Annotated in this window: 56 protein-coding genes and 1 pseudogene (1 of these 57 cut by a window edge); 39 read left to right on the top strand and 18 right to left on the bottom strand. The window is 69.7% G+C overall.

Features of this window, described 5'->3' with window-relative positions; genetic code table 11:
* From AC1U7O_RS12410 to AC1U7O_RS12330, 17 genes are all read left to right on the top strand, one after another.
* Window positions 1-49, top strand: partial view of a hypothetical protein gene (locus AC1U7O_RS12410; protein ID WP_479895097.1) — the 3' portion only. It extends 1,547 nt beyond the left edge of the window; 49 of the gene's 1,596 nt are visible here — the last part of the coding sequence; its start codon lies off the left edge, out of view; the stop codon is at window positions 47-49.
* A gap of 3 nt (window positions 50-52) precedes the next feature.
* Complete coding sequence (locus AC1U7O_RS12405; RefSeq protein WP_479895096.1) at window positions 53-1,075, top strand: phage baseplate assembly protein V; 1,023 nt, start codon at window positions 53-55, stop codon at window positions 1,073-1,075.
* Window positions 1,075-2,406: a hypothetical protein gene (locus tag AC1U7O_RS12400; protein ID WP_479895095.1), complete on the top strand. Its 1,332-nt coding sequence runs from the start codon at window positions 1,075-1,077 to the stop codon at window positions 2,404-2,406. The genes AC1U7O_RS12405 and AC1U7O_RS12400 overlap by 1 nt, the downstream gene beginning before the upstream one ends.
* 9 nt (window positions 2,407-2,415) lie before the next feature.
* Window positions 2,416-3,060, top strand: a complete 645-nt coding sequence (locus tag AC1U7O_RS12395) for a contractile injection system sheath initiator (protein WP_479895094.1) — start codon at window positions 2,416-2,418, stop codon at window positions 3,058-3,060.
* 8 nt (window positions 3,061-3,068) lie between these two features.
* Complete coding sequence (locus AC1U7O_RS12390; RefSeq protein WP_479895093.1) at window positions 3,069-4,205, top strand: baseplate J/gp47 family protein; 1,137 nt, start codon at window positions 3,069-3,071, stop codon at window positions 4,203-4,205.
* On the top strand, window positions 4,202-5,008 hold the full coding sequence (locus AC1U7O_RS12385) for a hypothetical protein (RefSeq protein ID WP_479895092.1): 807 nt from the start codon (window positions 4,202-4,204) through the stop codon (window positions 5,006-5,008). Before AC1U7O_RS12390 ends, AC1U7O_RS12385 begins: the two co-directional genes overlap by 4 nt.
* 15 nt (window positions 5,009-5,023) lie before the next feature.
* On the top strand, window positions 5,024-6,808 hold the full coding sequence (locus AC1U7O_RS12380) for a hypothetical protein (RefSeq protein WP_479895091.1): 1,785 nt from the start codon (window positions 5,024-5,026) through the stop codon (window positions 6,806-6,808).
* A gap of 11 nt (window positions 6,809-6,819) precedes the next feature.
* Window positions 6,820-7,236 (top strand): hypothetical protein, encoded by a 417-nt coding sequence (locus AC1U7O_RS12375; RefSeq protein ID WP_479895090.1) that lies wholly within the window; start codon window positions 6,820-6,822, stop codon window positions 7,234-7,236.
* A gap of 37 nt (window positions 7,237-7,273) precedes the next feature.
* Complete coding sequence (locus AC1U7O_RS12370; RefSeq protein ID WP_479895089.1) at window positions 7,274-7,510, top strand: hypothetical protein; 237 nt, start codon at window positions 7,274-7,276, stop codon at window positions 7,508-7,510.
* A 15-nt stretch (window positions 7,511-7,525) separates the two neighbouring features.
* Window positions 7,526-7,885 carry a hypothetical protein gene (locus AC1U7O_RS12365; protein WP_479895088.1) on the top strand — a complete coding sequence of 120 codons (360 nt, stop codon included), beginning with the start codon at window positions 7,526-7,528 and terminating at the stop codon, window positions 7,883-7,885.
* Between the two features lie 549 nt (window positions 7,886-8,434).
* A complete protein-coding gene (locus AC1U7O_RS12360) occupies window positions 8,435-9,010 on the top strand; it encodes a transglycosylase SLT domain-containing protein (RefSeq protein ID WP_479895087.1) in 576 nt (191 codons plus the stop codon).
* A 267-nt stretch (window positions 9,011-9,277) separates the two neighbouring features.
* Window positions 9,278-9,679: a hypothetical protein gene (locus AC1U7O_RS12355; RefSeq protein WP_479895086.1), complete on the top strand. Its 402-nt coding sequence runs from the start codon at window positions 9,278-9,280 to the stop codon at window positions 9,677-9,679.
* 19 nt (window positions 9,680-9,698) lie between these two features.
* The gene (locus AC1U7O_RS12350; protein WP_479895085.1) at window positions 9,699-10,016 is read left to right on the top strand and encodes a hypothetical protein; all 318 of its coding nucleotides are present in this window, start codon (window positions 9,699-9,701) and stop codon (window positions 10,014-10,016) included.
* A gap of 8 nt (window positions 10,017-10,024) precedes the next feature.
* Window positions 10,025-10,468, top strand: coding sequence for a hypothetical protein (locus AC1U7O_RS12345; protein ID WP_479895084.1), 444 nt, complete (start codon window positions 10,025-10,027; stop codon window positions 10,466-10,468).
* A gap of 535 nt (window positions 10,469-11,003) precedes the next feature.
* Window positions 11,004-12,050, top strand: a complete 1,047-nt coding sequence (locus AC1U7O_RS12340; protein WP_479895083.1) for an AIR synthase-related protein — start codon at window positions 11,004-11,006, stop codon at window positions 12,048-12,050.
* A gap of 33 nt (window positions 12,051-12,083) precedes the next feature.
* On the top strand, window positions 12,084-12,245 hold the full coding sequence (locus AC1U7O_RS12335) for a hypothetical protein (RefSeq protein ID WP_479895082.1): 162 nt from the start codon (window positions 12,084-12,086) through the stop codon (window positions 12,243-12,245).
* A gap of 80 nt (window positions 12,246-12,325) precedes the next feature.
* A complete protein-coding gene (locus AC1U7O_RS12330) occupies window positions 12,326-12,541 on the top strand; it encodes a hypothetical protein (protein WP_479895081.1) in 216 nt (71 codons plus the stop codon).
* 199 nt (window positions 12,542-12,740) lie between these two features.
* Here AC1U7O_RS12330 and AC1U7O_RS12325 read toward each other — a convergent pair whose 3' ends face one another.
* From AC1U7O_RS12325 to AC1U7O_RS12315, 3 genes are read right to left on the bottom strand one after another with little or no spacing between them, the layout of a single operon-like run.
* Window positions 12,741-14,138 carry a sigma-54-dependent transcriptional regulator gene (locus AC1U7O_RS12325; RefSeq protein ID WP_479895080.1) on the bottom strand — a complete coding sequence of 466 codons (1,398 nt, stop codon included), beginning with the start codon at window positions 14,136-14,138 and terminating at the stop codon, window positions 12,741-12,743.
* 10 nt (window positions 14,139-14,148) lie between these two features.
* Window positions 14,149-14,757 carry a hypothetical protein gene (locus AC1U7O_RS12320; protein ID WP_479895079.1) on the bottom strand — a complete coding sequence of 203 codons (609 nt, stop codon included), beginning with the start codon at window positions 14,755-14,757 and terminating at the stop codon, window positions 14,149-14,151.
* The gene (locus AC1U7O_RS12315) at window positions 14,754-16,271 is read right to left on the bottom strand and encodes a sensor histidine kinase (RefSeq protein WP_479895078.1); all 1,518 of its coding nucleotides are present in this window, start codon (window positions 16,269-16,271) and stop codon (window positions 14,754-14,756) included. Before AC1U7O_RS12315 ends, AC1U7O_RS12320 begins: the two co-directional genes overlap by 4 nt.
* 286 nt (window positions 16,272-16,557) lie before the next feature.
* Here AC1U7O_RS12315 and AC1U7O_RS12310 point away from each other — a divergent pair, with 286 nt between their 5' ends.
* Window positions 16,558-16,878, top strand: coding sequence for an ATP-binding protein (locus tag AC1U7O_RS12310; RefSeq protein ID WP_479895077.1), 321 nt, complete (start codon window positions 16,558-16,560; stop codon window positions 16,876-16,878).
* A gap of 21 nt (window positions 16,879-16,899) precedes the next feature.
* Here AC1U7O_RS12310 and AC1U7O_RS12305 read toward each other — a convergent pair whose 3' ends face one another.
* From AC1U7O_RS12305 to AC1U7O_RS12285, 5 genes are all read right to left on the bottom strand, one after another.
* Window positions 16,900-17,319: a hypothetical protein gene (locus AC1U7O_RS12305; protein ID WP_479895076.1), complete on the bottom strand. Its 420-nt coding sequence runs from the start codon at window positions 17,317-17,319 to the stop codon at window positions 16,900-16,902.
* Between the two features lie 80 nt (window positions 17,320-17,399).
* A complete protein-coding gene (locus tag AC1U7O_RS12300) occupies window positions 17,400-18,563 on the bottom strand; it encodes a hypothetical protein (RefSeq protein WP_479895075.1) in 1,164 nt (387 codons plus the stop codon).
* A 40-nt stretch (window positions 18,564-18,603) separates the two neighbouring features.
* Window positions 18,604-18,825 carry a hypothetical protein gene (locus AC1U7O_RS12295; protein ID WP_479895074.1) on the bottom strand — a complete coding sequence of 74 codons (222 nt, stop codon included), beginning with the start codon at window positions 18,823-18,825 and terminating at the stop codon, window positions 18,604-18,606.
* Window positions 18,826-18,857: 32 nt separating this feature from the next.
* Complete coding sequence (locus AC1U7O_RS12290) at window positions 18,858-19,553, bottom strand: hypothetical protein (RefSeq protein WP_479895073.1); 696 nt, start codon at window positions 19,551-19,553, stop codon at window positions 18,858-18,860.
* A gap of 60 nt (window positions 19,554-19,613) precedes the next feature.
* Entirely contained in the window at window positions 19,614-20,321 is a 708-nt protein-coding gene (locus AC1U7O_RS12285) for a chlorite dismutase family protein (protein WP_479895072.1), read from the bottom strand.
* A gap of 188 nt (window positions 20,322-20,509) precedes the next feature.
* Here AC1U7O_RS12285 and AC1U7O_RS12280 point away from each other — a divergent pair, with 188 nt between their 5' ends.
* The 15 genes from AC1U7O_RS12280 (at window position 20,510) to AC1U7O_RS12210 (ending at window position 37,566) form a co-directional block, all read left to right on the top strand.
* Window positions 20,510-21,094 (top strand): hypothetical protein, encoded by a 585-nt coding sequence (locus AC1U7O_RS12280; RefSeq protein WP_479895071.1) that lies wholly within the window; start codon window positions 20,510-20,512, stop codon window positions 21,092-21,094.
* Window positions 21,091-22,377: a competence/damage-inducible protein A gene (locus tag AC1U7O_RS12275; protein ID WP_479895070.1), complete on the top strand. Its 1,287-nt coding sequence runs from the start codon at window positions 21,091-21,093 to the stop codon at window positions 22,375-22,377. The genes AC1U7O_RS12280 and AC1U7O_RS12275 overlap by 4 nt, the downstream gene beginning before the upstream one ends.
* Window positions 22,374-22,976 carry an RNA 2',3'-cyclic phosphodiesterase gene (gene thpR / locus AC1U7O_RS12270; protein WP_479895069.1) on the top strand — a complete coding sequence of 201 codons (603 nt, stop codon included), beginning with the start codon at window positions 22,374-22,376 and terminating at the stop codon, window positions 22,974-22,976. The genes AC1U7O_RS12275 and thpR overlap by 4 nt, the downstream gene beginning before the upstream one ends.
* Window positions 22,977-23,118: 142 nt before the next feature.
* On the top strand, window positions 23,119-24,228 hold the full coding sequence (gene recA / locus AC1U7O_RS12265) for a recombinase RecA (protein WP_479895068.1): 1,110 nt from the start codon (window positions 23,119-23,121) through the stop codon (window positions 24,226-24,228).
* A gap of 25 nt (window positions 24,229-24,253) precedes the next feature.
* Window positions 24,254-24,712: a regulatory protein RecX gene (locus AC1U7O_RS12260; RefSeq protein WP_479895067.1), complete on the top strand. Its 459-nt coding sequence runs from the start codon at window positions 24,254-24,256 to the stop codon at window positions 24,710-24,712.
* A gap of 5 nt (window positions 24,713-24,717) precedes the next feature.
* Window positions 24,718-27,366: an alanine--tRNA ligase gene (alaS, locus tag AC1U7O_RS12255; RefSeq protein ID WP_479895066.1), complete on the top strand. Its 2,649-nt coding sequence runs from the start codon at window positions 24,718-24,720 to the stop codon at window positions 27,364-27,366.
* Between the two features lie 10 nt (window positions 27,367-27,376).
* Window positions 27,377-27,865, top strand: a complete 489-nt coding sequence (gene ruvX / locus AC1U7O_RS12250) for a Holliday junction resolvase RuvX (RefSeq protein ID WP_479895065.1) — start codon at window positions 27,377-27,379, stop codon at window positions 27,863-27,865.
* A complete protein-coding gene (gene mltG / locus AC1U7O_RS12245; protein ID WP_479895064.1) occupies window positions 27,862-28,884 on the top strand; it encodes an endolytic transglycosylase MltG in 1,023 nt (340 codons plus the stop codon). The genes ruvX and mltG overlap by 4 nt, the downstream gene beginning before the upstream one ends.
* A 181-nt stretch (window positions 28,885-29,065) precedes the next feature.
* A complete protein-coding gene (gene deoC, locus AC1U7O_RS12240; protein WP_479895063.1) occupies window positions 29,066-29,743 on the top strand; it encodes a deoxyribose-phosphate aldolase in 678 nt (225 codons plus the stop codon).
* Window positions 29,744-29,782: 39 nt separating this feature from the next.
* Window positions 29,783-32,242, top strand: coding sequence for a hypothetical protein (locus tag AC1U7O_RS12235; RefSeq protein ID WP_479895062.1), 2,460 nt, complete (start codon window positions 29,783-29,785; stop codon window positions 32,240-32,242).
* Window positions 32,242-33,417 carry a phosphopentomutase gene (locus AC1U7O_RS12230; RefSeq protein ID WP_479895061.1) on the top strand — a complete coding sequence of 392 codons (1,176 nt, stop codon included), beginning with the start codon at window positions 32,242-32,244 and terminating at the stop codon, window positions 33,415-33,417. Before AC1U7O_RS12235 ends, AC1U7O_RS12230 begins: the two co-directional genes overlap by 1 nt.
* A gap of 7 nt (window positions 33,418-33,424) precedes the next feature.
* Complete coding sequence (locus AC1U7O_RS12225; RefSeq protein WP_479895060.1) at window positions 33,425-33,883, top strand: RidA family protein; 459 nt, start codon at window positions 33,425-33,427, stop codon at window positions 33,881-33,883.
* Between the two features lie 5 nt (window positions 33,884-33,888).
* Window positions 33,889-34,779 carry a HEAT repeat domain-containing protein gene (locus tag AC1U7O_RS12220; RefSeq protein ID WP_479895059.1) on the top strand — a complete coding sequence of 297 codons (891 nt, stop codon included), beginning with the start codon at window positions 33,889-33,891 and terminating at the stop codon, window positions 34,777-34,779.
* Window positions 34,780-34,925: 146 nt separating this feature from the next.
* The gene (locus AC1U7O_RS12215) at window positions 34,926-36,602 is read left to right on the top strand and encodes an IPT/TIG domain-containing protein (RefSeq protein ID WP_479895058.1); all 1,677 of its coding nucleotides are present in this window, start codon (window positions 34,926-34,928) and stop codon (window positions 36,600-36,602) included.
* A 4-nt stretch (window positions 36,603-36,606) separates the two neighbouring features.
* The gene (locus AC1U7O_RS12210; RefSeq protein ID WP_479895057.1) at window positions 36,607-37,566 is read left to right on the top strand and encodes a WD40/YVTN/BNR-like repeat-containing protein; all 960 of its coding nucleotides are present in this window, start codon (window positions 36,607-36,609) and stop codon (window positions 37,564-37,566) included.
* A 93-nt stretch (window positions 37,567-37,659) separates the two neighbouring features.
* On the opposite strand, the gene AC1U7O_RS12205 is transcribed toward AC1U7O_RS12210, so the two are convergent.
* The 9 genes from AC1U7O_RS12205 to AC1U7O_RS12165 all read right to left on the bottom strand — a co-directional run bounded on the left by AC1U7O_RS12205 (window position 37,660) and on the right by AC1U7O_RS12165 (window position 49,269).
* Window positions 37,660-38,394 carry an RsmE family RNA methyltransferase gene (locus AC1U7O_RS12205; protein WP_479895056.1) on the bottom strand — a complete coding sequence of 245 codons (735 nt, stop codon included), beginning with the start codon at window positions 38,392-38,394 and terminating at the stop codon, window positions 37,660-37,662.
* Between the two features lie 88 nt (window positions 38,395-38,482).
* A complete protein-coding gene (gene dnaJ, locus AC1U7O_RS12200) occupies window positions 38,483-39,604 on the bottom strand; it encodes a molecular chaperone DnaJ (protein ID WP_479895055.1) in 1,122 nt (373 codons plus the stop codon).
* 123 nt (window positions 39,605-39,727) lie between these two features.
* On the bottom strand, window positions 39,728-41,650 hold the full coding sequence (gene dnaK / locus AC1U7O_RS12195) for a molecular chaperone DnaK (protein ID WP_479895054.1): 1,923 nt from the start codon (window positions 41,648-41,650) through the stop codon (window positions 39,728-39,730).
* Between the two features lie 60 nt (window positions 41,651-41,710).
* A complete protein-coding gene (gene grpE, locus AC1U7O_RS12190; RefSeq protein WP_479895053.1) occupies window positions 41,711-42,295 on the bottom strand; it encodes a nucleotide exchange factor GrpE in 585 nt (194 codons plus the stop codon).
* 114 nt (window positions 42,296-42,409) lie between these two features.
* Window positions 42,410-43,183 (bottom strand): type III pantothenate kinase, encoded by a 774-nt coding sequence (locus tag AC1U7O_RS12185; RefSeq protein WP_479895052.1) that lies wholly within the window; start codon window positions 43,181-43,183, stop codon window positions 42,410-42,412.
* Between the two features lie 5 nt (window positions 43,184-43,188).
* Window positions 43,189-44,013, bottom strand: a complete 825-nt coding sequence (locus tag AC1U7O_RS12180) for a biotin--[acetyl-CoA-carboxylase] ligase (protein ID WP_479895051.1) — start codon at window positions 44,011-44,013, stop codon at window positions 43,189-43,191.
* 4 nt (window positions 44,014-44,017) lie between these two features.
* A complete protein-coding gene (gene nadC / locus AC1U7O_RS12175; protein ID WP_479895050.1) occupies window positions 44,018-44,899 on the bottom strand; it encodes a carboxylating nicotinate-nucleotide diphosphorylase in 882 nt (293 codons plus the stop codon).
* The gene (locus tag AC1U7O_RS12170) at window positions 44,896-47,775 is read right to left on the bottom strand and encodes a valine--tRNA ligase (protein ID WP_479895049.1); all 2,880 of its coding nucleotides are present in this window, start codon (window positions 47,773-47,775) and stop codon (window positions 44,896-44,898) included. Before AC1U7O_RS12170 ends, nadC begins: the two co-directional genes overlap by 4 nt.
* Window positions 47,776-48,114: 339 nt before the next feature.
* On the bottom strand, window positions 48,115-49,269 hold the full coding sequence (locus tag AC1U7O_RS12165; RefSeq protein ID WP_479895048.1) for a response regulator: 1,155 nt from the start codon (window positions 49,267-49,269) through the stop codon (window positions 48,115-48,117).
* Window positions 49,270-49,412: 143 nt separating this feature from the next.
* On the opposite strand from AC1U7O_RS12165, the gene AC1U7O_RS12160 reads away from it, so the two are divergent.
* The 6 genes and pseudogenes from AC1U7O_RS12160 (at window position 49,413) to AC1U7O_RS12135 (ending at window position 54,466) form a co-directional block, all read left to right on the top strand.
* Entirely contained in the window at window positions 49,413-50,153 is a 741-nt protein-coding gene (locus AC1U7O_RS12160) for an HAD-IA family hydrolase (protein ID WP_479895047.1), read from the top strand.
* Window positions 50,154-50,401: 248 nt separating this feature from the next.
* Entirely contained in the window at window positions 50,402-50,713 is a 312-nt protein-coding gene (locus tag AC1U7O_RS12155; RefSeq protein WP_479895046.1) for an RNA recognition motif domain-containing protein, read from the top strand.
* Window positions 50,714-50,843: 130 nt separating this feature from the next.
* Window positions 50,844-51,766: pseudogene (locus AC1U7O_RS12150) on the top strand (IS630 family transposase); the annotation flags it as partial.
* 45 nt (window positions 51,767-51,811) lie between these two features.
* Complete coding sequence (locus AC1U7O_RS12145; protein WP_479895045.1) at window positions 51,812-53,236, top strand: tetratricopeptide repeat protein; 1,425 nt, start codon at window positions 51,812-51,814, stop codon at window positions 53,234-53,236.
* Entirely contained in the window at window positions 53,233-54,081 is an 849-nt protein-coding gene (locus AC1U7O_RS12140; protein ID WP_479895044.1) for a phosphatase PAP2 family protein, read from the top strand. Before AC1U7O_RS12145 ends, AC1U7O_RS12140 begins: the two co-directional genes overlap by 4 nt.
* 16 nt (window positions 54,082-54,097) lie before the next feature.
* Complete coding sequence (locus AC1U7O_RS12135; RefSeq protein ID WP_479895043.1) at window positions 54,098-54,466, top strand: diacylglycerol kinase family protein; 369 nt, start codon at window positions 54,098-54,100, stop codon at window positions 54,464-54,466.
* 14 nt (window positions 54,467-54,480) lie between these two features.
* Here AC1U7O_RS12135 and AC1U7O_RS12130 read toward each other — a convergent pair whose 3' ends face one another.
* Window positions 54,481-54,864 carry a hypothetical protein gene (locus tag AC1U7O_RS12130; protein WP_479895042.1) on the bottom strand — a complete coding sequence of 128 codons (384 nt, stop codon included), beginning with the start codon at window positions 54,862-54,864 and terminating at the stop codon, window positions 54,481-54,483.
* Between the last annotated feature and the right edge of the window lie 322 nt (window positions 54,865-55,186).

Below are 55,186 nucleotides of genomic sequence, written 5' to 3'. Positions count from 1 at the left end.
GAAGTATTACGAGGAGCTTATTCGCAAAGGTCAGGCGGCGCCGGAGTAAGCGATGTTTCCACAAGCCATGATCGGCACGCAGCAAGAAGAGGGGCAGGACCTCCCTCATCTGCGCGGATTCTACCTGGCTCAAGTCGTCGGGCACTCGCCCCAGGATCATGCCGTCCTGGTGGTGCTGCCGGCGCTTGCGGGGCTCCTGAGCACGCGCGCCGGATCGAACCCGGCCGGCCTCAAGGCCCGTATCCTCCAACACCGCGCCGGGCCCTATGTCGGCGATCTGGACATGCCACGGGTCGGCGACTTCGGGGTGGTGGTCTTTCTGCACGGCAGCGATCAGTCAGCGGTCTGGCTGGGCTCGCTGTATCAGGACCTCGCCAATCTGGCCTGGCCGGGCAAGCGGCCCGCGGATCGGCTGTCCCATCACGATTCCGGCGTGTACAGCCTGGTCGATGCTGACGGCAATGCGGAATGGGTGCATCCCTCGGGGACACGGATCCGGGTAGGAGAAGGCACGGCCAAGGCGGAGCGGAAGCGCCAGGAACGTCAGGGCCAAACCCGACGGATGAAGTCCTATGCCATTCCCGTCAAGGATGCGCCAACCGTTCACCTCGAGCACACCACGGGGACGCGCGTCACGGTCAATCCGGACGGCAGCGTGACGATCGTGGGGAAGAGCACGAAATCCGAAACCATCGAGGGCGCGGTCACCGAAGACTATCGGGCGACGAAGCAGGAAACCGTCGCCGGGGGTGTGACCGAGAGCTACGAGGCGAGTTGGATGCTCTCGGTCGGCACCAATGGCTCTGTCACCGTGGCCGGCAACCTGACCATCACGGCTGACGATCTGACGCTCTCCAGTAGCAACCCGTCGCCGGGCCTACACCTGCACCTGGGCGGGACGACGGGCGAAGACTGGGTCGCGCTCAAGGCGGCCTTGGACAAGATCAAGGCGGCGTTCGATGCCCACGTCCACAGCGGTGTGCAGGCTGGACCGAACAATTCCGGGGTGCCGACCGCGCCCATCCCGGCGTTCGTGCAGGACACTGATTATTCCGGGCAAGCGAAGGCGACGTAATGGGAACGCTGACCAGGTTTTCCGCGGAGGCCCAGCGGAGCCGCATCTACACCTTCCATCTGCTCGATGGCGGGGGACCGCATCCGTTTGACGTGGTCCGGAACGGCCAGCGGGCGTCCTGCACCGGCGCCCTGACCCTCTTCATGAACCCGGAAGACCTCACCCGCGAGTATCCAGCCCGCACGACGGTCACCCAGACCCCGCACGGGGCCTGGGTCGACTCCTTCGGGTTGGGGCTGCCTCGATGGGTCATGCGGGGCACTACGAGCTGGCGGGCGCGCTCGGCGGACATCGGCCTCAGCGTCACGCCCGAGGGCAACCGCGTGGACGGGTACCTGGCCTTTCACGCCTTCTCGGATCTAGTCGAGGAATACCTCCGGGTGAATCGCCAGCGGACGATCGAGGCGGTGCAGACGGGCAGCCCGACGCATGCCCCCCTCCAGATGGTCTTTCACGACCACTGGGATGACGATTTTTGGGTCATCGAACCGGAAGGACTCCCCATCAAGCGACGGGGCAAGGACCGCCCCATGCTGGTGGACTATGAATTCCGGTTTACGGGCCTCCAGAACCTCAAGAAGAAGCCGCAGCCTGAGGGACAGGCGGCCTCTGCGGACCCCACAGGGAGCGCCTTGCTCGGCGGACCGGCGCGTGAGCAACTCCTGTCCCAGGCCCTGGAGACCTTCACCGCGGAACTGGAGACCGCCTTGGACGAGGTCGACGCTGCCGCTGCGGCGTCTCCCGGCGATGCCGGCGTGCTGGATGAGCTTACCAGTCAGTGGATCAGCCGCGAGCCCGAGTTCACCCCGGAAGACGTCGGCTGGGCAGAGGAGGACTTGGCGATGGCTGTGGAGACAGCCCAGCCCCTGCCGCCGCCGTTCGACCAAGTCTTCGTCTCCGATACGGGGCCATCGTTCCTCTCGCAGGCCAAGTCGTTGCTGGAACGGCTCAAGGACTTCAAGAACAAGGTGGCGGACTTTACCAACAAGGTCTCCTCCTTCATCGCATCTCCCTTCGAGGGAGCGTTGAATCTCGTCGCCGGCATCAGGGAACTGGCGAACATCACTGCCTTCGGCGTGAATCTGCAGATCCTCACGGCTCGCATGCGGACGGCACTCCGTCAGCTCCGGACGGCGTTTCGGAACATCCTCTGCGCCGTCCAGTCGATCCTGGCGTTCCCCTACAACTTCATCCGCGGGCTGCGGGATAGCCTGCAGGCCATGCTGAACCTCTTCAAGCTGAGTGGGTGCGCGAGCACGTTCCCACGGATCCGCGATGTGTCCTGGCGGCCACGTGTGCAGGTCACGGTGCCGCGTCCTTTGGGAGGCTGACCGTCGGCGATGTCGCTGGAACGCTATACGATTCGGGAGGGCGACACGCTCCGGCAGATCGCCCGCCGACTGCTCGGGAACGCCGATCAGTGGTGGGTGTTGGCGGAACTCAATCAGCTCACACCGCCCTTCATCGATACGACCGGCGGCACCTACCTGGCCGGCAGCCGCGTCTTGGGGGTCGGGGATGCCCTCCTGCTCCCGGCGTCGTTGGCGGATCCAGCGGTGCAGCGGGCGACCCTGGCCGTCGAGGTCGACCCCTATGACGTGCTGCTTGGGTGTGATCTGGCGCTCTCCGTACAGGGCGATCTGCAGGCGAACGCTGGAACCGGTGATTGGCGCACGGTGTCCGGAGTCGAGAACCTCAAGCAGGCACTCCTGCACCGGTTGATGACGCGGAAAGGGGAGCTGGTCTACCACCCGGAGTACGGCTCCAACCTGGAGCTCTACCTGGGACAGCCGCTGGATATCTCGACGGTGTCATTGATCCGGCTGGAAGCGATGCAGACCTTGCTGGGCGATCCCCGGATTCGCGCTCTGATCAACGTGACGGTCGAGGCACAGGCCGACCATGTTGCCATTGAGGCGACCTGTCAGGTCATCGGGGCCGACGACATTGTCCCGCTCAACCTGGTGCTTCCGAGAGCGGCATAGGACGAGCCATGGCGCGGGTGCAGTTCGATCTCAAGCACTTCGAGCAGATTACGGCCTCGCTGCTGAACTTCCTGGCGTCGGTCCAGACCGTGATCACCGATTTCAATGTCGGCTCGGTGAACCGGACGTTGGTGGAGTCGTTTGCGATGGAGCTGGAGGAGTTCTACTACCGACTCTACAAGGCGTTGGAGGCGGCGATTCCGGAGGCGATGTATACGGCCTTCGACTTCACCTTGGCGCCGGCGACCGCCGCCACCGGGACCGTGACCTTCGGTCGGAGCACGCCGGCGGATGCCGACTATGGGATTCCCGACGGAACGCGCGTGGCGACGGCCGACGGCGTGGTCTTCCACACGATTGGCGCGGCCACGCTGGTCACGGGGCAGACCTCGGTCTCGGTGCCGATCGTGGCCGTCACGGCCGGCGCCGCGGGCAACGTGGCCGCGCAATCCATCACCCAGCTCCAGACCGCCATCCTGGGGATCGAAACCGTGACCAATGCGGCGGCCACGACCGGGGGGACCGACGAGGAATCCGAGGGCTCGCGGAAGACCCGTTTCCAGGACTTTATCTCCACCTTGGCGCGCGCACCGATCAACGGGATTGAGGCCGGGGCGAAGACGGTGAGGTTGGTGGACAGTGTGACGGGCAGCATCCTCGAACGGGTCCGGCTCGCCAAGGTTGTGGAACCCTACTTGACCGACCCAGGTGAGCCGGTGGGGCTCTTCACCGTGTACATCGACAATGGCTCCGGTACGGCGTCGAACTCGCTCGTGAGCCGGACGCAGGAAGTGCTGGACGGCTATCTGGATGAGCAGGGGGGGCCCGTCATCGGGTATCGAGCGGCTGGCGTGATCGCGGAAGTGGTCGCGGCGACTCCCGTGGCGGTCAACGTGCAGGTGACGGGGGTCACGCTGAAGTCGGGGGCGAGTCTGGCTGCGGTGCAGACGGCACTGGCGGCGGCGGCGGCGGCGGTCTTCGATCGTCTCGGCATCGGCGACTCCCTAGACTGGGAAGCCCTGCTGGCGGCGTTGATGGCGGCTGAAGGGGTCCGCACGCTGGTCCTGACGACGCCGGCGGCGGATGTCACCGCCCAAGTCGGGCAACGGTTGCGCTTGGGCACCATGACGGTGACGGCAGCATGACGACGGCCGACCGACTCCGGCAACGCTTGGGGCGCGTCTATGGGCGATTGGCTGAGACGCACCTGACGGCCCTACTCCAGACGATGGCGAAGGGCTTAGAAGGCGCCAGCGCGGACGGGCAGACTGCGGTCGATCAGCTTGACCTCCGCACGAAGGCCTCGGGCGCCTGGCTCGATCGCTGGGGGGACTACTTCCTCGTCCCGCGCCGCGGCGCCGTGGAAACTGATGATCAGTACGCCACGCGCATCATTGCGGAGACGATCCAGCAACGCCCCCAGCCCTATGCGCTGAAGCGGATTCTCGAAACAGCCTTTCCGGTCACCGCGGACATTCAGACGCTCTATCTCTACGCCCTGAAAACCGATCGGTTCGTGGACAGACCCGGGCCCCGCCATCGAACGGATGGCCATCTCCAGCCCGACTTCCTGGCGGCGTCGGGTCCTTGGCCGGCCCAGCCGGGCGCTGTCGCCCTGACGGACGTGACCAACAAACAGCCAGGGACCTTTGGGGTCTGGCTCACGGTCACCATTGCCGTGGCGTTCGTCTACACCCTCGAGGAGTTTCTGGCGGCGCTCCCGCAGAAGCTCCTCACCGATCAGGTCGATGTGGCGTCGCTGCATCGGACCGACGGCCATCTGACCTCGCCTGGCCTGGGCGGGGACGGGGATACGGCTCGGTACACCTTCGGCTTCAACAGCCGGGACCTGCCCTTTGCGTTGAACGACGTGCTGGCCCTGCTGCACCGGCACCGGGCGGCGGGCACCAAGCCCGTCATCATGAATGTGCGTCTGACGTCGGCCTAAGAAAGGAGTGCGCGCATGCCCTGGGAACGGACCCGGAACGTCTTGAGCCTCGATCCGGCGGATCCGGATGCAGACCGGAACTTGCTCGACACGAACCAGCTCATGATGGTGCTGGGCCTGGATGTGCCGGTGTCCAGCAAGGAGGTGGCGGCCGGAGCGGTCATGCAGGTGAACCACTTGCGGGAGTTGATCCGGCGGCTGGGGGCCTCGGGCTGGTCCACACGCGGAGCCTTCTCGTTCAGCCCCGGCTTTCCGGCCAACAGCTTCCGGATTGCCGTATCGCGAGCCTATGTGGACGGCCTCCCCGTGCTGGAGGTCGGCAGCAATCTCAATTCGTCGACGCTGAGCCAGATCACGCTGCCGGCGCCGCCGGGGAGTGGGTCTCGCAATGACCTGGTCTTCCTCGAAGTCTTTCTGGTCGAAGTTCCCGGGTCCACGGCCAGTGCGCCAACGTCGATCAACAAGCCCAGCACCTCGGCGCTGTTCAAGTACGGGAACGTCTTGTACGGCGGGACCAACGTCGAGGACGACGTCAACGAAGTGAACTTCGAGATCGCGAGGCGGGTGCAGATTCAGTACCGACTCCGGGCGGTGGCCGGTGTGGATTTCACCACCTACCCCAAGGGGGTGGATGACCCCACGGTGACCGCCCATGGACCCAAGGAGAACGCAAGCCCCACCGCGGAGCCGTTTGCCGCCGCCTCGTGGGATGCGACCCTGTTCGTGGCTGGGAACGGGACGGTCGCGGCCCAGGGGACACTCAAGACCCTGGATGGGCGGGTGTACGCGCTTCCGGTCGCCAAGGTGGCGCGGACGGCCGGGGTGACGGAAATCCAGAGCGGGGATGTGACGGATCTTCGGACTCAGTGGGGCGGGGTGTCCCTGGCGAATCTGTTGACTGCCAAGGGCGACCTGCTCTCACGCTCGACGACCGAGCCGTTGGTTGTCCCCGTGGGCGCCGATGGTGCGGCGCTGCTCGGGGATGCCTCGCAGACCGCTGGGCTGACCTGGCAGGTGCTCCCGTTCCAATGCGGGCGACTCCAGTATGTCTCCGCCACGCAGATCGTCCTGGCGCCCTTCAATGGCCGGCGGATTCCTCTCAAGGTCGGCTCGCTCTGGACGCTCTACACCCTCCCCTCGGCGGGGCTAACCGCCGCGAATACCAACGTCCGGATCAACGGCTCGGACGGGCAAAACCTGGCGGCCGATACGGACTACCTGGTGTGTTTGACCGATGTGAACGGCACGAAGGTGCTGGAGTTCATTCCCCTGGCGACGGGGCATGGGGCCGATACGGATATGGGGGTGGAGATCATCAGCGGGAGCCCGACGCGCACGCTGGTTGGCCTGATCCGCACCAACAGCTCCGCGCAATTCTCGTATGCGTCCACCAAATGGCTGGTGGTCTCGTGGTTGAACCGACAGGCCCGGCGGCCCGCCAACCCCGGCCAGGTCAGTTGGAGTACCACGTCTTCGACCTTTGTTGAGCCCGGTGCGTCGGATCGGATCGAGTGGGTGATGTGGGCGGATGAGGTCGCCACGATCCACGTGCGCGGGTACGGGGTCAATGGGAGCAGCTCCGATCATCACAACATGGGGCTGGGGATTGATATGACAGCCAACGTGCTCCAGAACCATCAGTATTGGAACGATGCTAACGGGGTGAACGAGTTTCCGGTGGGGTACTCGTTTGCGACCCAGCTTGCCGATGGTTTCCACGATGCACGGATGCTGCTGCGGACCGGCGGCGGGGGCGGGACGGCCTACGCCCATTGTGCCATGACGGGCAGCGTGCGCTAGGAGGAGACACCATGCTCATTGGACCGACGTTTGGAGCAGAGCTGGCCGTGGCCGGCGTGGCGGACGGGGTGTCGTGGAATCCCGAGACCGGCGAGCTGGCCATCCGCGAGGACAAAGACGCGGCCTTCCGGGCGCAGGTCGAGGCGGTCTTGGCCGCCCACGATCCAACCGCGCAGCCGGCCGTGCCGGATCCGGACGGGTTCCTCCGGCACGTTCCCACGATCTTCGGCGCCGACCTGGCCGGGCTGATGGCGCTGGCGAAGGAGTACCCGGCCTTTCCGGACTTCGTGCGCTACCTGAACGGGCCGGCGATTCAGTGGTGCATCCAGGACGCGCAGAGCCGGGGGCTCCTGACGCCGACGCAGTACGACGCCTTCAAGGAGGCGGCGGTGAGCACCTACCACTTGCCCGACATCACGCTGCCGTGAGACGGGCTGCATCAGGAGAGAGGGAGGATCGGCAGCGATGAACGGCGTCCACGTCAGCGCGGAGATCCCGGAGCAGCCGCCGGAGGACCCGCAGGAGCGGGAACGGCTGCAATGGCAGATGCTCCGGGAGAGCTACCGGATCGTGAAGACCTATGACCGGCTGACTCGGACCGGAAAGACCGTCATGCACGTCCTGGTCTGGGTCGCCGGCACGGTGGCGGCGCTCGTGGCGCTGTGGGATGTGCTCAAGGCGCTGGTGACCGGATCGCGTTGAGAGGAGGGCTGTCTGATGGATGCACTCCACCGCCTACTCGGCCATGTCTATCGGCTCAAAATCACGCTGCTCCTCCTCGTCGCCTGCTGGATGCTCCTGATTTTCGAGTTCCCGAGCGATGGGGAGGGGCCGGTCCCTCGGTGGTGGACGGCGATCTATGCGCTCGCCAAGGTCGGAATTGGGGTCTGTGTGGCCCATGTCACCATCGAGGTGTTCCCCTTCGTTCGGCTCACGGACCTGCTGGCGGACTATCAGCGGGCGAGACAGGCCAGAAATGGCACGATGGCCTTGGCCGCCGCCGTCGCGTTCGTCGGCTCGGCGCTCGCGGTCGCGGTGGTTATGGCCACGATCATCTACGCCATGGCGGTGTGGTGATGCCCTCGCGCTTCCTCCTGGTCTTCGGCAAGAGCTTCCCTGGTCATCGCGGACGGCCTGGCCATCGCGGCGGAAGTCTGCCCATGTACGCGCCAGACGGTGGCGGACGTGGGAATGACGAGGACGATGAGATTCAGCGCGAACGTGAACGAGAGGAGGCCAGGTTTAGCCGACGGCGTCTCCCTGACCCAGCCGAACAGCAACGCCGACAAGAGCGACTACGCGGGCTGAAAGCCTTGTTGGCAACGATGACCTGGGAAGACGTGAAGCGAACGCTGGAACTACAGGAAGGAACCGAAGAGCATGACGCGTTCCTTGCTATCTGGAGGCAGTATCAGCGGGAGCGGCGGCGAGGTTAGCGCGGCGGCCAGCTTCTTCGATCAACCGGTCCCATCGCCTCGACACCGCTTGGCGGCGTGGCTCCGGGAGCGATGCGATGTAGCGGTCCACAGCGTCCATGAATTGTTCGGCAAGCTGATCGGTACGGGTCTGAGGCATGCGTCAACTATAGACCAACGCCCGAACTGGCGTCAATGGGGATGGCTGGCGATGACCCTCATCGTAGCCTGGCCAACAGCCGTTCTCGCCGAAATGCCGCGCGCGGCCGCGCCGTACCGAGACGACGTGATCCGGGCTGCACGGCTCTATCTGCCTCAGGTGCCTGTGTCCTGGTTCGCCGGCCAGATTCACCAGGAAAGCCGGTGGCAGGCTGGCGCAACTTCTCGCGTTGGCGCCCTGGGGCTGCTCCAGTTCATGCCGGCCACGGCGCGGGACATTCCCCGGCTCTGCCAGATGCCTGGCTTCGAGCCCCTGAACCCGCGACAGGCGATCCGGGGTGGTGCCTGCTATGACGCCTGGGCCTGGCGGCTGGTCGGGCGGACGCTCCCGGGCTGGACGCGGACCGTGCCGGATCACTGGACGCTGACTGCGAGGGCCTACAACGGCGGAGCCGGCTGGCTGATTCGGGAGGCAGGAGTGTTGGGCTCACTGGAGCTGCAGGAAGGGCCGACCGTCTGGCTCGGATCGGTCTGCAGCGAACTGCGACCGGCCGCGGCGTGCCGGGAGAACCTGGCCTACCCCGTCCACATTCAACGCTGGGCGCGGCTGTATGAGGAGTGGCGCTGAGGTGCAGGGACGGCGACTACCAGACAACGCGGAATCGTTTGCGCCGGGCGATTATGCCAAATGGATCGACGCCGTCGGCCAGGTCACCTGGATGGTGCGCCCGCCTGCCGGCCATCTGGGGTGTCTCGCCAATCACACCGTCACGGAGCATGAGGATGGGACGATCACGGTCTCGCCCTCGATTCTCCTGCTAGCAACCGACGGCGATGGGAAGACAAAGGATGTCTGGCACGGATACCTCGAACGCGGTGTGTGGAGGTCGTGCTGATGCCGGTGTTCGATCTCTCACGGCTGCTGAGCAGCCGGCTCTTCTGGGAGGTCGTCATCCTGGCCGTTCTGGTCGTGGTGATCGTCACGCAGATGCACCGGATCGACCGGTGGCGGGGAATGGTCCGCGCGGTGGAAGTCGAACGCCAACTGCATGCGCTCAACCAGGAGAGCCAGGCGCGACAGCAGACGATCGACGCCCTCAAGGAGCGCATCGCGGAACGGGATCTGGATTTGGCCACGTTGCAGGCGGAGCGGGCGCGATTGGCCGCCCACCGACCGACCCCAGCGTCGGTCGCGCGCCGGGTACAGCAAGACACGGTGACGGATGCAGGCTTGGTGGCTGAGACTCATCGCGTGCTGCCTGGGATTCCTCTGCGCCTGGCCCGCCAGTGCGACTGAGCCGGAGCAGGCGCCGCTCGTGGTTCTGGAGCGCGCGGACTGGGTACGGGTGCTGGAGGAGGTCGAATACCTCCGACAAGACCGGGCGCACCTGGATCAACAGTTGACCGTGACCCTCCGCGAGGTCACGGTCCTCTACGAGCAGGTCAAAGAACAAGCCGCCCTGATTGAGACGATCGAGGCTCAGGTCGAGGGCGAACGGAAGAAACAGCAGGTTCTGGATCAGGAACGGCAGCGGTTGCAGGCCGAGCTCGATCAGCAGGGGTTCTGGTCGCGGGTGAAGGATTACGGGCTCGTGGTGCTGGGAACAGTCGCGGTTCTCTTGGCCATTCTGTGAGGTGCTCCATGAGTACGGTCCTGGATCTGACTCGGAACACGGACCCGACGCGGAATCGTCGCTGGTGGACCAAGGAACGGTTCTACTTGTTCGAGGGGCAGCCGGCGTACCGGATGCTCCGGATCTTCGCGCTGCGCTGGACATTCTGGTGGCCCTTCTTTGTCACGTTCACCATCCGGCTCCCCCGGCGGTTCTGGCCAGAGAGTCCGGAAGCCCGATCCGGCAAGTTCTATGCGATCCAGTTCTACTTCGGGTTACCGTGGCCCCGGTGGGCGGGGAAGTGTGACCCCTCACGCACGTTCCTGCTCTGGCAGGGGAAGCTCGGCGGGACCAAGGAGCAAACCAAGGCCGGTCGCTACTACGTCATCACGTGGACGTTCGCGGAGATGCTGGCCGCTCGGCTCCGCTGGGTCGACGAGATTCCGGTCTGGTCCAACACAGGCGGCAGCTAAGCGACCATGCCCTGCCTACGCTGTCGTGGGCTCCTTGTTCCCAACCTTGACCTTCCCCAGACGCAGCTCAAGATGTGGAGATGCGTCAACTGCGGCGACGTCATTGACCCCGTCGTGCTGGCCAACCGGAAGCTCTGCTCGCACCCGTCGGTGAGTCCCACCGCGAAGCTCCTCGGCGCCATGTGTTTTAGCAGTTCTCTAGCAGTCAGACGAACGGACAGCGGGAACAAGGGTGACTAGCGGTCACTGCATCTTGTGACAAGAGGCACTGGAGGCTACTGCATCTGGTGGGGGGACAGACTGCCGCGCGGCTTATGAGTCCGCTGCTCTACCAACTGAGCTACACCGCCACGCGAACAGGGCGGCATCCTACCACAGCTCTCCGGTCGGAACCAAGCCGCCGGCGGTCGGTGAGACGTAGAACCTTGACAGGGGCCGTGCGGAGCGGCACCCTGCACCCATTCTCATGAGCCGACATGCCCGGGGGACATCGCGACGTGATGCCGGCCCGCCGCTGCCGGTCGGCAAGCTGCCCGTGGCCGTGTTGCGCGCCCTGTTGGCGCGGCACGCCCGGAATCGCGACCCGACGGTGGCGGTGCCGCCCGGCGTCGGGCTCGACGCGGCGGCGCTCGCCGTGAAGGATCGGTACGTGGTCGTCACGACGGACCCGATCACCTTCGTCGCGGAGGAGCTCGGCGCCTACGCGCTCGCCGTCAACGCCAACGACCTCGCCACGATGGGCGCCACCCCCCGGTGGTTCTTCGCCACGTTGCTGCTGCCACCCGGGACGACGAGGGCGGGGGCGGCGCGCCTCTTCTCCCAGATCGGGAGGGCCTGCCGCCGGTTCGCCGTGGCCCTCTGCGGGGGACATACCGAGGTGTCCGCGGCGGTCACCCGCCCGGTGGTCGTCGGCTGTTTATTGGGAACCTGTGCCGAGGGGCGGCTGCGCACGACGGCCGGTGCGCGGGTCGGGGATGCGGTCGTGCTCACCAAGGGCATTCCGATCGAGGCCGTCTCGATCCTCGCGCGCGAGCGGCGCGAGGAACTGCTCGCGCGATACTCCGCCCGGTTCGTCGCGCGCTGTCGCGGGTACCTCGCGCGGCCGGGTCTGAGCGTCGTGCGGGATGCCGCCCTGGCCCTGGCCGTCGGCGGCGTGCACGCGATGCACGACCCGACGGAAGGCGGGCTCAGCGCCGCGCTGTACGAGCTCGCCGAGGCGGCCGGGGTCGGCATCCGCGTGGACGAGCGGGCGATCCCGCTGCTGCCCGAAGGGCGTCGCCTCTGCGCCGACTTCGGGCTGGACCCGCTCGGCGCCATCGCCTCCGGCGCCCTGCTCATCTGTCTGTCCCCGAGCCGAGTCCGCGCCCTGCTCCGTCGCCTCGCCCGGGCCGGCATCGCCGCGACCCGCATCGGGACCGTCGTGCCGTCGCGGAAGGGGGTCACCCTGGTCGCCGCCGGCGGGAGGGGCCGTCCGATGCCCCGGTTTCAGGTGGATGAGATCGCCCGCCTCCTGGGGCGGCGGCGTTCCCCCGACAACGGCTGGCTCGCACGGGCGAATCCTTTTCGGCGCTGCCGGCTCTGAGGTGCGCAGAGACAGCCGAAGGAGGTGAGTGGCATGAACGACTTGAGCGCAATCGTGGACGGGGCCATTGCCCTGTTCGGGATGTTCGGCGGGCTGGCGGTGTTTGTCTGGGCGGTCAAGGCCGGAGAGGAGACTGCGACGGCGGGCAGTGTCACGTCCGGCGAAGCCCGGGCAGCCGCCAGGAAGGCCGCCTGACTCGCGGGGACAGGGGCGTGGCCCTGCCGGCACCCTCCTGGTCCCCCCTATTGCCCGGCGGAAGGAGACGAGAAACAGTGGTGAACAGGATCGTGACGGAACAACGGGTAGACCTGGACTCCTGCCACCGCTGTGGCGGCCGGATGGTGGCGGAGTTCGTCCAGGAGACGGGCGACATGGGGTGGCGGTGTGTGATCTGCGGGGAGCGCGTGGACCCGGTGATCCTGGCACATCGGCGCCGGGCGGCGGCGCGCGCCGAGGCTGAACATCTCTGCTCGGCCGCGTCGCCGAACTGACCGCCACGGGCCTCGTCCCCGCCCCCTCGCGCCCTTCCCACCTTCCCTGCGGCTTGTCTTTGTCGGCCGGTGCCTAACGCCGACGTCGCCGCGAAGCCGGACGAGACCGCCGACCTGCTGGAGGTCGCAGAGGCGAACCGCTCCCGAGTGCGCGTGTACCGCCATGCCGCCCGCACGCTCTGGGACTTGAGCCGCGCGGTCAGGCCGGACCGTCCCCCGACCGGTTCCGCTCCGCCCGCGGCCTGCGTCGCGAGGGCGCGTAGAGGCCGTACTTCTTGAGCAGCTTGTAGAAGTCGGCGCGGTAGCGGCCCGCGAGCTGAGCGGCCCTCGCGATGTTGCCGCCCGTCCGCTCCATCACGCGGTGCAGGTACTCGCGCTCAAAGTCCTCGCGGGCCGCCGTCAATGGCTTGACGGGGCTCTCCGCCTGGGGTCCGCTGAACGTGATGAGCTCGGCGGGGATCAGGGTCTGGGTCGCCATGATGACGGCCTTCTCGACGGTGTTCTCCAGCTCGCGGACGTTGCCCGGCCAGGCGTAGAGCATCAGCTTCTGCATCGCCTCCGGCATGAAGCCGCGGACCTCCTTGCCCAGCCGCCGGCCGCTCCGTTCGAGGGCGAGCTGCGCGAGGGCGGGGATGTCGTCGCGGCGCTCCCGCAGCGGCGGGACCCGCAGGGGCACGACCTGGATGCGGTAGTAGAGGTCCTCCCGGAAGGTGCCGTCCCGGACGGCCTGCTCCAGGTTCCGGTTGGTCGCGGCGATGATCCGGACGTCCACCCGCCGCGGCTTCTCCGCGCCGATCTCCTGCACCTCGCGGTCCTGGAGTACCCGCAGGAGCTTGGCCTGGAGCGGCAGCGGCAGGTCCCCGATCTCGTCGAGAAACAGGGTGCCGCCTTCCGCGTGGCGGAAGAGGCCGCGACGGGATTCGACGGCGCCCGTGAAGGCGCCCTTGACGTGGCCGAAGATCTCGCTCTCGAAGAGCGGCTCGGGGATCGCGGCGCAGTTGACCGCGATGAAGGGGCCGTGGGCCCGCCGGCTGTTGCAGTGGATCACCCGCGCCGTGACCTCCTTGCCGCTGCCGGTCTCGCCGAGCAGGAGGATGGTCACGTCCGTGTCGGCGACCTGGGCCGTCTGTTGCAACAGGGTCTGCATCGCCTGGCTCCGGGCCACCACCTGCTCCAGCCCGTAGATTTCCTTGACCAGCCGTTTGAGCCGCTGGAGCTCGCGACCCATGCGGAGCTGCGCGAGGGCCTTCTCGACGTGCGCCTCGAGCTCCTTGTCGTCGAAGGGCTTGGTGAGGTAGCCGCAGGCGCCCTTCTGCATGGCTTCCACCGCGTTCGGGATGGAGCCATGCGCGGTCAGGATGATGACGGGCAGGCCGGGATGGATGAGGAGCAGCTCCTCCAGCAGGGCCAGCCCGTCCATGTCCCCGAGCCGCAGGTCCAGGATCGCCAGGTCGAACCCCGCCCGGCGCGCCTCCTCCAGGGCCGCGGCGCCGCTCGGGCAGGTCCGGACCGCGAACCCCCTCGCGGTCAGCCGCATCTCGAGAAGGTGGAGCAGGCCCTCGTCGTCGTCCGCGATGAGGATGCGCTCCGCGTCCATGTCCGTGTCCTCAGGGAAGCGGCTCGTCGGAGTGGCCGGGAGGGAGGTGGCCGGGCTCCCGGAGCGGCCTGGCCTTCTCCCGCAGCTCGCGGTCCACCCGCTTGAGGGCTTCCAATTGCTGGGTCAGCAGCGCGATCCGGCGCTCGCGTGCGGCGAGCTCTTGGCGGAGCGACTCGACTGACGGGTAGCCGGTTCCCCTCGCCAGGTGTTGCAGGAGCGCCTCCCGCTCGACGAGGTCGCGGACCAGCGCGGCGACGGCCGTCGCTGCCCCGTCCGCCTGCCGGTCGGGGTGTTCGACCAGCGCGATCCAGGCCCGGCAGGAGGCGGCGAGCCGGCCCTTCGGGTCGCGGTCCGCGGCCGCCCGCAGGTGGCGGACCGCCGCCGGGGGGGCCTCGGAGAGGGCCAGGAGCCCCAGGATGAAGTGGGCCTGCGCGCAGGCCGCGGCGTCCGTGCAGCCGGCCAGCTCGGCCTCCTGCTGCCGCGCCAGCGCCTGGGCGCGTCGGACCGCGCCGGCGTCCTGGGGCGGGAGCGGGAACGTGAGCGGCGGCGTGCAGGCGGCCAGCATGAGCGTCGCACCCAGCAGGGCGGCTCCGGCGGGACGTCCGGCCCCGGCGATCACGGCCGTCCCGCCTGGGCGAGCGGAAGCCGGACGTGCAGCGTCGCCCCGTGGCCGGGGAGGCTCTCCGCCCAGATCCGTCCGCCGTGCGCCTCCACCGCTCGCTTTGCGAGCGCCAGGCCGATGCCGCTGCCGGCCTCCGGCTTCTCCGGCGACCCGCGGCCCCGGTAGAAGCGGTCGAAGATACGGGGAAGGTCCTCGGGCGCGATACCGGGGCCCGCGTCGCTCACGGAGAGGACGACGCTCCCCGCGGCGTCCGGCTCGATTGCCACCTCCACGGGGGCCTGCTCCGGGCTGAACGTCAGCGCGTTGGCGAGCAGGTTGTCGAGGACCTGCTCGATGCAGGCCGCATCTGCCCGGACCGGCACCGGCCCGGCGGGGTAGCGGGTGAGGATCGGAATCCGCCGGCGCTCGGCCAGCAACCGGACCTTCTTGATCGAAGCTTCCACGAGGCGTCGCAGGTCGGTGCGCGCGAACCGGTACTCCATCATGCCCGCCTCCATCTTGGAAAAATCGAGCAGGTTGGTGATGAGCTGGATGAGGCGGCGGCTGCTGTCGGCCATGATCCGGAGTGCCTCCCGCTGTCCGGGGGTGAGGGAGCCGGGAATCTCGTCCAGGAGAAGGTGCGTGCCCTCGTGGATGGAGGCGAGCGGCGTCCGCAGCTCGTGCGAGACGTTGGTCAGGAAGTCGCGTTTCATCGCGTCCAGCTCCTGGAGCCGATGGCCCATCCAGTTCACGGTGTCCACCAGATCCTTGAGGTCGCCCGGCGCGTCGAGCTCGATCGCACCGCCGAACGAGCCCTGGCCGAGGGCCAGGATGTGCTGGCGCAGCCGCCGCAGGGGACGGAGGATGCTGTAGCTGCCGGCCGAGGCCAGGGCCAGGGCGACGGCGAGCGTGACCAGCCAGCGCGTGGCCCGCTCCGCGTCCAGCGTCCGGGTGCCGGCCTCTGCGGCGAATCCCGCGATGGCGTCCTCGTGCAGCCCGACGTAGCGCTTGAGGGTGTTGGTGATCCCGACGATGAGGCCGTCGCGCCGGTGAACGTAGTCGGGACTCCAGTGCGGCAGGGAGCTGCCGGCGAGGTCGGTCTCCTCGCGAAAGAGGCGTGCGTACTCCCGGTGCAGGCGCTCGGCCTCTTCCAGCAGGGCGCGCGCCTCGGGCGAGGATTCCCGCTGCCGGAGTGCCGCCGTACCGCGACGGAACGCCTCGGTCTCCTCGTCGAAGTCCGTGAGGAAGGCGGCGTCGCGCAGGGCAAGGTACGTCTGCTCGCTCCTGTGCTGGGCGAAGAGGCCGGCGAGCAGCCGCTTGGCCTCCTCCATCGCGGGGTAATGGTCGGACACGAGGCGTGTGTTCAGGTCGGCGAGCTGGCGGAGCTGGATCAGCACGTAGACGTCCACGCCGGCCAGGACCGCGATGATCGCGAGCGAGCCGAGGGCGAGCTGCCAGAAGATCGAGAGGGTCCGGCCCCGTCGATCGCGGACCTGCGCCCGTGGAAACGGCATGGCATTCTTGCGCTCCATCGTAGGCGCACCCCCTGCAGTCCTCAGTCATTGGGATCACGACGGCCTCGCCCGGTCTTGGAAGGTTGGGTGGAGGAATTTTCATGCGCGCCATCCTCGCCCACACGGGATTGACGCCGGGGAGATCGCTCTAAGTGACTGAAAAGGCATGTCTTTGTGATTGTTCACGCCGGGGACGATCCGGGGCATCGGGATTGCCTTTCCTTCCCTGCATGAAAGGGCTGTGCCGCGATCGTGCGAAGGCCCCCTCTGCGGGGACAGAGGAAGATGGGAGGGCGGTGGCGGCATGCTGAAGGAAGGACGACAGGACCTGCAGGAGTACGACGTGGCGCCGCCCGACCGGAGCGAGGCCGTCCGTATCCGGCTCCTGTCCGACTCGGACGTGCTGGAGGCCCGTCGGAAGGGGCGTGAGCTGGCCCTGTGGATCGGGTTTCCGTCCACGGAGGCGCGGCTCATCGTGGCGGCGATCGAGGAGTTGGCGAGGAACATCCTGCGCTACGCGCTGCGCGGGGAGATCCGCGTGGCGGCGGTCGAGCGGGGCGCGCCGGTGGGGCGGCCGGACGGCGGGTCCGCCGGGGTGGTGTTGGAATGCTGCGAGGCGGGTTGAGCCGGCGGCGTCGGCCGCGGGTCATCCGACGAAGTCAGGGCTGAACCGTTCGAGCGAGCGGATCGAGCTGGCCTTGATCTCGTTGTGGGTGGCCGCCCGGCCGGCGAGGCGCTGCCGTGAGAAGACCCCCTCCACGACGACCTGGTCTCCCTCCCGGATCTCGGCCTTCCCGAGGGCGAACACCCGCACCGCTTCGTCGCCGTCCTTGAGCAGAAAACCGTAGGCGAGCTGCCCCTGCTTGTTGCTGGCGAGCTGCAGGTTGGTCACGCGGCCGACCACGGTCACGACCTGCTTGTCGTACTGGTCCGCGTGGGCGATGAGGTCCGCGAGCTCCAGCCGGCCGGCCGCGTCGGCGGGGGAGGAGGGCCAGGCCAGCGCGAGCAGCAGGACCGCGGCGCAACCCGTCCGGCAGGCTGCGTTCATCAGGCGTGTCGTCGGCATCGTCCGATCGGGGTTCCGATACGCGGATTATACCGCCATCGGGGGGCGCGATTGCAAGGCGCACCGCGCGATCAAGGCGGTCACCGGCGCTCCTCGCCGCGGAAGCTCTGGAGGACGTGCTGGGCGATCTGCCCCAGCTCCGCCTCCGACGGCGCCTTCTCCTCCGTCGCGACCGGCGGCACCGGCTCCTTCGCGGCCGGTGCGATCCGCGCCAGCAACTCCTCCTCGACCGCGTCGGGGGCCGTGTCCGCCTCCGACAGAAGCGCGAGCAGGCGCTGGAGCGCGAAGAGGGAGCGGAGCTGGTCGCCGGTTTCGGCGTTGGGGAGGGCGTCCTGGACCATGGAGTTCCAGAGGCGGGCTTCCTGCTCCTCGGGGAGCGTGCCGGCGAGATAGGCCGCCAGCTTCTCCATGAGCGTCTCCTCGGTGCCCTCCAGGCCGTCGTACCCGGCGGCGGTGCGGGGAACCGGCTGCTCCGACAGCACGAGGAACGTTTCCTTCCAGAGGTCCAGCGGGACCGTGACGGCCTGCCGGCCGGCAGGGGCGGCGCGCGCGAGCCTGCTCTGGAGCGCCTCCAGGTACTGGTGCAGGGCCTTGACCTTCCGGGCGGCGAGCGTGCCCAGCGGGATGCCCCAGATGTGGGCGATCTCGTGGTCCTGGAGCGGGGAGACCTTCCGCAGCTCGATCTCGCGCTTCGCCATCTCCAGGCGGCGCCGCTCCCGATCCAGTCGGCGGAGGATCGCCTGGTACTCGAGGATGAGACGCTCCTTCCGATAGTCCTCCTCCGCGACCTCGTCCTGCTCCCAGCGCCGCTGAAGCGCCCGGAGGGCCGGCTTGGGGACGGCGGTCCTGGCCTGGGCGCCGATCTCCGCGATGGCGTCCCGGCCGAGACCGAAGCGGCTCGCCAGAAGCCGTTCGGCGGCGGCGGCCCGCGCATCCAGCAGGCGGGTCAGCCGGACGATGCAGTCCACCTGGAGCGCGCCACGCTCGCGCCGGTGGCGGACGCGCCTCCGGTACTGGTCCACACGGTCGCTCACCCCCTGCAGGGCATCCTTGGTGACCTGCTGCGTGGTCTTCTTGTTGCCGGCGAGCATGCGCGGATCCGGCCGGTCCGCCGCCAGGTAGGCGATATCCTCCTCGGTCACGTCGAGGTACTGCAGGAGCAGCAACCGGTGCATGACCCGCGCCTGCGGGGGCAGGGCGGCGATGACGGCCTGGATGTCCTCGACGGTCAGGAGGGAAGCCATGGCGAGAGGGTCCTTCCTCGGGCGGCGCGCGATCGGGGGGTCAGGCGGTGCCGCTGGCCTGCGATTCCAGGTACGTGGCGCAATATTCGCGAATCTGCTGGACGGTTCCCTTCTGGTAGAGTTCCCGGGGGACGTCGACGCGGACCAGCTTGGCCGGGTCCACGCCCCGCTCCATCGCATAGGCCTCGTCCACGTAGAGGCTCACGGAGCCGTCTTTGTGACGGACGACGTAGAGCGCGGTCGAATCGTCCGGCTCGTCCATGCGGGTTGTCTAACACAGGCCGAGCGCCGCTGTCAAAACGCCGGCGGGGGGGCGAAGCCGCGGCGCCGCAGGACCACGAAGACGGTGAAGGCGACGAGCGTGACGAGGAAGACGGTCCGGATCCGGCCGTACCCGAAGCAGGCGAAGTTGGCCGTCGCGTTCAACAGCCCGAAGGCCGCGTAGGCCATGTACAGGAAGAAGGCCCAGCGGCGGAGGCCAAGGAAGCCGTACCCGATGAGGACATGGAGCGTGGGCGACTGGGCCTTGGCCAGCACGCCCAGCGCGCCGGTCGGCTTGCTGCAGAAGACCGTGAGCGCGTACTCGGGGTTGGCGACGATGATGGAGAGGTCCGTCAACGCGGTGAGGAGGAACAGCGCGCCCAGGTAGCGGATGTCGTGCGCCCGCGCCCGGATCGTCGCCAGCGTGCGGGGCAGGCCGACGGGGCCCGGCCCGGCGGGGAGGAAGGCGTCGTAGCTCTGGATCGCCCACCAGGGCAGGACGACCAGGAAGAGGAAGAAGACGCCGGCCCCGCCGCCCGCGGCGCGCCAGGTCGCCGCCGCGGCGGCCAGCAGCGCGGCGCTGACGAAAAAGATCGTGACGGCCTGCCGGTGCAGGCCCCGACTGGCCTGGCCGAGCCCCGGCACCAGGGCGGAGAGCGCCGCCGCCCGGGCGTCGTGCGCGGAGGCTGTCGCGGCGGGGCTGCTCATGCGGGACCGGGGTGAACGCACGACGGCCTTCCGAGGGCGGGATCGGAAGGCCGTCAGGTCGCGGGGATGGGGGCGTCGCGTTCACCCGCCCAGGGTGTCGAGCACTTCCTTGAGACTCTTCATGATGCAGGTGAAGATGGGGGTGTCCCGCTCGGTGTAACGGCTCGCCTCCGCGCTCCGCAGCTCCATGACCAGGTCGAGGAAGTCCTCCGGCTTGTCCGTCTCGAACGCCACGACGAACTCTTGGTCGTCCAGCCCGAAGGAGTAGGTGGTGTTGAGCTTGACGGAGGGGTACCGGTGCCCGATCTCGATGTGCTCGTCCATCATCCCCTGCCGGGCGGCCTTGGTCAGCAGGTACCACTCGCGCGTTTTCACGAAGGGATAGACGAAGATGTACTTGCACTTGCCGGGGATGATCTGCAGCCGCTTGCTCTCCTGCCCCTCGTGGGTGTGGTGGTCCACATAGATGGACCGCTTGGTCATGGAGAGGTAGGAGTAGGGGGTGGTCAGGTAGCGGCCGAGGCCCGTCGCCAGCAGCTTGGAGGTCATCTCCTGGAACAGCTCGAGGTTGTAGGAGATGCGCCAGAGCATGAAGTCGCAATCGCCGCGGATGCCGACCATCGTGTAGGGGATCACCAGGACCTGGCCCTGGTAGCTCTCCGCGGCGCGCAGAAATTCCTGCTTGCCCCTGGTCCGCTCTTCCTCCGGCAGCCTGCGCCAGGCAGGGTCCAGCTTGTAAAACGAGAAGTTCACGAACTGCCGTTTGGCGGTCTGCTCAGCGCTGGCCATCGCCTCCTCCTTACAACCTTCCTCGCCGCGCACGCGGAGCCGGCAAGTCGGCAGAGTCCTATCACTTCGCCGTCGTCTTTGTCAACCGGCGGAAGGGCGGAGACGGGGCGCCGGCGGCGCGTTGACAGGGCCTTGGCGATCTGTTATCGCCATGCTCCATGCGGGGGCGAGCGGTTGAGGCGGGAACGTTGTCGGCGGCGGCGCTGCTCGGCGCGGTGGTCGTGGTGGGCGCGGCGTCTCCGGTGCCGGCGATCGAGCTGCGGCCGAGCCGCGAGCTGATCCAGGCCGCGCTGGAGCGGGGCCGCGCCGCCGCGGCCGCGCGCACGCCGCCCGATCGCCTCTACGCCTGGTTCGGCTCGGAGCAGGAGCTGGAACCGAAGGGGTTTCTCATGACGAAGGTGATCGGCCTCACCGTCATGTCGGCGCACTTCGCCCTGCGCGGCGAGACCCCTTCGGAGGCGGAGATTCGGCAGGTCCTGGACGAGCCGGCCCTGCTCGTGAGCCTCGTGATCTTCGGCGACCGGCCGGACTTTGCGCAGGACAGCTACGTCGTGATGACGCAGGGCGCCCGCGCGATCAAGCCGGTCAAGGTCCGCTTCGACGGCCAGGCGCCGCGCTCGCCGGCCTGGCCCAAGCGGCCGGCCTTCCGCGCCAAGGTCGTCGCCGCCTTTGCCTACGCCGATTTTGACCCGCAGGCCCACACGACCATCTCGGTCTTTCCCCCCGCCGGAGGAGAAGTCGCCTTCGCCCTGGACTTCTCGGCGATCCCATGAGCGCGTCGGCCCCGCGGGCGGCGATCGTCGCGGTCGGCTCGGAGCTGCTCCTCGGCGGCCGGGTCGAGCGCAACTCGCTCGTCCTCGCCCGGCGGCTCGCCGCCGAGGGCCTCGAGGTCCGGCTCAAGCTCGCGGTGGGGGACGACGTCGCCGACATCGCCGAGGCGGTGCGCGTCACCGCACGGGGTGCGTCCGTGCTGATCCTCACCGGCGGGCTGGGGCCGACGAGCGACGACTGCACGAGAGAAGCGGTGGCGCGGGCGACCGGCCGGCCGCTCCGGCCGCGCGCGGCGGCGCTGGACCTGGTGCGGCGCCGGCTGGCGGAGTGGGGGCGTGCGATGACGCCGGCGCAACGTCGCCAGGCACTGATGCCCGCCGGCGCGGAGGTCCTGCCGAACCCCATCGGCTCGGCGCCGGGATTTCTGCTGCGCTGGCGCACGACCCTGATCGCCGCCCTGCCCGGCGTGCCCTGGGAGATGGAGCGCATGTGGGACGAGGCGGTCGCGCCGCGCCTGCGCGCGACGGTCGGCAGGACCGTCCGCGGCCCGCGGATCGCGCAGCAGATCCTTCATACCTGCGGCCTGCCGGAGGTCAAGGTCCAGGAGGCGGTGGGCCGGGCGCTGCGGAACATCCCCGGCCTGCGGCTCGGCCTCCTGGCCTCGCCGCTCGGCGTGGACGTGGTGCTCACCGCGGTGGGGGGGAAGGCGGCGGCCGAAGCGCTGGATCAGGCCGTCGCGGCGGTGCGCACGGCCGTCGGGTCGGTCCTCTACGGCGAGGGGGAGGACACGATGGAGCAGGTCGTCGGCCGGCTCCTGGCCGAGCGGGGGTTGTCGCTGGCCCTGGCCGAGTCCTGCACGGGCGGGCTGGTCGGCCATCGGTTGACAGAGGTCCCCGGCAGCTCCGCCTACCTGGACCGCGGGCTGGTCTGCTACAGCAACCGCGCCAAGACCGAGCTGCTCGGCGTGCCCGAGGCGTTGATCCGCCGGCATGGCGCGGTCAGCGCGCCGGCGGCCGCGGCCATGGCGCGGGGGGCGCGGAAGCGGGCCGGCGTGGCGATCGGGCTCAGCGTGACCGGAATCGCCGGGCCCGGCGGCGCGACGGCGACCAAGCCGGTCGGGCTCGTCTACGTCGGCCTGGACGCGAAGGTCGGCCGCCGGGTCCATCGAGCGGTCAAGGAGCTTCGCTTCCACGGCGAGCGCGAGGTCATCAAGCTCCGCGCCTCGCAGGCGGCGCTGGATCTGCTGAGACTCTGGCTGGGTCGGCACGCGAGGGGCGGCTCATGATCCGGACCTTTATCGCGATCGAGCTGGATGAGCCCCTCCGGGCGGCGATCGGCGGCGTCCAGGCCGGGGTGCGCCGGACACTGGAGCGCGAGCTGCGCCGATCCGCCCCGGACGCGCGCATCCAGTGGGTGAAGCCGGAGTCCATCCACCTCACGCTCAAGTTCCTGGGCGACATCGAGGAAGGTCGGGTCGCGGCGATCGCTGAGGCGCTGGATCGCGTTGCGGCCGCCGGCGCCCGTTCGTCGCTGGCGATCGGCGGGCTCGGCGTGTTCCCCGACGCGCGGGCGCCCCGCGTCCTCTGGCTCGGCCTCGACGGCCCGGTGGACGCGCTCGTCCGCCTCGCGTCGTCCGTGGATGCCGCTCTCCGGGCGCTTGGCTTTGCGTCGGAGTCCCGCCCCCTCTCGCCCCACCTCACGCTCGCCCGGATCAAGGAGCGCCAGCGCGAGGTCGGCCGCGCGCTCGACGCCTCCGCTCTCCTCGGCCAGGCCTCCGCCCTCGGCCGGCTCGACGTGCGGGCCCTCGCCCTCATGAAGAGCGAGCTGCGGCCCTCCGGCTCCGTCTACACGCGCCTGCACGAGGCGGTGCTGGCGAACCGATAGCGTCTATCCTTCCCCCCGCCACTTGGGTATAATGGCCCGGTTTTCCGGCTTGGCGAGGGATCCGCCCGACGCGACCACCGACCGGGCCCTCCGCCTGTCCTCATCACCATCAGCGGCGCCCGATCTCCTGGAGGAACAGCCCATGGCCGAGCGAACGGTTGAAAAGGACGAGAAAAGGCGGGCCCTCGACCTGGCCCTCTCGCAGATTGAGAAGCAGTACGGCAAGGGCGCGATCATGAAGCTCGGGACGGCCGAGGCACCGGCGGACGTGCCGGCCATCTCGACCGGGTCCCTCGGTCTGGACATCGCGCTGGGCGTCGGCGGGATTCCGCGCGGGCGCGTGGTCGAGATCTTCGGCCCGGAGTCCTCGGGCAAGACCACGCTCACGCTGCACACGATCGCGGAGGCCCAGCGGTCCGGCGGGATCGCGGCCTTCATCGACGCCGAGCACGCCCTCGACCTGGGCTACGCGCGCAAGCTGGGCGTGAACACCGACGAGCTGCTCGTGTCCCAGCCGGACACGGGCGAGCAGGCGCTGGAGATCGCCGAGACGCTGGTCCGCAGCGGCGCGGTGGACCTCATCGTCGTGGACTCGGTCGCGGCCCTGGTCCCGCGGGCCGAGATCGAGGGGGAGATGGGGGACGCGCACATGGGCCTCCAGGCGCGGCTCATGTCCCAGGCCCTGCGGAAGCTCACGGCGGCCATCTCCAAGTCGCTGACGACGGTCATTTTCATCAATCAGATCCGGATGAAGCTGGGCGTGATGTTCGGCAACCCGGAGACGACGACGGGCGGCAACGCGCTCAAGTTCTATGCCTCCGTGCGGCTCGACATCCGGCGGATCGAGTCCATCAAGGAAGGGCAGGACGTGACCGGCAGCCGGGTCCGCGTCAAGGTGGTCAAGAACAAGATGGCGCCGCCCTTCAAGCAGGCCGAGTTCGACATCATGTTCGCCGAGGGCATCTCCAAGACCGGCGAGCTGGTGGACCTGGGCGTCGAACGGAAGGTGCTGGAGAAGTCCGGCGCCTGGTACGCCTACAAGGGCGAGCGGCTGGGGCAGGGGCGGGACGCGGTTCGGGAGTACCTCAAGACGAATCAGGCGCTCGCGCGGGAGATCGAGGGCAAGCTCCGCGAGCTGGCCGGCGTACCGGCGCGGGCGGGCGAGAAGAAGCCCGAGGCCAAGCCGGAGGAGAAGCGGCCGGAGGGACGGAGCGACGAGAAGCGCGCCCACGGCGCCCGCTCGGCCTCCTGACGGAGCCGCCCGCCGGGACCATCCCATGGCGACGAGGAGGTCGGGGCCGGCCGCGGACGCCGACGAGCGGGCGGCGCTGGCCTACCTGGCCCGCCGGGATCGGACGGAGGCGCAGGTCGCGGCCTTTCTGGCGCGGCGCGGCGTCCCGGAGGCCCGCGTCGCCGACCTGCTCGCCCGGTGGCGCAGGGGCGGCTATCTGAATGACGAGCGGTACGCCCAGCGCCGGGCGGAGGCGCGGCTGGCGCGGCGGCCGGAGGGGCGCCGCCGGCTGGAGGCGGAGCTGCTCGCCCAGGGGCTCGATCCGGCCATCGTGGCGCGCACGCTCGACCGTCTCTATGCGGAGCGAAGCGAGCGGGCGCTCGCGGAAGCCCTGCTCGCGCGCGCCCGCCCCCCCAGGGGGGCCGCCGCCGCGCTGCTCCGCCGCCAGGGGTTCGACGAGGACGTGATCGAGGCGCTCGCCGGCCTCGAGGAGGAGACGACGTAAGCACCATGGGTCAGACCGCCGACCAGCTTCGCCAGGCCTTCGTCCGCTACTTCGTGGCCCAGGGCCACGAGGCCGTGCCCAGCTCGCCCCTGATCCCGCAGGCCGATCCGACGCTCCTGTTCACCAACGCCGGCATGAACCAGTTCAAGGGCGTGTTCCTCGGCGAGGAGACGCGCGCCTACACGCGGGCCGTGACCGTCCAGAAGTGCATGCGGGCAGGCGGCAAGCACAACGACCTGGAGAACGTCGGCTACACGGGCCGGCACCACACCTTCTTCGAGATGCTGGGCAACTTCTCCTTCGGCGACTACTTCAAGCCGGAGGCGATCCGCTTCGGCTGGGACTTCCTGACCGGCACCGTGGGCCTGCCCAAGGACCGGCTGTGGGTGACGGTCTTCCGCGACGACGACGAGGCGGCGGGCCTGTGGCGGACCGTCGTCGGCCTGCCGGAGTCGCGGATCGTCCGGCTCGGCGAGAAGGACAACTTCTGGCAGATGGGCGACACGGGTCCCTGCGGCCCCTGCTCCGAAATCCTCATCGACCAGGGCGAGCGGCTGGGCTGCGGCAAGCCGAGCTGCGGCGTCGGCTGCGACTGCGACCGCTACCTGGAGATCTGGAACCTCGTCTTCATGCAGTACGACCGGGACGCGCGCGGCGTCCTGCGCCCGCTGCCCAAGCCGTCGATCGACACGGGCATGGGCCTGGAGCGGCTGACGGCGGTCGCCCAGGGCGTCACGAGCAACTACGATTCGGACCTGTTCCGGCCGCTCCTGGACGCGATCGGCAAGCGGGCGGGACGGGACTACGGGACCGACGGACCGGCCGACCGCTCCATGCGCGTGGTCGCCGATCACCTGCGGGCCGTCGCCTTCCTGATCGCCGACGGGGTGCTCCCCTCCAACGAGGGACGCGGCTACGTGCTCCGCCGAATTCTCCGGCGGGCGGCCCGGCACGGGCGGCTGCTCGGCCTGGGCGAACCCTTCCTGCACGAGCTGACCGGCACGGTCGTGGGCCTGATGGGGGAGGCCTACCCGGAGCTGCGGGCGGCGGCGGGGACGATCGCGGAGGTGACGCAGGGCGAGGAGGAGCGGTTCATCGCCACGCTGGACCAGGGCCTGCCGATCCTCCTGGACCTCGCGGCCAAGGCCAAGGCCGCCGGATCGGCCGTGCTCGGCGGGGAGGAGGTCTTCAAGCTCTACGACACCTACGGGTTCCCCGTGGACCTGATCGCGGAGACCTGCCGCGAGCAGGGACTGGGGCTGGACGAGGCGGGGTTCCGGCGCGCGTTGGACGAGCAGCGGGAGCGGGCCCGGAAGACGGCGGGGTTCGAGGTCGCGGCGGCCAAGCCGGTCGTGGCCCGGGTCGCCGGGCAGGTCCGCGCGACCCAGTTCGTCGGGTACGAGCGGCTCACCGCCGAGGCCGTCGTGCAGGCGATCCTCAAGGGGGAGCGCCTGGTGAAGGAGGCGGTCGAGGGCGAGCAGGTCGAGGTCGCCCTGGATGTGACGCCCTTCTACGCGGAGGGCGGCGGCCAGGTCGGCGACCAGGGGATCCTGATCGGGCCGGAGGGGCGGATCGAGGTGACCGAGACGACGCGGCCGCTCCCGGACTTCATCCTGCACAAGGGCGTGGTCCGGGCCGGGCGCGTGCGCGAGGGCGAGCGCCTCCGGGCCTCGGTCAACCCGGCGACGCGCCAGGACGCCGCGCGCAACCACACGGCGACCCACCTGGTCCACGCGGCGCTGCGCGAGGTGCTCGGCCCCCACGTCAAGCAGTACGGCTCGCTCGTCGCGCCCAACCGGCTGCGGTTCGACTTCGCCCACTTCCGGCCGCTCTCGTCGCGCGACGTGGACGAGGTCGAGGGGCTGGTCAACGAGCAGGTCCGGCGCAACGCCCCCGTGCAGACCGACGTCATGGGCGTGCAGGAGGCGGTGGCCGCCGGCGCGCTGGCCTTCTTCGGCGACAAGTACGGGGACCGCGTGCGCGTCGTGAGCATCAATACGTTCAGCAAGGAGCTCTGCGGCGGCACTCACTGCCGGGCGACGGGCGAAATCGGGGTCTTTCGGCTCGTGTCGGAGACCGGCGTCGCCGCCGGTGTGCGCCGCATCGAGGCCCTGACGGGGAGCGGCGCCCTGGCTCAGATGAAGCGGCTGGAAGCGGACATCCGCGAACTGGGGGAATTGCTCAAGGCCGGACCATCGGACCTGGTGGGCAAGGCGCGCAAACTCGTGGCGCAGCTCAAGGAGAAGGAGCGCGAGCTGGAGGCGCTCAAGCTCAAATTCGCGAGCGGGGCGGGCGCCGGCGCGGACAGCCGGGCGCGCCGGGTGCGGGGTGTCCCGGTCCACGCCCAGCGGGCCGACGGGCTGCAGACCGCGGAATTGCGCGCGCTGGCCGACCGGCTCCGCGACACGCTCAAGAGCGGCGTGATCGCCCTCGGCTCCGTCGTGGAGGGCAAGGTGTCGCTCCTGCTCGTCGTGACGCCGGACTTGACCGAGAAGCTCAAGGCCTCCGTCCTCATCAAGGACATGGCGGCGGCGATCGGCGGGACCGGCGGCGGGCGGCCGGAGATGGCCCAGGCCGGCGGCAAGGAGGCGGCGCGGCTGGACGAGGCGTTGCAGAGGGTGTTCGAACTCGTGGACCGGGCGCTCTCTTCATAGCGGGACGATGATGGCGGCGACACGCATCCTGGCCCTCGACCCCGGCACCAAGCGCATCGGCGTCGCGCTCAGCGACGAGCTGGGCTGGTTCGCGCAGCCCCTGGAAACCTTCGAGCGCCGGACGCTCGACCGCGACGTCGCCCACATCCAACAGCTCGTGGACGAGCATGCGGTGCGCGAGGTTGTCCTGGGGATGCCCTTCAGCATGGACGGCACCGAAGGGACGCAGGCGGCCTCGGTGCGCCAGTTTCAGGAGACGCTCACGCAGCGGCTCACCGTGCCGGTGATCCCCTGGGACGAGCGCCTCACCAGCGCGTCGGCGGAACGGCTCCTGATCGAGGCGGACGTGAGCCGCCGGAAGCGGCGCGGAGCGGTGGACCGTGTGGCCGCGGCGCTGCTGCTCCAGAGCTACCTGGAAAATCGGGCGGGCGCGGACGCGACGGGGGTGGGGGGCGCCGGGGCCGCCGGCACGGAGGGGGCGGGCTGGGACGAGGCATGAACCGCACGCTGGTCACGGTGCTCGTGGCGGCGGGGCTGTCCGCCTCCGGGGTCCTCGGCTACGCGGGCCTCCAGTGGGCCGCCGACGCGCCGGTCGCGCGGGGCACCGGGGGCGCGACGCGCTTCGTGTCCATCCCGGAGGGGGCCTCCTTCAGGGAGGTGGCGGCCATCCTGAAGCGGGAAGGGCTCATCGCCACCCCCTGGGTCTTCCGTCTCCTCGGCAAGATCGAGGGCGCCGACCGGCGCGTCGTCGCCGGCGACTACGAGCTGGACCCCGCCATGACGCCCCGGCAGATCCTCGCCGCGCTGGTCGAGGGCCGCGTCGTCCTCCGCAGCGTCACGATCCCGGAAGGCTTCACCGCGGCCCAGATCGCCGACCTCCTGGGCGAGGCCGGCGTGACCGACCCCGCCGCCTTCCTCGACACCGCCCGCGACCGCGAGTTCATGCGGCGGCTGGGGATCGACGTGGCGAGCCTCGAGGGCTACCTCTTCCCCGACACCTACCGGTTCGCGCGCCGGACCGGTCCGCGGGAGGTCGTCGCAACGCTCGTGGCGGGGCTCTGGCGGGCCTTCACGCCGGAGCTGCGCGCCCGCGCGCGGGAGATCAACCTCTCGCCCCATCAGGTGCTGACGCTCGCCTCCGTAATCGAGAAGGAAACCAACGCGGAGGGGGAGTACGAGCTGGTGTCCGCCGTGTTTCACAACCGGCTGCGGCGGGGCATCCCGCTCCAGAGCGACCCGACCGTGATCTACGCGTTGGCCGAGTTCGACGGCAACCTGAGAAAGCGGGACCTCTCCGTCGCCAGTCCGTACAACACCTACCGGGTCGCCGGCCTGCCGCCGGGCCCCATCGCCAACCCCGGCGCCCGGGCGATCCGCGCGGCGCTGTACCCCGCCCCGGCGCCCTACCTGTACTTCGTGTCCCGCAACGACGGCACCCACGTCTTCTCGGCCACGCTCGCCGAGCACAACCGCGCCGTGGACCGGTACCAGCGCCGCGGCGGCAAGAAGGTTTCCTAGTGTTGCGTCCCACAAGTTCGTGGCCTCGTCATGCCGGCGGAAGTTTACCCCGGACCCGTTCAATCCGGGGCCGGCATCCCGGATCTTGCAATGTCCCTGGCTTCGGCTCGCGGCCGCTCAGCGGCCTTGGCCGGAATGACAAAGGGAATTTACGGGACCCTACACTAGGCAGGGGGGAGAGATGGACGTCCGCTCGCTCGCCGCGGTGATCGACCACACGGTCCTGCGTCCCGACGCGACGCGGGCGGACGTGCGGCGGCTCTGTGAGGAGGCGATTCGGCACGGCTTCGGCGCCGTCTTCGTGCCCCCCTGCTTTCTGGAGGAGGCGGTGATACTGCTGCAGGGGCGGGCGGTGCGCATCGGCGTCCCCGTCGGGTTTCCCCTCGGGCATCAACGCAGCAAGGCGAAGGTGGCCGAAGCGGTGGAGGCCTGCGAGCGGGGGGCCGTCGAGCTGGACATGGTGCTCAACGTCGGCCGGCTCAAGTCCGGCGAGCCCGAGGCCGTGCGGGCGGACATCGAGGCGGTCGTGCGCGCCACTCCCGGCGTCGGGCACAAGGTCATCCTGGAGACCTGCTTCCTGACGCGGCCGGAAAAGATCCTGGCCTGCCGTCTGGCGATCGAGGCGGGGGCGGACTACGTCAAGACCTCGACCGGCTTCGGCCCGGGCGGGGCGACCGTCGAGGACGTGCGGCTCCTGGTCGAGACGGCGGCGGGGCGAGTCCGGGTCAAAGCCTCGGGCGGCATCCGCGACGCGAAGACGGCCCGCGCCCTGCTGGAGGCGGGGGCGGACCGTCTGGGCACGAGCGCGAGCCTGACGATCCTGGAGGAGTGGCGGGCCGGTCTTGCGGTGGTGGGCTGAGGCGGCGACCGGCCTGCCGGTCGCGCGTCGTGGGGCGCCGTGCTGAACGCCTTGCGTGACAGCATCCTCGACCTGCTGGCGGCCCGGGGCGCGCCGCCGGTCCCCTCCGAATCCCTCCTGCCCCTCTACCGGAGCCCGGCCGGCACCGTTGATTTCGACTGTTTCAAGAAGGGCATCGACAACGTCCACACCGACGTGCGCTTGAGCCCGCAGTTCGCCCGCTTGTCGCGGCGCCTGATCGCCAGCCTCCTGGACCAACAGCTCGGCCAGGGCGGATGGGGCGAGAAGGGCGCGGGGCCTTCCCGGGCCGAATGGGAGGAGTTCCGGACGGTCTACGGCCAGGTGATCGAGGGGGCGGTCCATCGGGCCAAGGCCCAGGGGCAGCCCGCGCTCGTCGCGCTGGTCCAGCTCGCGATGATGAAGTACCTCCTGCGCCAGGTACAGGGCCAGCTCGACCAGCTCCGCCAGGCGCTGAAGGCGGCGCTCGGCACGGGCAGCGAGGGGACCGACGCCCGCCGCGTCCATCTCAACGAGCAGATGGCCTGGCTCGTCCGCCACCGGGCCAAGCTGCGCTACCGGATCAACCGGCAGGTGCTGGAGCAGGTGCTCAAGGCGGAGACGGGGCCCGTGTCCGAGTTGCGCCAGTCGCTGCTGGGCGAGCGGTGGCCGATCGCCCAGGAGGTGCTCTTCAACCCGCTGTTGCAGGCGGAGAATCCCCTCGACGACGAGATCCTGATGAAACACTACGTCTGGCTGGGGCAGGGGATGGAGGACCACTACAGCTTCACCGCGGTGGACGGAGCCCTGCCGTTCCTCTTCCGACGCAAGGCGCCGGTGACGGGCCCGGAGCGGGCCCTGGCCAAGGCGGAGCAGGAGCAGCAGCGGCTTTTGGCCGAGCTGGATCGGGCCAGGGGCAAGCGCCAGAAGGGGGGCGGCGGGAAGGCCGGGGCCGACCAGCGGTGGGCCGAGTGGGAGGCGAAGGTCGCGGCGGCCGAGGCCGAGCTCGACCGCGTGCGCGCGGAATACATCCGGGCCGAGGCGGCGTGGATCGACGTCCCGGCCAACGCGGACATCCTGTTCAACGTGGACCTCTACACGGAGCTGGCGGACAAGGCCGAGCAGGAGGGGGATCGGCAGGGAGCGGCCCGCCTCCGCGAGCAGACCACCTTTCAGCGCCGGATGTGCATGGTCCTGGAGCGGCGCTTCCGGGAGCGGAAGTGGCTGGCCGCGGTCATGGCCTCCTACGAGATGGTCCCCCTCTACCGGGACTACGCCGCGAGCTTCACGCCCCAGCAGCTCCACCAGGCGATCAGCGGGCTCGTGGGCAAGAAGGAGCTGCGCTTCAAGCTCCAGGAGAAGCCCAAGGGCAAGCGACCCCTGCCGGTGGAGCCGCTGCTCGCCGCGGCGCGCCGCGCGGCCTTGCCGGGGCGGCGGCATCGGCGGGCGACCCTGGTCCGGTTCCTGACGGATTTTTTGAGCTTCCGGCGCGACTTGAGCTCCTACCACCAGGCCCATCACCTGATGAACCGCATCGCGCTCCAGGAAGATCCCCGGCACATCCGTCTCTCCCGGACCAACAACACCCTCTACGAGTTCCTGGCCGCCGCCGAGGAGGAGACGTCCGGCCAGACGGTCCTCAACCACGTCATCCTCAAGGCGGACGTCCGCGGCTCCACGACGATGGTCGCCGAGCTGCGCAAGCGCGGGCTGAACCCGGCCTCGCACTTCAGCCTGAACTTCTTCACGCCGCTGAACGACCTGCTGGAGACCTACGGGGCGAGCAAGGTCTTCATCGAGGGGGACGCGGTGATCCTCAGCATCATCGAACATCGGGAAACCCTCGAGCACCAGTTCAGCGTGGCGCGCGCCTGCGGGCTGGCCAAGCGGCTGCTGGGGATGGTGCAGGCGCAGAACGCGGTCTGCCGCAAGGACGGCCTGCCCGAGCTGGAATTGGGGATCGGGCTGGTGTTCAACGACGAACCGCCCACTTTTCTGTACGACGGCAACGCACAGATCATGATCTCGCCGGCGATCGGCAAGGCGGACCGGCTGTCCTCCTGCTCCTGGATGCTGCGCAAGGAACGGGGACAGCGCCGGCACCCCGCCCTGGCCCTGACCAACGTGGACGTGTATGAGATTCCCGAGGGCGACCCGCTGCGCGGCGAGAAGGGGGAGGTCCACCTCCTGTACAATCTCAACGGCATCCTGCTGGACGACGCCGGCTTCGCGAAGCTCAAGACCGAGATCACGCTGCGGCGGCTGGAGCTGGACGTGCCGGGCGACCGGACGCCGCTCGCCGTGTACACCGGCCGCTTCCCGGACCTCAAGGGCGGGATGCACCGGGTGGTCGTACGCGAGGGACGCATCCGCGCGTTCGACCGGGCGCATCCGCTCTTCGGCGAGCCCACCTCGGGCCTCTTCTACGAGGTGGTCGCCAACGAGCAGCTCCTCGCGCAGGTGGCGGAGCGGGTCCGGGGCGTGGAAGGGGAGGGCGGCTGATGATCACGCGCGTCTTCCTCCTCGTGCTCGACGGCGTCGGCGTCGGCGAGGCGCCCGACGCGGCGGAGTACGGCGACGCCGGCTGCAACACCCTGGCGCACGTGGCGCAGGCCGCGGGCGGGCTCCGGCTCCCCCACCTCGAATCGCTGGGGCTCGGCCACGTCGGGGATTTCGCGGGCGTCCGGCGGGTCGGGGACCCGGACGGCTGCTTCGGCCGGATGGCCGAGCGGTCCAAGGGCAAGGACACGACCACCGGCCACTGGGAGCTCGCGGGCCAGGTCGTGGAGAAGCCCTTCCCCACCTACCCGCAGGGGTTCCCGGACGAGATCATCCGGCCGTTTGAGGAGGCGATCGGCCGGCGGGTCCTGGGCAACCGACCGGCCTCGGGCACGGCGATCATCGCGGCGCTCGGCGAAGAGCATCTCCGCACCGGCCGCCCGATCGTCTACACGAGCGCCGACAGCGTGTTTCAGGTCGCGGCGCACGAGCGGATCGTGCCGCCTGCGGAGCTGTACCGCTGGTGCCGCGCGGCCCGGCGGCTGCTCGCGCCGCCCCATCAGGTGGCGAGGGTCATCGCCCGGCCCTTCACGGGCGAGCCCGGGGCCTTCGTCCGGACGGAGGGACGGAAGGACTTCTCCCTCGACCCGCCCGGGCGGACGCTGCTCGACCTGCTGCAGGCCTCGGGCCAGCCGGTGGTCGCGATCGGGAAAATCCATGACCTGTTCAACGGCCGGGGCGTGAGCCGCGCCCTGCATGCGGGGAACAACGGGACGGTCATGGACGAAGTCCTGCGGGCGCTCGCGACCGTCCCGCGCGGGCTGATCTTCGCGAACCTCGTGGACTTCGACATGCTCTACGGGCACCGAAACGACGCCCTCGGCTACGCGCGGGCGCTGGAGGCGTTCGACGAGCGGCTCGGCGCGCTGCTCAAGGGGCTGCGGCCCGGCGACCTCCTCCTGCTCACCGCCGACCACGGCAACGACCCGACGACGCCGGGCACGGACCATACGCGGGAATACGTGCCGCTCCTGGCCTGGGGGCCGCGGCTCACGCGGGGCGTGAACCTGGGGACGAGGCCGACCTTCGCGGACCTCGGCCGGACGGTGTCCGACGCCCTGGGCGGGGGCCGGCTGGCCTGGGGCGAGAGCTTTCTGGACGCCTTCGTGTCGGGGTGAGAGCGCCATGTCTTTCGAGGAGAAACTGCGGCAGCTCGGCGTCGAGCTCCCGGCGCCACCCAAGCCGGTCGCGACCTACATCCCTGCCGTGCGGGCGGGCGACCTGCTGTTCCTGAGCGGGGTGCTGCCCTTCCGCGAGGGGAAGCTGGCCGTCGAGGGCAAGCTCGGCGGCATGGTGAGCGTGGAGCGGGGCTACGAGGCGGCGCGGATCGCCCTGCTCAACGCGCTGGCCATCGTGCGGGGCGAGCTGGGGTCGCTGGACGGGGTCCGCCGGGTGGTGCGCCTGGTGGGCTACGTCGCCTCCGCCGAGGGGTTCGTGCAGCAGCCGGCCGTGGTCAACGGGGCCTCCGACCTCCTGGTGCAGCTCTTCGGGGAGGCGGGCCGGCACGCCCGCGTGGCGGTGGGCGCGGCCGAGCTGCCGCTTAACGCGCCGGTGGAGCTGGAGCTGATCCTGCAGGTCGGATGACGCGGATGGACGCGCGGACGACGGAAAAGGGGCGGGCGGCGGGCAGGGCGCTGGCCTTCGCGGCGGTGGTGCTGCTCTGGGCCCCCGCACTGGCGGGGGGACCGGCCGATCGGCCGCTCACGGAGGCCGACGCGCGGGTGCTCGCGGGCCCGCTGCGCATCTATCTCGACGTGCGCGTGAGCACCTGGATGCCGCGCGGCCGCACCCTCTTCGACGTGGAGGCCACGGTGCGGCGGAAGCTGACCGCCGCCGGCCTCGCGACCGTGCGCGAGCGGACGGAGCCGCACGAGTTGACGCTGGTGCTGGACTACCGCGAGGAGCGGGGCCGGGAGTACGGGATCGACCACTACGGGACCGATTTTTCCTGCCGGGTCCTGCTGGAGCACGAGACGCTCGGGCCGCTGCTCGACTACACGATCCGCGAGCCCGCGCCCTCGGAGGAGACGGCGACCCCGCCCTACCTGGAGTCGCTGGCCCGGCTCGAGGCCAACCCCTACCTGTACCTCATCGGCGACCTGGTGCGCGGGCGCGTCCTCTCCCGCTTGGACCGGACGGGCGCCCTCGTGCAGGGCTTGGAGCGCCTGAACGACTTCGACTCCTCCAAGCTCGACCATCCGCAGGACGGCCATTCGATGGCGCCGACCGAGGTCGTCTATCTCAGCCAGGCGCAGGAGAACACGATCCGCGAGCTCGGCCGGCTGCAGGAGCCGCGGGCGGTGCCCGCGCTGGAGCGGCTGGTGCGGCACAAGGAGCGGCGACTGCGGTTGGCCGCGGTCGAGGCGCTGCGCGTGATCCCCGGGCCGATGGCCCGCGCGGCCCTGGAGCGGGCCGCCGGTCCCGACCAGGCCGGCGAGGTCCGGGCGGCGGCCGCGGCGGCGCTCGCGACGAGACCGTGAGCGTGTCCACCTTGCTTGACATGAATTTTCCGCGATTGTTATAGTGCCTCAACCTTCAATTCCGACGAGCCTCCGTCCCGGCCTTCCTCCCTCTGGCGTGCGGGGAGCGTCACCGGCGCCAGGAGGATCGGATTACGATCAATGCCATGAGATACCCGAGCGTTCCACGTCTGATCGTTGCGTCCGCCGTCCTGCTCCTGGCCATGGCCGGTTCCGCCGCGCGGGCCTGGGCCGCGGCCGCCCTGTCGCCCGAGGCCGCCTCGCCCGGCGCCGCCGTGGTCATCACCGGCAAGGGCTTCGGCGCCTTCAAGTCCACCAAGGCCAACCGCGTCCTGTTCAACGGCGTGCCCGCGCTGGTCCAGCGGTGGGAGCCGGAGCTGATCGAGGTCCGGGTGCCCCTGCGCGCGACGAGCGGACCCGTCGAGGTCGTGCGGGACAGGAAGAAGATCCGGGCCGGTGCCTTCACCGTCACCAAGCCGGTCGTGCAGGCGGTCTCGCCCGCGGAGATCGAGCCCGGCGCCGTGATCCAGATCACGGGGGAGCATTTCGGCAACACGGCCGGCTCCAAGGACCCGAACTCGATGTTCGGCGTCAACGACGTGTTGATCGCCGGCGTGCCGGCCAAGGTCCGCAAGTGGCGCGACACCAAGATCGAGGCGGAGGTGCCGGCCAACGCGGAGACCGGCGACGTCGTGGTCCGGCTCGCCTCTTACGACCCGCTGCCCGACGGCTCTTGCTGCGCGCCGGTCGCCTATACGGTGAGCAACGCGGCGCCGTTGACCGTCATGCCAACGATCCGGGTGGACCCGGTGTCCGGTCCGGTGGGGACGAAGGTCGTCCTGTTCGGCCGCGGGTTCGGGACGAACAAGGCGCCGGACGACGCGGTGCTGTTCGGCGGCCGGCCGGCCACCGTGGCGCAGTGGTCGGACAAGCTCATCGTAGTCCACGTCCCGCTGAACGCCGTCAGCGGCCCGCTGATCCTGAAGCGGGGGAAGGTGGAGCGGATGCTCGGCAGCTTCACGGTGACGGTGTCCAGGGTCACCGGCCTCTCCCCGGACCATGCCCCCATCGGCAGCCTCGTCCGTATCACCGGCGAGCATTTCGGCTTCTTCTCCGAGAGCGGCTCGACGCCCTTCGCGTTCCTCGACTTCGACAAGGGCGAGAACGGGGTGGAGATCGGCGGCGTGCCGGCGATCGTCTATCGGTGGCACGACGACAAGATCGACGTCTGGGTGCCCTACAGCACCAAGGGGGGGCCGGTGATCGTCAAGCGGGGGGCGACCGTGCCGAACCCGGACGGCTCCTGCTGCGCGGAGCGCGGCGTGGTCCGGGTGGAGGCGGGGACCTTCACGCTCGTCACGCCGCGGGTGGAGTCCTACAGTCCGACGTCCGCGGGCCTCGACGAAGTGGTGACGATCACGGGCTCCGGCTTCGGCAACTTCCTCAAGACGATGGAGGCGACCCAGCCGGGCCTGAACGAGAACGCGCACGACAACTTGATGGTCGAGCTCGGCGAGAACGTGTCGCGCAGCGAGGTCCTCTTCAACGGCATCGCGGGGTTGGTCCTCTCGTGGACCGACACGGAGATCAAGGTCCGGGTGCCCCACCGCCACGCGTTCGGTTTCGGGACGAAGCAAGGCTTCCTGGCCGATCCGTTGACCGGCCCGTTGGTCGTGCGGCGCGGCTCCTGGGACCTTCTCCCGGACGGCGGATGCTGCACGCCGAAGAAGTGGGTCACGGTCGAGGCCGGCCAGTTCACCATCATTCCCAAGGGCCTCCCGGATCAGGGCTATTTCAGCGACAAGCAGCCGGGTCGGGACTGATCCCATGCGCGCCCTGCGGCTCACGGCCCTGTGTGTCTGCCTGACGGTCGGCCTTCCGGCCGGTGTCGTGTCGGCGGGTGGGCCGGTCACGGTCGCCCAGAAGAGCGGCACGGCCCTGTCCCTCATGGGCATCCACTTCCGCGACGGCAAGGCTGGCGTGGCCGTGGGGGCGGGCGGCACGATTCTCAGGACCACGGACGGCGGCCGGCGGTGGCGCGTCGTCCCGAGCGGCACCGGCGTGCTGCTGACTGCCGTGTTCTTCGCCGACCAGCGAAATGGCTGGGCGACCGGCGCCAACGGCACGATCCTTCACAGCGCGGACGGCGGGGAGAAGTGGACCCGGCAGGCCAGCGGGGTCCAGGCCACGCTCTACGGCCTGTTCTTCCTGAACCCCTCGGTCGGCTGGGCAGTCGGCGCCAACGGACTGATCCTGTACACTGCGGACGGCGGCCTCCACTGGGAAGACCAAGCGAGCGGCTCGAATGCGGCGCTGTACGGCGTCCACTTTGCGGATGAACGGCGCGGGGGCGCGGTCGGCGCGCTCGGCACGATCCTGGTGACGGAAGACGGCGGGAAGACCTGGGCCCAGCGGGACACCGGCCAGAGCGCCGCGACGTTCTTCGACATCGTCTTCGCCGACGCGTCGAACGCCTGGGCCGTCGGGAACGCCGGCGCGATGTTTCAGACCCTCGACGGCGGGGCGACCTGGGTGGATCGAACCCTGCCCTGCACCCGCGGCTGCGTGAAGCCGTTCGACCTGATCCGCGTCCGGTTCACGGACCCCAAGACCGGCTGGATCGTCGGGGAGCGCGGGGCGATCTACCGGACGACCGACGCCGGCTTCAGCTGGATGCCGGTGGAAAACGGCGCCAAGGTATCCCTTTTCGGGCTCTCCTTCGTCGGTCCCCTCCACGGATGGGCCAGCGGCGAGGGGGGGACGATTCTCCACATCACGGGGAATTGAGTCATTGGGTGATTGAAGATTGAGGATTGAAGGCGTGGGCCCGTGCGGGGGGACCCTCCTCGATCCCGCACTCCTCAATTCCGCGCGCTCTACTCACCCCAGCTCTCCCAGCCGGCTCCGGATGACGACCAGCGCGGCGAGCGTCGCCGTTTCGGCCCGGAGGATCTGCGGGCCGAGCGTCACCGGATGGAAACCGGCCGCGATGGCCTCCCGCAGCTCCTGAGCCGCCCAGCCCCCCTCGGGACCGACGGCCAACGCGATCCGGGCTTGCGGGCTCTCCGGCAGAACGAGGGCGGACAGGGGGTCGCCGGGACCGCGCTCGCTGAGGATCAGGGCCAGCTCGGGCCGGGGCTTCCGGGCGAAGAACTGGCTCGCTTCCAGCGGCGCGGCGATCTCCGGTAGGTCCCATCGCTCGCTTTGTTGCGCCGCTTCATGGGCGATCCGCTGCCAGCGATCCCGCTGGTGGTCCATCCGGCCGGCTCTGGGCCTGACGACGCTGCGCTCGGACACCAGCGGCACGAGCGCGGCGGCGCCCAGCTCGGTCGCCTTCTGCACGACCCAGTCCATCCGCTCGCCCTTGAGCAGGCACTGCCCCACGATGAGGGCGGGGACGCGCGGGGCCGTCCCCTCTTCCATCTCCAGCACCACGCCCGTCAGCGCGAGACGGTCCAGCGCGGTCACGCGGACCCGATACCGGCGGCGGTGCTCGTCGGCCAGCCGGATCTCCTCCCCGACGGCCGTTCTGAGGCTGTCGCGCAGATGCGACAGGAGGGGGCCGGTCAGGCGTACCACGCCGTCCCGGGCCTGGCTGGACTGGATGAAGAACACCGGCATCGTGGACGAGGGGCGGGCGCGGCGTCGTTCGTGAAGCGTGACGCGTCGAACGAGAGGGGCGTCACGCGTCACGTCCCCGGGGTCAATCGAAGAGGCTCTTCATCTTCTCGAAGAACCCCTCGCCCTCGGCGTCGGTGGCGATCCCGCTCTCCTTGGCGAACTGCGCGAGCAGGTCCTTCTGCCTGGCCGTGAGCTTGGTCGGGATCTGTACTTTGATCCGAAGGAGTTGATCGCCGGGCTGCTGCCCGCGCAGGCTGGGCACGCCCTGGCCCTTGAGCCGCAGGACCTTGTCGTGCTGCGTGCCGGGCGGAATCTTGACGATGGTGGAGCCCGTCAGCGTCGGCACCTCCACCTTGCCGCCGAGCGCCGCGGTGACGAAGCTGATCGGGATGTCGCACAGGAGGTCCGTGCCCTTGCGACTGAAGAGGGGGTGGGGCTTGACCGTGACGGCCACGTACAGGTCGCCGGGCGGGCCGCCGTTGACCCCGTGCTCGCCCTCGTTGGCGAGGCGCAGGCGCATGCCGGACTCGATGCCGGCCGGAATGTTCACGGCGAGGGTGCGCTCGCGGTAGACGCGCTTCCGCCCGCGGCACGTCTGGCAGGGCTCGGTGACGATCTGGCCCGCGCCGTCGCAATGGTTGCACGGCCGGCTCACGCTGAAGAAGCCCTGCTGGAACCGGAGCTGCCCCGCGCCCTTGCAGCTCGGGCAGACCTTCAGCGAGGCCGGCGACCGGGCGCCGGTGCCCTGGCAGTCCTGGCAGTGCTCCCACCGCGGGATCTTGAGCTTGGCCTCCTTGCCCGTGACGGCCTCTTCGAAGGAGAGCTCCAGGTTGTACTGAAGGTCCGACCCGCGCTCGGCCCGCGGACGGCCGCGGCCGCCGGAGCCGAAGAAATCCTCGAAGATGTCGTTGAAGATGTCGCCGAAGCCGCCCTGGCCGAAGTCGAAGCCGCCGAAGCCCTGCTGCTCGCCGGCATGGCCGAACATGTCGTAGCGCTTCCGCTTCTCGGGGTCGCTCAGGACCTCGTAGGCCTCGTTGATCTCCTTGAACTTCTCCTCGGCGGCTTTCTTCTGCTGGTCGTTGCTCTGTAGGTCGGGGTGGTACTGGCGGGCGAGCTTGCGGAACGCCTTCTTGACGTCCTCGTCCGACGCGGCGCGGTCCAAGCCCAGGATGTCGTAGTAGTCGCGCTTTGCCACGGGAGCCATGGCCGGCAGTCCTCATCGCTCAGCCCTCAGCCGTCGGCTTCCGGAGAAGCAGAAACGCCGGGCCGAGTCGGCTCGGCGCCGTCCCGCTGAACGCTGATGGCCGACGACTGACGGCTTGTTCGATTACTTCTTGTCCTTGTCCACTTCCTCGAATTCCGCGTCGACGACCTTTTCGTCGGTCTTGGCCGACCCGCCGCCGTTGCCGCCGGGGCCGGTGTCCTGGGCCGACGACGCGGCGCCCGCGGTCTTCTTGTACATCTCCTCCGCCAGCTTGTGCTGGGCGGTCGTGAGGGACTGCACGGCCGACTCGATCGCGGCGGGGTCGTCGCCCTCCATCGCCTTCCTCAGCGCGGTGATGGCGTCCTTGATCTTGTTCCGGTCGTCCTCGCCCACCTTGTCCCCGTGCTCGGTCAGGTTCTTCTCCGTCTGGTAGATGAGCGAATCGGCCTGGTTGCGCGCCTCCGCGAGGCGGCGGCGCTTCTTGTCTTCGTCCGCGTGGGCCTGGGCGTCGCGCACGAGCTTCTCGACCTCGTCCTTGGACAGTCCGCTGGAGGCGGTGATCCGGATCGACTGCTCCTTCTGCGTCGCGAGGTCCTTCGCCTGGACGTGCACGATCCCGTTGGCGTCGATGTCGAAGGTCACCTCGATCTGCGGCACGCCGCGCGGCGCCGGGGGGATGCCGACCAGGTCGAACTGGCCGAGCAGCTTGTTGTCGTTCGCCATCTCCCGCTCGCCCTGGAAGACGCGGATCGTCACCGCGGTCTGGTTGTCGGAGGCGGTGGAGAAGATCTGGCTCTTCTTCGTCGGGATCGTGGTGTTGCGCTCGATCAGCCGCGTGAACACGCCGCCGAGCGTCTCGATGCCCAGCGAGAGCGGCGTGACGTCCAGGAGCAGCACGTCCTTCACCTCGCCCTTGAGCACGCCGCCCTGGATGCCGGCGCCGATCGCCACCACCTCGTCGGGGTTCACGCCCCGGTGCGGCTCCTTGCCGAAGAAGCTCTTGACGGTCTCGATGACCTTGGGCATCCGGGTCATCCCGCCCACCAGCACGACCTCGTCGATGTCGCGCGCGGTGACGCCCGCGTCGGCCAGCGCCTTCTTGCAGGGCTCGATCGTGCGCTGGATCAGGTCGTCCACGAGCTGCTCCAGTTTGGCGCGCGTGAGCTTCATCAGCAGGTGCTTGGGGCCGGACTGGTCCGCGGTGATGAAGGGGAGGTTGATCTCCGTCTCCTGCGAGGAAGACAGTTCGATCTTGGCGCGCTCGGCCGCCTCCTTCAGGCGCTGCAGCGCCATCCGGTCGTTGCGGAGGTCGATGCCCTGGTCCTTCTTGAACTCGTCCACCAGCCAGTCCATGATCCGCTGGTCGAAGTCGTCGCCGCCGAGGTAGGTGTCGCCGTTGGTGGACTTGACCTCGAAGACGCCCTCGCCGATCTCCAGGATCGAGATGTCGAAGGTGCCGCCGCCGAGGTCGTAGACCGCGATTCGCTCGTCCTTCTTCTTGTCGAGCCCGTAGGCGAGGGAGGCGGCGGTCGGCTCGTTGATGATGCGCAGCACGGTCAGGCCGGCGATCTGCCCCGCGTCCTTCGTCGCCTGGCGCTGGCTGTCGTCGAAGTAGGCGGGCACGGTGATGACGGCTTCCGTGACCTTCTCGCCGAGGTAGTCCTCGGCGGTCTGCTTCATCTTCTGGAGGATCATCGCAGAGACTTCCGGCGGGCTGTAGCGCTTGCCGCGGATCTCGACGTGCGCGTCGCCGTTGTCGGCCGGCACGACCTTGTAGGGCAGCCGCTTCATCGCCTGCTGGACTTCGCGCGAGTTGTACTTGCGGCCCATCAGCCGTTTGACCGAGAAGATGGTGTGCTCTGGGTTCGTGATGGCTTGCCGCTTGGCGATCTGTCCGATGAGCCGCTCGCCCTTGTCCGTGATGGCGACGACCGACGGGGTCGTCCGGCTGCCCTCGGCGTTGGCGATGACGACGGGGTCGCCGCCGCTCATGATGGCGACGCAGGAATTGGTCGTGCCCAGATCGATCCCGATGACCTTGCCCATAGGATGACTCCTTCCCTTATCCCTGTGCTCCGCGTTCGCTCCGCCCCTTGCGTCGTCCGATCAGGACTCCCTGTCGCCGCTCGGCGGGGCGGCGACGGCGACCATCGCGGCCCTCAAGAGCCGATCGTGCAGGAAGTACCCCTTCTGGTACACCTCGACCACCGTGTTCTCCGGCGCGGTCTCGGATTCCAGGCGCGCCACGGCCTGGTGGCAGGCGGGGTCGAACGGCTGGCCCGGCCCCGCCACCGCGGTGACGCCGAACTTGGCCAGGGTCTCCACGAGCTGTTTGAGCGTCAGCTCGACCCCCTGAACGAGCCCGTCGGTGCCCTTGCCGTCCTTCGCGCAGGCCAGCGCCCGCTCCAGATTGTCCACGGTCGGGAGCAACTCTCTGAGCAGGGTTTCGTTGGCGAAGCGCGCCTGCTCCCGCTGGTCCCGCTGGCTGAGCCGCTTATAGTTCTCGAATTCGGCGGCCAAGCGGAGATACCGGTCCTGCAGACCCTGCAGTTCCGCATGCGGCGTCGTCGAGGACTGGCGTGCGGTTTCCGTCTGACCAGGAGAACCGACGCCCGGCTCCTCGTCCCGAGGGGCGCCGGCATCCTGCTCCAACTCGCTGAATGTATTGGGGCTCTCTTCGTGTTCCGCCATCCGGCGCACCTATGGTGCGGTGGAGATAGCCACAGGGGTTTCGAAGTCAACCGCGGGAGAAGATTATTCTTTTTCCCCCGCGGGTTGCTCGCAAGAAGGCGCGAAAGGACGGCGTTACTCGTTCCCGCTGGTGCGTCGGTACAGCAGCTCCAAGCCCTCGAGCGTGAGGAAAGGCCGCACTTCCTGGATCGTGCGGGACTCGGGGGCGATGATCGAGGCCAGCCCTCCGGTCGCGACGACCTTGCCCGGCTGGCCGAGCTCCCGTTGCATGCGGGTGACGAGCTCGTCCACGAGGCCGGTGTAGCCGAAGATCAGGCCGGACTGGATGCTGCCGGTCGTGTCCTGGCCGATGACGGTCTTGGGCCGGACCAGGTTGACCTTCGGAAGCTTGGCGGTGCGCGCCGTCAGGGCTTCCGCGGCGACGGCGAGCCCCGGCGCGATGGCTCCGCCAAGGTATTCGCCGGCCTGTGTGACGGCGCAGAAGGTGGTGGCGGTGCCGAAGTCCACGATGATCAAAGCGGTCTTGTAACAGTCGTAGGCCGCGGCTGCGTTGACGATCCGGTCGCTTCCGAGTTCCCGCGGGTTGGGATAGGCGAGGGTCAGGCCCGTGTCCAGCTCCGGGCTCACGAGCAACGGCGGGCGCCGGAAGTAGGTTTCCGTGAGGGCCTGAAACGTGGGCGTCAACGGCGGGACGACGCTGGAGAGGATCGCGCCGGTGATCGCGGCGGGCGACAGGTCCGCCATCCGGAGCAGGCTCAACAACAGCACGCCGTACTCCTCCGTCGTCTTCGACTGGTCCGTGGCCAGCCGCCAGTGGGCCCGGAGGGTTCGCCCCTCAAAGACGCCGACGACCACCTGCGAGTTCCCGATGTCGATCGCGAGCAGCATGGGAGTCACCGCAGATGGGTGATGTCGGCCGCCCGGACCTCGACGGCCTCCCCGCCCTCGGGTCTGACCACGAGCGCGCCGTCGTCGCCGAGCGCCTCCGCCGATCCGACCAGGCTCTCGCCGCCGGCGAGGGTGACTTGGACCAGGCGTCCGAGCGTTGCACAGCGGGTCCGGTACTCGTCCCGGACCGACCGAGATTCCGGACCGAGCAGGCGGTCCTGCGTCGGCTCGAGTTCGTTCAGCAGGGCCGCGAGGAGCGTCGCCCGGTCGAAGCTCTGCCCCGCCTCGACGGCAAGGGACGTGGCGATGTCCCTGAGCTCCGCCGGAAAGGCGTCGGCCGGCTGGTTGACGTTCAGGCCGACCCCGACGACCACCGCCGGCTCCTCCGAAGACAGGGCCCCGCTCTCGCAGAGCAGCCCGCCGACCTTGCGGGCGCCCAGGAGGAGGTCGTTGGGCCACTTGAGGCTCGGGCGCAGGCCGGTCCCGGCCTCCACCGCGCGCGCCACCGCCAGGGCCGACACGAGGGGAACCCAGGGAAGCCAGGATGCAAGCTGCCGCCGCGCCACGCGGCGGCGCAGGATGACCGAGAAGTACAGGTTCCGCCCCGGCGGGGAATGCCAGGAGCGCCCCTGCCGTCCCCGTCCCGCCGTCTGACGGTCGGCGACGACCGTCGTCCCGTCCGGCTCGCCCTGTTGGAGGAGCGCGAGGGCCTGCTCGTTGGTGGATCCGACCTCATCCAAGAGATGAAGTCTCCGGCCGAAGGCCCTGGTCCGGAGCCGCATCTGGATCGCCGGCACGGTCATGGCCCCTTCGCCGGTCGAACGGGTCATGGGATCACCGCCCGCCGGTCCACCGGCCGCGCAGCGCGACCAGGTCCAGGCTCAGGTTCGCCGCCGGGGCCGAATGCGTCAGCGCGCCGATCGAGAGGTAGTCGGCCCCCGCCGCCGCCATGGCCGGCGCGAGGGCCAGCGTGAGGCCGCCGGACACCTCCACCAGCGCCCGGCCCTTGATCCGGGCCACAGCGGTCCGGACCTGGGCCGGCGTCAGGTTGTCCAGCAGGATCACGTCGGCGCCGCCCGTGAGCGCCTCCTTCACCTCTGCCAGCGACTGGACCTCGACTGCCACCCGGAGCCCGTGGGGGCCGCGCTCGCGTGCGAGCCGACAGGCCTGCGCCAAGCCGACGCCCCGGGCCCGCAGGACGGCCAGGTGGTTGTCCTTGATGAGGAGGCCGTCGCCGAGCGAGCGGCGATGGCTCAGACCGCCCCCGAGCCGGACCGCCCACTTCTCCAGCGCCCGCAGCCCCGGCGTCGTCTTGCGCGTGTCGAGGATGCGGGTCGGGTGGGCGCGGATCGCCTCGTGGAATCGTTTGGTCAGGGTCGCGATGCCGGAGAGGCGCTGGAGGAAGTTCAACGCGACCCGCTCCGCCGCCAGGATGGACCGCGCGTCGCCTTCCACCACGAGCACGGTGCGGCCGGCCGGGACCGCGGCGCCGTCGCGGAGCGCGCGGACCATGCGGAGGGACTCGTCCACCTGGGCGAAGACCTCACGCGCTACGGCCACGCCGGCGAGGATCATGGGATGCCGCGCGACGATCGTCCCGCGGGCCGCCACGGCCTCCGGGATGAGGGCCTCGGTGGTCGCATCGCCCAGGGCGAGGTCCTCGTCGAGCGCGGCCCGCACTGCGGCGACGATCTGTGCTCGGGGGGGCTGCGTCACCGACGTCTCGCCTCGATCATCGCCCGGAGCTGCGCCTCGCTGCTCGCGAGGATCGCCTGCTCGGCGCGGATCGCGCGCACCCGCGCCTGGTGCTCGGCCACAACCTCGGGCGGGGCCTTGTCCGTGAACTCGCGGCTCGCGAGCTTCCCCTCAAGGCGCGTCAGCTCCTTGCCGTTGTCGGCCTGCTGTTTGGCGAGCGGGGCGAGCGCCTTGCCGAGGTCCACGTCGCCCTCGACCACCACGCCGACGGTCAGGTCCTCGACCGCGAGCCGGAGGAGGTCCGACGGCGGCCAGTCACCCACGGGGGCGATCGTGAAGGTCCCGCGGCTCAGGGGCCCAAGGTGGGCTTCCAGATCGGCGAGCATCGAGCGGCGGCTTGCTTCCGACGCCGCGGCGAAGAAGGCCATGGGCGTGCCGGGCGGGTAGCCCAGCAGGGCGCGGCCCATGCGGGCGGTCGTCACGACCCGCTCCAGGAGCGCGAATGCGCCCTCCGCCTCCGGTGCCTCCCAGTCGGCGACCGGCGTCGGGTAAGGCGCGAGCATCAGGGTTTGGCCCTCGTGGGGGAGGCTCTGCCAGATCTCCTCGGTGATGAAGGGCATGAAGGGATGCAGCAGGCGCTGGATCGTCTCGAAGGACTCCAGCAGGGTCCGCCGCGCGCATCGCGCCTCCAAGGAGTCGGAGGCCGCCGCGCCCTCGGCCTTGTTCAGGACAGGCCCGTCGCCCCTGCTCAGGGCGGGCTTGATCATCTCCAGGTACCAGTCGCAGTACTCGTGCCAGATGAATTGATAGAGCGTGCTCGCCGCCTGGTCGAAGCGGTAGGCCTCCAGCGCCGCGCCGGTCTCGCGGATCGCCCGGTTCAGCCGGCTCAGGATCCAGCGGTCGGGGAAGGGCCGCTGCACCGGGGGCGCCGCCTCCGCCGGCCCCTCCAGATGCATCAGGATGAAGCGGGCCGCGTTCCAGAGCTTGTTGGCGAAGTTGCGCGAGCCCTCGATCTGCGGCGCGCGCCAGCCGCCCTCCAACTCCTTCTTGACCTCCCGGACCAGCTTGACATCGCGGCCGGGCGTGGACAGGGAGGCGAGCGTGAAGCGCAGGGCGTCGGTCCCGTAGCGCTCCATGACCTCCAGCGGGTCCACGACGTTGCCCTTCGACTTGCTCATCTTCTCCCCCTCCGCGTCGCGGACGAGGGCGTGGATGTAGACGTCGTGGAAGGGCGCCCGGCCCGTGAACTTGAGCCCCATCATGATCATCCGCGCGACCCAGAAGAAGAGGATGTCCAGGCCCGTGACCAGCGTCGAAGTCGGATAGAAGGTCTTGAGGTCCTCCGTTTCGTCCGGCCAGCCCAGCGTCGAGAAGGGCCACAGGGCGGAGGAGAACCAGGTGTCGAGCACGTCGGGGTCTTGGAGGAAGTCGGCGCCGCCGCAGGTCGGGCAGGTTTTGGGTTCCGACCTGGACACGATTGGCTTTGCTTGTGTCGTGATGTAGAACGACTGTGATGTTGGTTCAGGAAGTTGTCCTCCCTCCCCGGACGCCATAGCCGCGTGCGCGGTCCTGCCGATGTGGTCACGGTTGCATCGTGTGCAGTACCAGGCCGGAATCTGGTGGCCCCACCAGATCTGGCGGGAGACGCACCAGTCCTTGATGTCCCGCATCCAGCCCAGGTAATTGTTCTTCCAGCTCTCGGGGACGATGCGGATGCGCCCGTCCTCCACCGCCCGGATCGCCGGCTCGGCCAGCGGCGTGACCTTGACGAACCACTGGGGGGACAGGTAGGGCTCGACCACTGTCTTGCAGCGATAGCATTTCCCGAGCGCCATCTTGTGGGGCTCGACCTTCTCGAGGAGCCCGCGCTTCTTGAGGAGGTCGGCCACGATCGCACGCGCCTTGTGGACCGGTTGCCCGGCCAGACGTTCCCGCACGGAGTCCTCAACGTCAGCATCGTAGAGGCCTAGTGGGGAAAAACAGGCCTTTTCGTCAAGGAGGGCAATCCGATTCAGGCCGTGCCGCTCGCCCGCCTCGAAGTCGTTGAAGTCGTGCGCCGGCGTGATCTTAACCGCGCCGGTGCCGAACTCGCGGTCCACCAGGATGGGGTCGCCGACGATCGGGACGCTGCGTCCGGTGAGGGGGAGGCGGACGCGCCGACCGATCAGGTCCCGGTAGCGCGGGTCCTCCGGATGCACGGCCACCGCCGTGTCGCCGAGCAGCGTCTCGGGCCTGGTCGTCGCGACGGTCAGCGCGCGCGACGGCTCGCCCTCGACCGGATAGCGGACGTGGTAGAGCTCGCCGGTGTGGTCCGCGTGCTCGACCTCGATGTCGGAGAGGGCGGTCAGGCAATGCGGGCACCAGTTGATCAGCCGCTCCCCGCGGTACATGAGCCCGTCCTCGTGCAGCCGGACGAAGACCTCGCGGACGGCGCGGGACAGGCCCTCGTCCATCGTGAAGCGCAGGCGGTCCCAGTCGCAGGAGGCGCCGAGCCGCTTCAACTGCTGGATGATCGTCCCGCCGGACTGGGCCTTCCAGGCCCAGACGCGCTCGATGAACCGCTCCCGGCCCAGGGCCTCGCGCGTCGTGCCTTCCGCCAGGACCTGGCGCTCGACGACGTTCTGGGTGGCGATCCCCGCGTGGTCCATGCCGGGCAGCCAGAGCGCGTTGCGGCCCTGCATCCGCCGCCAGCGGATCAGGATGTCCTGGAGGCTGTTGTTGAGCGCGTGCCCGATGTGGAGGACGCCCGTGACGTTCGGTGGGGGGATGACGATGGTGTAGGGTTCGCCCGGATGGTCGAGCTTGGCGTGGAAATACCCCCGCTCGGTCCAGAACCGGTACCAGCGTTCCTCGACCTGCCTGGGGTCATAGGTCTTCTCGAGTTGGCGAAGCGGCATGGTCGCATCGACAGGGGTGGCGCATCTTAGCACGCGGTCCGGAGGCTCGCAAGGCGACCGGCGCGGGGGAGACCGCGCCCGGCGGGGCGTTTGCGCGCGTCGCGCCGCTTGTCGGGGCCGCGGCCGATGTGCTATATCTCGCGCCGCATTCCCGCCGGAAACCGAGCGGTCTCGGGGTCATCGCGCGGCGGCGTCACGGGCGAACAAGGAGATCGGACTCTATGGCACGGGGCAGGGAGAAGGACCGCCGGGTGAGGCGCAAGCACCGGAAGAACCGCGAGAGGATGAAGGCGCTCGCGCGCGCGCGCCGGACGAAGCGCGTCAAGCGCTGACGGGGCGTCATGCGGTGAGGCGCTGAATTTCCTCCTTGATCGCCGCCTCGGCGAGGTCCGGTACCAGGTCCCGCACGATCCGCTCCGCCGTCTGCCGCGTCACCTCGCGCGCCACGTCGCGCACGCCGGCCTCGGCCGCCCGCCCGACCTGATCCCGGACGGCCGCCTCCACCGCGTCCTTGACCAGTTGCTCGACCGGGCCCACGTGCTCGCGCAGCGCGCCGGCGAGGTGCTGCTGCACGGCCGGGCCCACCAGGTCGCGGGCGACCGTTTCCGCGACCCGCTCGACGAAGGGTCGGGCGATCGCCGTCAGGTGCTGCCGGATCGCCGGCTCCATCTCGCTCAACCGCTCCTTCAGGAGTTCCGGCAGGGCCTGCCGCACGGCGTCCCGCGCCGATGCCTCCACCTGTCCCCTCGGCACGGCGGCCTCGGCGATCGCGGGCAGCTCGGCCTGGATCGCCTGCGGCAGTTGCGCGCGGACCTCGGCGGCCACGAGGTCGGGGAGCGCGGCGGCGACCGCCTCCCGGGCCTGGGCCCTGGCGAGGTCGGTCAGGAGCTCGGTCAGGTCGCGGACGGCGCGCTCGATGGCGGAGGAGGAGCGGGTGAGCGCGGCCGGTGCCGCGGCCCCGGACTGGGCGGTCGGAGGGGCGACGGTCGGGTCCGCGGCGGAGGCGGGGGACGGTCGCGGGCCGTCCGTGTCCGGTCGTTCGAGCGGAATGCCGGCGAGCCGGCTCGACGAGGCCGCGAGCGAGATCCGCGGCGGCGCCGCCGCGTCGGGTCCGGCGTCCGCCGGGGAGCCGTCGCGGAGGCGACGGATCGTCTGGAGCAGATGATCGGGATGGAGAGGCTTGGTCAGGAGGGCCTTCACGCCGAAGGAGCGGAGCAGGCCCTCGTCGAGCTGGTCCGAGAAGGTAATGAACCCGATCACCGGACTGTCGGCCGCGCCCTCGACGGCGCGCAGGCGTTGGCAGAAGGTGGTGAAGCCGACGCCCTCCATGTGGTAGTCGGCGAGGACCATCTCCGGCTTCAGGGTCGGGGCGGCGTCCAGGGCGCTGAGCCCGTCACGGAAGGCCACGAGGTCGCAGTCGGCCAGCCTGGCGGCTTCCTGAACGATACGGTGCACCGCCGGGCTGGAATCGATGACGAAGAGCACCCCGCTCATGGCGAGCTCCGTGGCCGGTCGGTGGCGACGCTAACAGAGGCCCCCGACCTTGTCAAGGAAGCCGGCGCGCCCCCGCGCTTTGACGCCGCGCCGGCCGGGTCGCTAGAATGGGCGCGCGTCGGGCCCGCCCCGAGCCTCCGCGCATGAGCCAACGCATCACCACCGTCTTCTTCGACGCCGCCGGGACCCTCTTCCGGGTGAAGGGCTCGGTCGGCCGCATCTATCTCCGGTACGCGGAGCGGTTCGGCGTGAAACAGACGCCGGAGATGCTGGCCGCGGTCGAGGAGGCCTTCGCGCGGGCCTTCCGCGACGCGCCGGCGCCCGTCTTCGCCGTGAGCGATCCCACGGCGATCAAGCGGTGCGAGCGGCTCTGGTGGTTCGACGTCGTGCACAACGTCTTCTACCGGGTGGGGATGTTCGAGGGGTTCGACGACTACTTCGAGGAGGTGTTCCGGGCCTTTGAGGGGCCGGAGCATTGGGAGCTCTATCCCGACACGCTCGAGACGCTGAAGGCGCTGCGGGAGGAGGGCGTCGAGCTGGGCATCATCTCGAACTTCGACACGAGGCTGTTCGCGGTCCTGCGCGGCCTCGGCCTGGCCGAGGCCTTCGACACGGTGACGTTGTCCAGCTTCGCCAAGGCCGCCAAGCCCGCGCCCCAGATCTTCCGGGCGGCGATGGCCAAGCATGCGGTGGACGCGGACGAGGCCCTGCACGTCGGCGACAGCCTGCGGGAGGACGCCGAGGGGGCGTTGGCGGCGGGGATGGCGGCGGTGCTGGTCGATCCGCAGCGCCGCGCCGCGCCGGCGGTCGCGGCGGTCGGCGGGCCGGTCCGGGGGATCAGGACGCTGGCCGAGCTGCCGGCGCTGATCAGGGCCTCCGCGTAGGCGCGGCGCGAGGCTGGCCCCCGGCCGTTGCTTTCCCCGGGCCTCCATAGTAGACTCGCGCCATTCCCTCGCCGGGGGGTCTCCGGGGGAATCCGAGACAAGAGGCCCCGCCCCGATGTTGTTTTGTCCCGGGAATCCGAGCGAAGGCTCGCCGTAAGCCGCTCTGCAGCTCGCGTCTTTGGCCTGGTCCTTTCCGTACCCGGTTCTCGAGTCAAAGACAATATCCCACACACAAGGAGGAACCCCTCATGGGTTCGAAGATCTATGTCGGCGGCTTGCCCTACTCGGCCACGGAGGAGCAGCTCAACGAGCTGTTCGCGGCGCACGGCACCGTCGAGTCTGCACGGGTGATCACGGACAAGTTCACGGGCCAGTCCCGCGGCTTCGGCTTCGTCGAGATGGCGTCGGCGGAGGATGCCCAGAAGGCCATCGCGGCCTTGAACGGGACGCAGATGGGCGGCCGGACGCTGACCGTCAACGAGGCCCGGCCCCAGGAGCCGCGCACGGGCGGGGGCGGCGGCCGGTCCGGGGCCGGCGGCGGGAAGCGCGACCGCTGGTAAAGCATCGGAGGCCCGATCCGATTCGGCGAGGGGGCTGCCGTGGACCACGGCAGCCCCCCGCCGTTTCACCGCCTAGTGTAGAGTCCCTGAAGTAATTGGCATATGCCTTGCGTCTATTTGTGGGCATCTCTTGGGCGTGACCAACGCCACCGTGGGCAAATGGCGGCAGCGGTTTGTCACCGAGCGCCTCGCCAGGCTGCACGATGACCTGCGCCCCGGGCGTCCTCGCACGCGGACGGAGGAGGAGATCGCCCTGCTCGTGCAGAAGACCTTGCGCACGAAGCCGGCGGCCGGGACGCACTGGAGCGGTCGCGCGATGGCGGAGGCGACCGGGCTCGCCAAATCCACGGTGCACCGGGTCTGGCAAGCGTTTGGGCTCCAGCCCCATCGGCAGCGGACCTTCAAGCGCTCCACCGACCCCTTCTTTGTGGAGAAGGTCCGGGACATCGTCGGCCGCTATCTCAATCCCCCGGACAAGGCGTTGGTGCTGTGCGTCGACGAAAAACCCCGAGTCCAGGCGCTCAATCGCACGCAGCCCGTCCTCCCGCTGGGGTGGGGGTACGTCGAGGGTGTGACGCACGACTACGTGCGCCACGGTACGACGACCTTGTTCGCCGCCCTGAATGTGGCGACGGGGACCGTCATCAGCCAATGTCGCCGGCGGCCTCGCCATCAGGAGTTCTGGCGTTTCTGCGCCACCTCGACGCCAGTGTGCCCTAAGGATCTGGAGGTCCATCTCATCGTCGATAACTATGCCACGCACAAGTATCCCAAGGTCCAGACGTGGGTGGCATCACGCCCCGCTACCACGTCCACGACACGGCGACGTATGCGTCCTGGCTCAACCAAGGGGAACTCTGGTTCCGTCGGATCTCGCAACAGGCCATTCGCCGGGGCTCCTTCCGGAGCGTCAAAGAATTGATCGCCACGATCGATCACTTCGTGCAGACTAACAACACCCAAGCCCGACCCTTTGTCTGGACCGCGACGGCGGACTCGATCCTCGCCAAGATCCGCCGTCTTTGTGAACGTATTTCCGGAACACTACACTAGCCTCGCGCGAGCTTGCGACCCAACCGATCCGTGACCGGGAGATTCGTGACGACGTTCGCCCGCCTGCCTATCCTGTCGGTTGCCTGTCTGCTCCTGACCGGCCCTTGCCCCTCGGTGCGGGCCGAGTTCCGTTCCGTGACCGCGACCGGCGAGCATCGTCTCGGCCCTCATGATCCGAGGGCGGACGCGATCCGGCTGGCCCTGCTCGACGGCCGGAGGCGGGTCCGCGAGACGGCCGTCAGGCAGCTCGAAACCGCGCCGGAGGTCGCCCGGCTCTCCCCGACGCAGGAGGAGATCCAGGCCCTTGTGATGGGGCTGGTCGAGGGCCAGCCGGACCGGCCCAAGAGCCTGACTGAAGGGGGGCGGCCGGTTCTCCGCATCGCCCTGGGCGGCCAGGTGGAGACCGGGGCGGCGGCGGAGATGGTTCGCCGACTGCGGGAGAACGAGAGTGCGCGCGTCGAGCTGCTCCGGTGCCGGGACCTGCTGCGGCGGGCGGAAGAGGCGGCGGTCGCCGCGAGTCGCGAGCTGGAGGAGCTCGTGGACGCGACGAAGGTCACGGCCGCGGTCGAGTCCCGGCGGCAGGCCCTGGACCAGGCCGAGGCGCAGACCATGCTGGCCCAGGCCTGGGCCTCCGTCATCGGCGAGGACCCGCAGTTTTTGGACGGCGATTCGACGCCGGACGCGAGGCGTCTCGCCAAGGGCCTCGTTGCCCAGGTCCTGGACCGCGACCCGGACAACGTCTCGTCGCACCGGCTCAACGGCATCCTGTTCTATGAAGAGGGCCGGCCTGCGGAGGCGGTCGCATCGCTTCGGAAGGCGATCCAGCTCAACCCCACCTACGCGGAGGCCCATGCCGATCTCGGCGTGGTGCTCGCCAGGCAGGGCGACCTGCCCGCGGGCATCGAGGAGCTGCGGGCCGCGATCGCGCTCAAGCCCGGCTACGCGGACGCGCGGGCCGACCTGGCGACGCTGCTGTACTGGGGCGGCGACCTGGAGGACGCGATCGGCGAGGCGCGGGAGGCGGTCCGCCTGAAGCCGGACCTGGCGGAGGCCCACGCGACCCTCGGCATTCTGTTGGGCGCCAGGGGGAACACCGAGGGGGCGATGGCGGCCTGCCGCGAGGCGCTCCGCCTGAAGCCCGGGCTGCCCGCCGGCCACCTGTGTCTGGGCACGACCTTCGACGTCGCCGGCTCCAGGGCCGAGGCCGTCCAGGAGTACCGCGCCTTCCTCAAGGAGGTCCCCGTCACCTCCGACTTCCAGCAGACGACCTCCCGAATCCGGAAGCGGCTGGCCTACCTCGCCCCCCCACCCTCGGGCTGCGCGAGGCCCGACCGCCACGCCGGGCGTCGCGACGCACCGGAAGGCGGGCGGGCGGTGGATGCGGGGCTGGCGGCGCTGCTCGGTCTGCCCGCGATCGTGACCCTGCGGCGGCGATTCCGCGGTCGGGGCGGGGAGGAGGCGAGCCCGTGAGTCCTGCCCGCTGCTCGGCCGTCATCGCGGGCCTCCTGTCCCTGCTGCTCTTCGTCGGCGCGCCGCCGGCCGTCGCCGGCGATCCGCCGCGGGTGGTGGATGTCAGCGACGAGTCCCTCACCGCCGGCGCCAGGGCGGTCGTGGAAGACGCGGGTGCGCTGCTGACCTCGCCGCTGCGGATGGACCGGTACGACGCCCTCACGTTCGGAGGCGCGGTCGCCGTCGTCGGCGGGCTGATGGCGGTGGACAACCCCATCAACCGTCTCATCCAGCGCAACACCACGTCGGGCGGCGTCAACGCCTTCGACAAGGTGAACAACTGGCTCGGCCCCTCCGCCCTCGCCGGGATCAACGCCGGGGTGGTCGTGATCGGGCTGACGACGGAAGAGTTCGGCGGGTCGAACAAGCTCAAGCGCACGGGCCTCATCGGCCTGGAGGCGGAAGCCTTCGCCGTCGTTGCCGCCACGGCCCTCAAGGTTGTCACCGGCCGGGCGAGGCCGGACGCGAATGAGGGGGCGACCCATTTCAAGCCCTTCTCAGGCTTGGATACCTCCTTCCCCTCCGGGCATGCGGCGGCGAGCTTCGCCGTCGCGACCGTCTTCGCGGAGCGGTACCCGGGGCCGGTGGCCTGGACGGCCTATACCCTTGCGGCCACCGTGTCCTTCGCCCGGCTGTACACGAATCAACATTGGACCTCCGACGTGGTCGCCGGAGCCCTGATCGGGTGGGGGATGGGCTACTTCCTCAGCAAGCGCCACGCCGAGGAGCCGGACGACTGGCACATCCGCCCGATCACCATGGACCGCGGGATGGGAGCCGGGGTGGCGATCGGGAAGGCGTTCTGACCGGAGCCCGAGCCCGATGGCGCCAGGCTCCTCACATCGTCCGAGCGTGCTGCGGCAGTTCGCCCACGCCTGGAACGGGCTCGTCGCGGCCTGGCGGGTGGAGCGATCCTTCCGCATCGAGGCCGCGGTGGCGATCCTGACCGTCGCGGCGGGGCTCGCGGTCGGCCTCTCGCGGGTCGAGTGGCTCTTCGTCCTGGGGGCGATCGGCGGGGTGCTGGCGCTGGAGCTGCTCAACACGATGATCGAGAAGACCCTCGATCACCTCCACCCCGCCGAGCACGACGCGGTGCGGTTCATCAAGGATGTGGCCGCCGCCGCCGTCCTCATCGCCGGCGTCACGGCCCTGATCATCGGGCTCGCCGTCTTCGTCCCGCACGTCGGTTGAGCGGCCCTGGGCCGCTACCGAGGCCGGTCCGGCCACCGGGGCGGTGCAGGCGGGCTTCCGAGCCGCGGCGGTGCCGGCGCCGGAAAGAGGGGCGGGAGCGGTGCCACCAGCGGCGGCGGTAAGGGCCGGGGCGATGGGGGACTTGGCACCGTCAGGATCGTGCCGGTGCTCTGCTGCCCGTCCGGCCGGTTGAAATCGTAGAACGAGGTTCCCCCGCCGCCGGGGCGAATGATCGTCCCCGTCGTCCCGTCGCTTCCGTAGTAGAAGGACATGGACCCGTCGCCGGGCGAAATGATCATCGCGGACCCGCCGCTTGAATCGTAGAGAAAGCTCGTCTCGGCCGACGCGGAGCCGACCGTCAGGATCAGGCGGCTTGCCAGGAGCAGGACCATCCACATGGCGGACCTCCGCGGCTGTCTCCTCCGGCAGGGGAGGGATGGGCACACCTCGACCTTACCATAGGTCCGTGGATGGGGTCACGGGGCGGGCGGGGGCTCGCCGGCGCGGGAAGGACATCGCCGACACCGCGCGCCGGCCGGAAGCCCACCCTCGAACTGCGCCGGTGGATTCCACGGGGCGTGCTCGAGACGCTGGTCCGGTGAGCGGCGTTCGATTCTTCCGGGGGCGGGAGGGCGGGTTTCCGGCATCTCCCGCGCCCCAGCCCGCCCCTGTCAAGCCATTTGGAAATCTTACCCTGGAGTGATTCGTTGCGTCATTTCT

It is taken from the genome of Candidatus Nitrospira neuquenensis (assembly GCF_979578155.1).
Note: the sequence above shows the minus strand (reverse complement) of the source record. Positions and strands in the feature narration are given on the sequence as shown.

What these genes read in the sequence shown, in the direction of transcription:
- AC1U7O_RS12405 (WP_479895096.1), top strand. Translation starts at nt 53, where the DNA reads ATGTTTCCACAAGCCATGATCGGCACGCAGCAAGAAGAGGGGCAGGAC.
- AC1U7O_RS12400 (WP_479895095.1), top strand. Translation starts at nt 1,075, where the DNA reads ATGGGAACGCTGACCAGGTTTTCCGCGGAGGCCCAGCGGAGCCGCATC.
- AC1U7O_RS12395 (WP_479895094.1), top strand. Translation starts at nt 2,416, where the DNA reads ATGTCGCTGGAACGCTATACGATTCGGGAGGGCGACACGCTCCGGCAG.
- AC1U7O_RS12390 (WP_479895093.1), top strand. Translation starts at nt 3,069, where the DNA reads ATGGCGCGGGTGCAGTTCGATCTCAAGCACTTCGAGCAGATTACGGCC.
- AC1U7O_RS12385 (WP_479895092.1), top strand. Translation starts at nt 4,202, where the DNA reads ATGACGACGGCCGACCGACTCCGGCAACGCTTGGGGCGCGTCTATGGG.
- AC1U7O_RS12380 (WP_479895091.1), top strand. Translation starts at nt 5,024, where the DNA reads ATGCCCTGGGAACGGACCCGGAACGTCTTGAGCCTCGATCCGGCGGAT.
- AC1U7O_RS12375 (WP_479895090.1), top strand. Translation starts at nt 6,820, where the DNA reads ATGCTCATTGGACCGACGTTTGGAGCAGAGCTGGCCGTGGCCGGCGTG.
- AC1U7O_RS12370 (WP_479895089.1), top strand. Translation starts at nt 7,274, where the DNA reads ATGAACGGCGTCCACGTCAGCGCGGAGATCCCGGAGCAGCCGCCGGAG.
- AC1U7O_RS12365 (WP_479895088.1), top strand. Translation starts at nt 7,526, where the DNA reads ATGGATGCACTCCACCGCCTACTCGGCCATGTCTATCGGCTCAAAATC.
- AC1U7O_RS12360 (WP_479895087.1), top strand. Translation starts at nt 8,435, where the DNA reads ATGACCCTCATCGTAGCCTGGCCAACAGCCGTTCTCGCCGAAATGCCG.
- AC1U7O_RS12355 (WP_479895086.1), top strand. Translation starts at nt 9,278, where the DNA reads ATGCCGGTGTTCGATCTCTCACGGCTGCTGAGCAGCCGGCTCTTCTGG.
- AC1U7O_RS12345 (WP_479895084.1), top strand. Translation starts at nt 10,025, where the DNA reads ATGAGTACGGTCCTGGATCTGACTCGGAACACGGACCCGACGCGGAAT.
- AC1U7O_RS12335 (WP_479895082.1), top strand. Translation starts at nt 12,084, where the DNA reads ATGAACGACTTGAGCGCAATCGTGGACGGGGCCATTGCCCTGTTCGGG.
- AC1U7O_RS12325 (WP_479895080.1), bottom strand. Translation starts at nt 14,138, where the DNA reads ATGGACGCGGAGCGCATCCTCATCGCGGACGACGACGAGGGCCTGCTC.
- AC1U7O_RS12315 (WP_479895078.1), bottom strand. Translation starts at nt 16,271, where the DNA reads ATGGAGCGCAAGAATGCCATGCCGTTTCCACGGGCGCAGGTCCGCGAT.
- AC1U7O_RS12310 (WP_479895077.1), top strand. Translation starts at nt 16,558, where the DNA reads ATGCTGAAGGAAGGACGACAGGACCTGCAGGAGTACGACGTGGCGCCG.
- AC1U7O_RS12305 (WP_479895076.1), bottom strand. Translation starts at nt 17,319, where the DNA reads ATGCCGACGACACGCCTGATGAACGCAGCCTGCCGGACGGGTTGCGCC.
- AC1U7O_RS12300 (WP_479895075.1), bottom strand. Translation starts at nt 18,563, where the DNA reads ATGGCTTCCCTCCTGACCGTCGAGGACATCCAGGCCGTCATCGCCGCC.
- AC1U7O_RS12295 (WP_479895074.1), bottom strand. Translation starts at nt 18,825, where the DNA reads ATGGACGAGCCGGACGATTCGACCGCGCTCTACGTCGTCCGTCACAAA.
- AC1U7O_RS12285 (WP_479895072.1), bottom strand. Translation starts at nt 20,321, where the DNA reads ATGGCCAGCGCTGAGCAGACCGCCAAACGGCAGTTCGTGAACTTCTCG.
- AC1U7O_RS12275 (WP_479895070.1), top strand. Translation starts at nt 21,091, where the DNA reads ATGAGCGCGTCGGCCCCGCGGGCGGCGATCGTCGCGGTCGGCTCGGAG.
- thpR (WP_479895069.1), top strand. Translation starts at nt 22,374, where the DNA reads ATGATCCGGACCTTTATCGCGATCGAGCTGGATGAGCCCCTCCGGGCG.
- recA (WP_479895068.1), top strand. Translation starts at nt 23,119, where the DNA reads ATGGCCGAGCGAACGGTTGAAAAGGACGAGAAAAGGCGGGCCCTCGAC.
- AC1U7O_RS12260 (WP_479895067.1), top strand. Translation starts at nt 24,254, where the DNA reads ATGGCGACGAGGAGGTCGGGGCCGGCCGCGGACGCCGACGAGCGGGCG.
- alaS (WP_479895066.1), top strand. Translation starts at nt 24,718, where the DNA reads ATGGGTCAGACCGCCGACCAGCTTCGCCAGGCCTTCGTCCGCTACTTC.
- ruvX (WP_479895065.1), top strand. Translation starts at nt 27,377, where the DNA reads ATGGCGGCGACACGCATCCTGGCCCTCGACCCCGGCACCAAGCGCATC.
- mltG (WP_479895064.1), top strand. Translation starts at nt 27,862, where the DNA reads ATGAACCGCACGCTGGTCACGGTGCTCGTGGCGGCGGGGCTGTCCGCC.
- deoC (WP_479895063.1), top strand. Translation starts at nt 29,066, where the DNA reads ATGGACGTCCGCTCGCTCGCCGCGGTGATCGACCACACGGTCCTGCGT.
- AC1U7O_RS12230 (WP_479895061.1), top strand. Translation starts at nt 32,242, where the DNA reads ATGATCACGCGCGTCTTCCTCCTCGTGCTCGACGGCGTCGGCGTCGGC.
- AC1U7O_RS12225 (WP_479895060.1), top strand. Translation starts at nt 33,425, where the DNA reads ATGTCTTTCGAGGAGAAACTGCGGCAGCTCGGCGTCGAGCTCCCGGCG.
- AC1U7O_RS12220 (WP_479895059.1), top strand. Translation starts at nt 33,889, where the DNA reads ATGGACGCGCGGACGACGGAAAAGGGGCGGGCGGCGGGCAGGGCGCTG.
- AC1U7O_RS12215 (WP_479895058.1), top strand. Translation starts at nt 34,926, where the DNA reads ATGAGATACCCGAGCGTTCCACGTCTGATCGTTGCGTCCGCCGTCCTG.
- AC1U7O_RS12210 (WP_479895057.1), top strand. Translation starts at nt 36,607, where the DNA reads ATGCGCGCCCTGCGGCTCACGGCCCTGTGTGTCTGCCTGACGGTCGGC.
- dnaJ (WP_479895055.1), bottom strand. Translation starts at nt 39,604, where the DNA reads ATGGCTCCCGTGGCAAAGCGCGACTACTACGACATCCTGGGCTTGGAC.
- dnaK (WP_479895054.1), bottom strand. Translation starts at nt 41,650, where the DNA reads ATGGGCAAGGTCATCGGGATCGATCTGGGCACGACCAATTCCTGCGTC.
- grpE (WP_479895053.1), bottom strand. Translation starts at nt 42,295, where the DNA reads ATGGCGGAACACGAAGAGAGCCCCAATACATTCAGCGAGTTGGAGCAG.
- AC1U7O_RS12185 (WP_479895052.1), bottom strand. Translation starts at nt 43,183, where the DNA reads ATGCTGCTCGCGATCGACATCGGGAACTCGCAGGTGGTCGTCGGCGTC.
- AC1U7O_RS12180 (WP_479895051.1), bottom strand. Translation starts at nt 44,013, where the DNA reads ATGACCCGTTCGACCGGCGAAGGGGCCATGACCGTGCCGGCGATCCAG.
- AC1U7O_RS12170 (WP_479895049.1), bottom strand. Translation starts at nt 47,775, where the DNA reads ATGCCGCTTCGCCAACTCGAGAAGACCTATGACCCCAGGCAGGTCGAG.
- AC1U7O_RS12165 (WP_479895048.1), bottom strand. Translation starts at nt 49,269, where the DNA reads ATGAGCGGGGTGCTCTTCGTCATCGATTCCAGCCCGGCGGTGCACCGT.
- AC1U7O_RS12160 (WP_479895047.1), top strand. Translation starts at nt 49,413, where the DNA reads ATGAGCCAACGCATCACCACCGTCTTCTTCGACGCCGCCGGGACCCTC.
- AC1U7O_RS12155 (WP_479895046.1), top strand. Translation starts at nt 50,402, where the DNA reads ATGGGTTCGAAGATCTATGTCGGCGGCTTGCCCTACTCGGCCACGGAG.
- AC1U7O_RS12135 (WP_479895043.1), top strand. Translation starts at nt 54,098, where the DNA reads ATGGCGCCAGGCTCCTCACATCGTCCGAGCGTGCTGCGGCAGTTCGCC.
- AC1U7O_RS12130 (WP_479895042.1), bottom strand. Translation starts at nt 54,864, where the DNA reads ATGTGGATGGTCCTGCTCCTGGCAAGCCGCCTGATCCTGACGGTCGGC.